This window comes from Paracoccus benzoatiresistens (assembly GCF_026913015.1).
GTDB classification, from domain to species: Bacteria; Pseudomonadota; Alphaproteobacteria; order Rhodobacterales; family Rhodobacteraceae; genus Paracoccus; species Paracoccus benzoatiresistens.
This window is the reverse complement of record NZ_JAPTYD010000028.1, coordinates 1-44,305: the sequence shown is the minus strand read 5'-3', so window position 1 is coordinate 44,305 and position 44,305 is coordinate 1. Positions and strand designations below refer to the sequence as shown.

Annotated in this window: 51 protein-coding genes and 3 pseudogenes; 26 read left to right on the top strand and 28 right to left on the bottom strand. The window is 61.1% G+C overall.

Going from position 1 to position 44,305, the window contains the following annotated elements; all coding sequences use genetic code 11:
• On the bottom strand, nucleotides 1–962 hold a 962-nt coding region (locus OU682_RS15980), incomplete at its 3' end, for an IS256 family transposase (RefSeq protein WP_268943176.1).
• 100 nt (nucleotides 963–1,062) lie between these two features.
• Here OU682_RS15980 and OU682_RS15975 point away from each other — a divergent pair.
• The 4 genes and pseudogenes from OU682_RS15975 to OU682_RS15960 all read left to right on the top strand — a co-directional run.
• A pseudogene (locus OU682_RS15975) lies at nucleotides 1,063–1,203 on the top strand (IS256 family transposase); the annotation flags it as partial.
• Nucleotides 1,160–1,618, top strand: a complete 459-nt coding sequence (locus tag OU682_RS15970; RefSeq protein ID WP_268943175.1) for an IS5 family transposase — start codon at nucleotides 1,160–1,162, stop codon at nucleotides 1,616–1,618. The pseudogene OU682_RS15975 and the gene OU682_RS15970, both read left to right, overlap by 44 nt.
• A 1,092-nt stretch (nucleotides 1,619–2,710) precedes the next feature.
• Nucleotides 2,711–3,376 (top strand): AAA family ATPase, encoded by a 666-nt coding sequence (locus OU682_RS15965; RefSeq protein ID WP_268943174.1) that lies wholly within the window; start codon nucleotides 2,711–2,713, stop codon nucleotides 3,374–3,376.
• Complete coding sequence (locus tag OU682_RS15960) at nucleotides 3,373–3,714, top strand: hypothetical protein (protein WP_268943173.1); 342 nt, start codon at nucleotides 3,373–3,375, stop codon at nucleotides 3,712–3,714. Before OU682_RS15965 ends, OU682_RS15960 begins: the two co-directional genes overlap by 4 nt.
• A gap of 277 nt (nucleotides 3,715–3,991) precedes the next feature.
• Here the strand turns inward: OU682_RS15960 and OU682_RS15955 are convergent, their stop codons facing one another.
• From OU682_RS15955 to OU682_RS15945, 3 genes are all read right to left on the bottom strand, one after another.
• Nucleotides 3,992–6,037 (bottom strand): type IV secretory system conjugative DNA transfer family protein, encoded by a 2,046-nt coding sequence (locus tag OU682_RS15955; RefSeq protein WP_268943172.1) that lies wholly within the window; start codon nucleotides 6,035–6,037, stop codon nucleotides 3,992–3,994.
• A complete protein-coding gene (locus OU682_RS15950) occupies nucleotides 6,015–8,000 on the bottom strand; it encodes a relaxase/mobilization nuclease domain-containing protein (RefSeq protein ID WP_371832262.1) in 1,986 nt (661 codons plus the stop codon). Before OU682_RS15950 ends, OU682_RS15955 begins: the two co-directional genes overlap by 23 nt.
• Nucleotides 8,001–8,127: 127 nt before the next feature.
• Nucleotides 8,128–8,670, bottom strand: coding sequence for a helix-turn-helix domain-containing protein (locus OU682_RS15945; RefSeq protein WP_268943170.1), 543 nt, complete (start codon nucleotides 8,668–8,670; stop codon nucleotides 8,128–8,130).
• Nucleotides 8,671–9,361: 691 nt separating this feature from the next.
• Between OU682_RS15945 and OU682_RS15940 the strand changes: the two genes are divergently transcribed.
• From OU682_RS15940 to OU682_RS15930, 3 genes are read left to right on the top strand one after another with little or no spacing between them, the layout of a single operon-like run.
• Nucleotides 9,362–10,129: a ParA family protein gene (locus tag OU682_RS15940; RefSeq protein ID WP_268943169.1), complete on the top strand. Its 768-nt coding sequence runs from the start codon at nucleotides 9,362–9,364 to the stop codon at nucleotides 10,127–10,129.
• Nucleotides 10,119–10,820 (top strand): hypothetical protein, encoded by a 702-nt coding sequence (locus OU682_RS15935; RefSeq protein WP_268943168.1) that lies wholly within the window; start codon nucleotides 10,119–10,121, stop codon nucleotides 10,818–10,820. Before OU682_RS15940 ends, OU682_RS15935 begins: the two co-directional genes overlap by 11 nt.
• Nucleotides 10,817–11,224 carry a hypothetical protein gene (locus OU682_RS15930; RefSeq protein ID WP_268943167.1) on the top strand — a complete coding sequence of 136 codons (408 nt, stop codon included), beginning with the start codon at nucleotides 10,817–10,819 and terminating at the stop codon, nucleotides 11,222–11,224. Before OU682_RS15935 ends, OU682_RS15930 begins: the two co-directional genes overlap by 4 nt.
• A 339-nt stretch (nucleotides 11,225–11,563) precedes the next feature.
• Here OU682_RS15930 and OU682_RS15925 read toward each other — a convergent pair whose 3' ends face one another.
• On the bottom strand, nucleotides 11,564–12,001 hold the full coding sequence (locus OU682_RS15925) for a hypothetical protein (RefSeq protein ID WP_268943166.1): 438 nt from the start codon (nucleotides 11,999–12,001) through the stop codon (nucleotides 11,564–11,566).
• Between the two features lie 5 nt (nucleotides 12,002–12,006).
• A complete protein-coding gene (locus OU682_RS15920; RefSeq protein ID WP_268943165.1) occupies nucleotides 12,007–12,651 on the bottom strand; it encodes a hypothetical protein in 645 nt (214 codons plus the stop codon).
• 564 nt (nucleotides 12,652–13,215) lie between these two features.
• On the opposite strand from OU682_RS15920, the gene OU682_RS15915 reads away from it, so the two are divergent.
• Nucleotides 13,216–13,884 (top strand): TetR-like C-terminal domain-containing protein, encoded by a 669-nt coding sequence (locus OU682_RS15915; RefSeq protein WP_268943164.1) that lies wholly within the window; start codon nucleotides 13,216–13,218, stop codon nucleotides 13,882–13,884.
• A gap of 55 nt (nucleotides 13,885–13,939) precedes the next feature.
• On the opposite strand, the gene OU682_RS15910 is transcribed toward OU682_RS15915, so the two are convergent.
• Nucleotides 13,940–14,224: a hypothetical protein gene (locus OU682_RS15910; RefSeq protein WP_268943163.1), complete on the bottom strand. Its 285-nt coding sequence runs from the start codon at nucleotides 14,222–14,224 to the stop codon at nucleotides 13,940–13,942.
• Nucleotides 14,225–14,245: 21 nt separating this feature from the next.
• Between OU682_RS15910 and OU682_RS15905 the strand changes: the two genes are divergently transcribed.
• Complete coding sequence (locus OU682_RS15905; RefSeq protein WP_268943162.1) at nucleotides 14,246–14,419, top strand: hypothetical protein; 174 nt, start codon at nucleotides 14,246–14,248, stop codon at nucleotides 14,417–14,419.
• A 4-nt stretch (nucleotides 14,420–14,423) separates the two neighbouring features.
• Here OU682_RS15905 and OU682_RS15900 read toward each other — a convergent pair whose 3' ends face one another.
• From OU682_RS15900 to OU682_RS15890, 3 genes are read right to left on the bottom strand one after another with little or no spacing between them, the layout of a single operon-like run.
• Nucleotides 14,424–14,681 carry a DUF982 domain-containing protein gene (locus tag OU682_RS15900; protein WP_268943161.1) on the bottom strand — a complete coding sequence of 86 codons (258 nt, stop codon included), beginning with the start codon at nucleotides 14,679–14,681 and terminating at the stop codon, nucleotides 14,424–14,426.
• 4 nt (nucleotides 14,682–14,685) lie between these two features.
• Nucleotides 14,686–15,021, bottom strand: coding sequence for a DUF3606 domain-containing protein (locus OU682_RS15895; RefSeq protein ID WP_268943160.1), 336 nt, complete (start codon nucleotides 15,019–15,021; stop codon nucleotides 14,686–14,688).
• Complete coding sequence (locus OU682_RS15890) at nucleotides 15,011–15,382, bottom strand: hypothetical protein (RefSeq protein ID WP_268943158.1); 372 nt, start codon at nucleotides 15,380–15,382, stop codon at nucleotides 15,011–15,013. The genes OU682_RS15895 and OU682_RS15890 overlap by 11 nt, the downstream gene beginning before the upstream one ends.
• A gap of 85 nt (nucleotides 15,383–15,467) precedes the next feature.
• Between OU682_RS15890 and OU682_RS15885 the strand changes: the two genes are divergently transcribed.
• Nucleotides 15,468–15,695 carry a type II toxin-antitoxin system VapB family antitoxin gene (locus OU682_RS15885; protein WP_268943157.1) on the top strand — a complete coding sequence of 76 codons (228 nt, stop codon included), beginning with the start codon at nucleotides 15,468–15,470 and terminating at the stop codon, nucleotides 15,693–15,695.
• A 61-nt stretch (nucleotides 15,696–15,756) separates the two neighbouring features.
• Nucleotides 15,757–16,023: a hypothetical protein gene (locus OU682_RS15880; protein ID WP_268943155.1), complete on the top strand. Its 267-nt coding sequence runs from the start codon at nucleotides 15,757–15,759 to the stop codon at nucleotides 16,021–16,023.
• A gap of 354 nt (nucleotides 16,024–16,377) precedes the next feature.
• Here OU682_RS15880 and OU682_RS15875 read toward each other — a convergent pair whose 3' ends face one another.
• The 7 genes from OU682_RS15875 to OU682_RS15845 all read right to left on the bottom strand — a co-directional run bounded on the left by OU682_RS15875 (nucleotide 16,378) and on the right by OU682_RS15845 (nucleotide 23,333).
• Nucleotides 16,378–16,545, bottom strand: a complete 168-nt coding sequence (locus OU682_RS15875) for a hypothetical protein (protein ID WP_268943153.1) — start codon at nucleotides 16,543–16,545, stop codon at nucleotides 16,378–16,380.
• On the bottom strand, nucleotides 16,542–16,721 hold the full coding sequence (locus OU682_RS15870) for a hypothetical protein (protein WP_268943152.1): 180 nt from the start codon (nucleotides 16,719–16,721) through the stop codon (nucleotides 16,542–16,544). The genes OU682_RS15875 and OU682_RS15870 overlap by 4 nt, the downstream gene beginning before the upstream one ends.
• Nucleotides 16,718–16,972, bottom strand: coding sequence for a zincin-like metallopeptidase domain-containing protein (locus OU682_RS15865; protein ID WP_268943151.1), 255 nt, complete (start codon nucleotides 16,970–16,972; stop codon nucleotides 16,718–16,720). Before OU682_RS15865 ends, OU682_RS15870 begins: the two co-directional genes overlap by 4 nt.
• Nucleotides 16,973–17,155: 183 nt before the next feature.
• Complete coding sequence (locus OU682_RS15860) at nucleotides 17,156–19,318, bottom strand: integrase (protein ID WP_268943150.1); 2,163 nt, start codon at nucleotides 19,316–19,318, stop codon at nucleotides 17,156–17,158.
• A complete protein-coding gene (locus OU682_RS15855) occupies nucleotides 19,315–21,102 on the bottom strand; it encodes a hypothetical protein (protein ID WP_268943149.1) in 1,788 nt (595 codons plus the stop codon). The genes OU682_RS15860 and OU682_RS15855 overlap by 4 nt, the downstream gene beginning before the upstream one ends.
• Entirely contained in the window at nucleotides 21,099–22,448 is a 1,350-nt protein-coding gene (locus OU682_RS15850; RefSeq protein WP_268943148.1) for a tyrosine-type recombinase/integrase, read from the bottom strand. Before OU682_RS15850 ends, OU682_RS15855 begins: the two co-directional genes overlap by 4 nt.
• Nucleotides 22,449–22,604: 156 nt before the next feature.
• Nucleotides 22,605–23,333 carry an ArdC family protein gene (locus OU682_RS15845; protein ID WP_268943147.1) on the bottom strand — a complete coding sequence of 243 codons (729 nt, stop codon included), beginning with the start codon at nucleotides 23,331–23,333 and terminating at the stop codon, nucleotides 22,605–22,607.
• Nucleotides 23,334–23,444: 111 nt separating this feature from the next.
• On the opposite strand from OU682_RS15845, the gene OU682_RS15840 reads away from it, so the two are divergent.
• The 4 genes from OU682_RS15840 to OU682_RS15825 all read left to right on the top strand — a co-directional run bounded on the left by OU682_RS15840 (nucleotide 23,445) and on the right by OU682_RS15825 (nucleotide 25,217).
• The gene (locus tag OU682_RS15840; RefSeq protein WP_268943146.1) at nucleotides 23,445–23,585 is read left to right on the top strand and encodes a hypothetical protein; all 141 of its coding nucleotides are present in this window, start codon (nucleotides 23,445–23,447) and stop codon (nucleotides 23,583–23,585) included.
• 318 nt (nucleotides 23,586–23,903) lie between these two features.
• Nucleotides 23,904–24,161, top strand: coding sequence for a hypothetical protein (locus OU682_RS15835; protein ID WP_268943145.1), 258 nt, complete (start codon nucleotides 23,904–23,906; stop codon nucleotides 24,159–24,161).
• Nucleotides 24,162–24,537: 376 nt separating this feature from the next.
• Nucleotides 24,538–24,792: a type II toxin-antitoxin system VapB family antitoxin gene (locus OU682_RS15830; protein WP_268943144.1), complete on the top strand. Its 255-nt coding sequence runs from the start codon at nucleotides 24,538–24,540 to the stop codon at nucleotides 24,790–24,792.
• Nucleotides 24,792–25,217: a type II toxin-antitoxin system VapC family toxin gene (locus tag OU682_RS15825; RefSeq protein ID WP_268943143.1), complete on the top strand. Its 426-nt coding sequence runs from the start codon at nucleotides 24,792–24,794 to the stop codon at nucleotides 25,215–25,217. The genes OU682_RS15830 and OU682_RS15825 overlap by 1 nt, the downstream gene beginning before the upstream one ends.
• A 169-nt stretch (nucleotides 25,218–25,386) precedes the next feature.
• On the opposite strand, the gene OU682_RS15820 is transcribed toward OU682_RS15825, so the two are convergent.
• The 3 genes from OU682_RS15820 to OU682_RS15810 all read right to left on the bottom strand — a co-directional run bounded on the left by OU682_RS15820 (nucleotide 25,387) and on the right by OU682_RS15810 (nucleotide 28,305).
• Entirely contained in the window at nucleotides 25,387–25,593 is a 207-nt protein-coding gene (locus tag OU682_RS15820) for a hypothetical protein (protein ID WP_268943142.1), read from the bottom strand.
• A gap of 76 nt (nucleotides 25,594–25,669) precedes the next feature.
• Nucleotides 25,670–27,544 (bottom strand): ParB/RepB/Spo0J family partition protein, encoded by a 1,875-nt coding sequence (locus OU682_RS15815; protein WP_268943141.1) that lies wholly within the window; start codon nucleotides 27,542–27,544, stop codon nucleotides 25,670–25,672.
• A 266-nt stretch (nucleotides 27,545–27,810) separates the two neighbouring features.
• Nucleotides 27,811–28,305 carry a DUF3768 domain-containing protein gene (locus OU682_RS15810; RefSeq protein WP_268943140.1) on the bottom strand — a complete coding sequence of 165 codons (495 nt, stop codon included), beginning with the start codon at nucleotides 28,303–28,305 and terminating at the stop codon, nucleotides 27,811–27,813.
• Between the two features lie 546 nt (nucleotides 28,306–28,851).
• Here OU682_RS15810 and OU682_RS15805 point away from each other — a divergent pair.
• Nucleotides 28,852–29,733, top strand: coding sequence for an SDR family oxidoreductase (locus OU682_RS15805; RefSeq protein WP_268943139.1), 882 nt, complete (start codon nucleotides 28,852–28,854; stop codon nucleotides 29,731–29,733).
• A 466-nt stretch (nucleotides 29,734–30,199) separates the two neighbouring features.
• Here OU682_RS15805 and OU682_RS15800 read toward each other — a convergent pair.
• A pseudogene (locus OU682_RS15800) lies at nucleotides 30,200–31,102 on the bottom strand (LysR family transcriptional regulator).
• A gap of 99 nt (nucleotides 31,103–31,201) precedes the next feature.
• Here OU682_RS15800 and OU682_RS15795 point away from each other — a divergent pair.
• Together OU682_RS15795 and OU682_RS15790 are read left to right on the top strand one after the other, a co-directional pair.
• Nucleotides 31,202–31,522 (top strand): nuclear transport factor 2 family protein, encoded by a 321-nt coding sequence (locus tag OU682_RS15795; RefSeq protein ID WP_268943138.1) that lies wholly within the window; start codon nucleotides 31,202–31,204, stop codon nucleotides 31,520–31,522.
• Nucleotides 31,522–32,301: an SDR family oxidoreductase gene (locus OU682_RS15790; RefSeq protein WP_268943137.1), complete on the top strand. Its 780-nt coding sequence runs from the start codon at nucleotides 31,522–31,524 to the stop codon at nucleotides 32,299–32,301. Before OU682_RS15795 ends, OU682_RS15790 begins: the two co-directional genes overlap by 1 nt.
• 415 nt (nucleotides 32,302–32,716) lie before the next feature.
• On the opposite strand, the gene OU682_RS15785 is transcribed toward OU682_RS15790, so the two are convergent.
• A complete protein-coding gene (locus tag OU682_RS15785; protein ID WP_268943136.1) occupies nucleotides 32,717–33,766 on the bottom strand; it encodes an IS110 family RNA-guided transposase in 1,050 nt (349 codons plus the stop codon).
• A gap of 389 nt (nucleotides 33,767–34,155) precedes the next feature.
• On the opposite strand from OU682_RS15785, the gene OU682_RS15780 reads away from it, so the two are divergent.
• Nucleotides 34,156–34,590, top strand: a complete 435-nt coding sequence (locus tag OU682_RS15780) for a BLUF domain-containing protein (RefSeq protein ID WP_268943135.1) — start codon at nucleotides 34,156–34,158, stop codon at nucleotides 34,588–34,590.
• A gap of 462 nt (nucleotides 34,591–35,052) precedes the next feature.
• Here the strand turns inward: OU682_RS15780 and OU682_RS15775 are convergent, their stop codons facing one another.
• Together OU682_RS15775 and OU682_RS15770 are read right to left on the bottom strand one after the other, a co-directional pair.
• Nucleotides 35,053–36,345, bottom strand: a complete 1,293-nt coding sequence (locus OU682_RS15775) for a Y-family DNA polymerase (protein WP_268943134.1) — start codon at nucleotides 36,343–36,345, stop codon at nucleotides 35,053–35,055.
• A 4-nt stretch (nucleotides 36,346–36,349) separates the two neighbouring features.
• Complete coding sequence (locus OU682_RS15770) at nucleotides 36,350–36,757, bottom strand: LexA family protein (protein WP_268943133.1); 408 nt, start codon at nucleotides 36,755–36,757, stop codon at nucleotides 36,350–36,352.
• A gap of 408 nt (nucleotides 36,758–37,165) precedes the next feature.
• On the opposite strand from OU682_RS15770, the gene OU682_RS15765 reads away from it, so the two are divergent.
• From OU682_RS15765 to OU682_RS15755, 3 genes are all read left to right on the top strand, one after another.
• On the top strand, nucleotides 37,166–37,327 hold the full coding sequence (locus tag OU682_RS15765; protein ID WP_268943132.1) for a hypothetical protein: 162 nt from the start codon (nucleotides 37,166–37,168) through the stop codon (nucleotides 37,325–37,327).
• 136 nt (nucleotides 37,328–37,463) lie between these two features.
• Entirely contained in the window at nucleotides 37,464–37,727 is a 264-nt protein-coding gene (locus OU682_RS15760) for a hypothetical protein (protein ID WP_268943131.1), read from the top strand.
• 174 nt (nucleotides 37,728–37,901) lie between these two features.
• Nucleotides 37,902–38,441 carry a DUF4167 domain-containing protein gene (locus OU682_RS15755; protein WP_268943130.1) on the top strand — a complete coding sequence of 180 codons (540 nt, stop codon included), beginning with the start codon at nucleotides 37,902–37,904 and terminating at the stop codon, nucleotides 38,439–38,441.
• Between the two features lie 74 nt (nucleotides 38,442–38,515).
• On the opposite strand, the gene OU682_RS15750 is transcribed toward OU682_RS15755, so the two are convergent.
• The 3 genes from OU682_RS15750 to OU682_RS24270 form a co-directional block, all read right to left on the bottom strand.
• Nucleotides 38,516–39,187 carry a sugar transferase gene (locus OU682_RS15750; RefSeq protein WP_268943129.1) on the bottom strand — a complete coding sequence of 224 codons (672 nt, stop codon included), beginning with the start codon at nucleotides 39,185–39,187 and terminating at the stop codon, nucleotides 38,516–38,518.
• Between the two features lie 486 nt (nucleotides 39,188–39,673).
• Nucleotides 39,674–40,066: a type II toxin-antitoxin system VapC family toxin gene (locus OU682_RS15745; protein ID WP_268943128.1), complete on the bottom strand. Its 393-nt coding sequence runs from the start codon at nucleotides 40,064–40,066 to the stop codon at nucleotides 39,674–39,676.
• Nucleotides 40,066–40,311 carry a type II toxin-antitoxin system Phd/YefM family antitoxin gene (locus tag OU682_RS24270; protein WP_371832261.1) on the bottom strand — a complete coding sequence of 82 codons (246 nt, stop codon included), beginning with the start codon at nucleotides 40,309–40,311 and terminating at the stop codon, nucleotides 40,066–40,068. The genes OU682_RS15745 and OU682_RS24270 overlap by 1 nt, the downstream gene beginning before the upstream one ends.
• 435 nt (nucleotides 40,312–40,746) lie before the next feature.
• Between OU682_RS24270 and OU682_RS15740 the strand changes: the two genes are divergently transcribed.
• Together OU682_RS15740 and OU682_RS15735 are read left to right on the top strand one after the other, a co-directional pair.
• Nucleotides 40,747–42,021, top strand: a complete 1,275-nt coding sequence (locus tag OU682_RS15740; protein WP_268943127.1) for an NACHT domain-containing protein — start codon at nucleotides 40,747–40,749, stop codon at nucleotides 42,019–42,021.
• A gap of 88 nt (nucleotides 42,022–42,109) precedes the next feature.
• Nucleotides 42,110–42,331, top strand: a complete 222-nt coding sequence (locus OU682_RS15735) for a hypothetical protein (RefSeq protein ID WP_268943126.1) — start codon at nucleotides 42,110–42,112, stop codon at nucleotides 42,329–42,331.
• A gap of 20 nt (nucleotides 42,332–42,351) precedes the next feature.
• Here OU682_RS15735 and OU682_RS15730 read toward each other — a convergent pair.
• Nucleotides 42,352–42,594 (bottom strand): annotated as a pseudogene (locus OU682_RS15730) (IS256 family transposase); the annotation flags it as partial.
• 18 nt (nucleotides 42,595–42,612) lie between these two features.
• On the opposite strand from OU682_RS15730, the gene OU682_RS15725 reads away from it, so the two are divergent.
• Together OU682_RS15725 and OU682_RS15720 are read left to right on the top strand one after the other, a co-directional pair.
• Nucleotides 42,613–43,266, top strand: coding sequence for a hypothetical protein (locus OU682_RS15725; RefSeq protein WP_268943125.1), 654 nt, complete (start codon nucleotides 42,613–42,615; stop codon nucleotides 43,264–43,266).
• A 210-nt stretch (nucleotides 43,267–43,476) separates the two neighbouring features.
• Nucleotides 43,477–44,169, top strand: a complete 693-nt coding sequence (locus OU682_RS15720; RefSeq protein ID WP_268943124.1) for a hypothetical protein — start codon at nucleotides 43,477–43,479, stop codon at nucleotides 44,167–44,169.
• Nucleotides 44,170–44,305: the final 136 nt, after the last annotated feature.

Sequence of the window (44,305 nt, the reverse complement as noted above, 5' to 3'; positions counted from 1 at the left end):
AGGCTATCGGCCACGGCCCGGCACTTCAGCTTCCATTTGCGGAGGAAAGCCTTGCGACGCTTCTCGATCTCGGCGGCAGTGTCGGCATAGATCATGTCGCGGTAATCTTCGGTCAGCTCGTCATGCAGGCGCTTGGGGGCATGGCCGAGCAGATTGCGGTGCTTGTGAACCGTGCAGCGCTGGATGGGCAGCTCCTCGCCCCAGAGCGCCACAAGCGCAGCCTCAAGGCCAGGGGCACCATCAACGATCACGAACTCCGGGCGCCTTAGGCCTCGCGCGTCCAGATCGGCGAGGAAGCTGCCCCAGGCAGCCGTGCTTTCGCCGCCCATGTTCCTGATCGAGACCAGCACCTTTTGTCCATCGCGCCGCACGCCAATCGCGGCCAGCACCGAGATGTTGGTGGCCTTGCGGTCCAGCCGGGTCTTGATGACGGTGCCATCGAGAATGAGCCGCACGATCTCTTCGTCGGCCAGATCGCGGGCAGACCATGCGTCCCAGTCGACCTTCACCTTGCGCCAGGCGCGGCTGACCACATCCTTGCTCACGGCGCCTTCAAACAGCCCAAAGAGCGCCCGCTTGACACGCCGGGTATTGGTGCCGGCCAGATAGACTGCTGCGATCAGGGCCTCGGCCTTCTTTGTCAGCCGCCTGTAGCGGGGCAGTGCCTTCGAGCGCCATTCGGTGATCTTGCCGGCTTCGTTCTCGATCCGGGCACGAGGAACCCGCACTGTCTCGGTGCCGAATGTGCCGGTCAGCTGCCGATCGCGATGCCCGTGGCGGTAGCCCTTGGCCCGCTCATTGCCGCGGCCGTAACGAAGCCGACCCAGAAAGTCGGCCAGTTCCTCTTCGAACATGGCCTCAATGGTGGCACGGACATTCGCCCGCAGGCGATCCTCGATCGGATCATACGCCCCTGCGTCGGGCAGTAGCGAAAAGGATGAGCTGTCGGTATTCTGCTTCATGGCGTGATCTCCCTGGCGGTTGCCGCCGCCGGTTGGGTGGGTGTCAGTTCACCCGGAGATTACGCCACCGTCCAATTTCCACCACTTCCAAGACACGACCATGGTCTTCACCCTGGTCCGGGCCGCATCGAAGAAGTGGCGTAAGCTTAACGGCACAAACCAGTTGCCACGCGTCATCGAAGGCGTCAGATTCACCGATGGCATCGTCGCTGACGAGGCCAGCCAAAGCCGCGCCGCCTGATCAAGCCGCGTCACCCAAATTCAGCCATAGCTCAAGTCCATGCACTGGCCGATGCGTCACGGGCCGACCGGTCGCCTTTGCCGTGACACCCGGAAACATCCCGGACATTGATATGGCTGTTCCGCTTCTGGAGGGACTTTCCCGTCCCAAAAGACTGATTGCCGACAAGGCCTATGATGCCATGAGCCTGCGTCGCTGGCTCAAGCGCCGGCGCATCAAGGCGGTGATCCCCTCCCTGGCCACGCGCACCTTTCCCTTTCCGCTCGATCGGAAAGCATACAAGCGGCGCAACGTCGTTGAGCGGATGTGGGGAAGGCTCAAGAACTGGCGCCGTATCGCCACCCGATACGACCGCCTGGCCCGTAACTACCTGGCCAGTCTGGCGCTGGTCTCTATTGTGATTGCTTGGGCCTGAATGAGTTCTCTACCTACTTGCGGTTTTTCTCGCCGTCGGCCCCCTAGCCCGCGATGGAACAGGATCGCGTTCAGTTCATGATTGCCAATGACAGTGACGGTACCAGCATTGATCAGGCAGCACCTCGGTCAGGACCGTGCGGTCGCAAGTCCCCTGCCCTCCTTCGATGAAGCCGCTAACGAAAGCCAGCGCGCCGTCTGTCGCCGCGAGGTGGCCTCCAGCCGTTGCATGTTGATATGGATTTCGGGAATGACCGTGATCATGCACTGGTCATTAAAAGCCGTATTACTGGTCCCAGTAATCCTCTGCGGCGGCATTGCCGGGCTCTCGCGCCGCTGCAAGGTCACGTGCAATGCAGTCGATCATGTGGGAATATTTAATGTCGCTGCGCCACCCGTGGATCAGCATCTCGACCGTTTGAAGCAGTCGTTAGAGGTTGCCTGCCACCGCGCCTGTGCTGTCGCTATTGTCCCTATCGGTCACGGCGATCTGCACTCGTGCTCGACGCCACGGCCCACCCGCACGCGGAGCCCGCGACCGCCGGGGCCTTCTCGGCGATTCAGCATCGGCGAAGGCGGTCTATGGTCTAGGGTCGGCCGTCTGGGTGCTCGGACATTGCCGCCTTCAGCGCTTCTAAGATCTGGCGGAACAGGTCGACCGATCTGACCGCGCTACAGTGTGGCACCCAAGAACACTTCGAAAGAGATCCAGGCGAACTCGACCGCCGCTTGCTGCTCCAGAAGATGACCATTAGTTACGGGCACCGCGTGAAATCAGTTCCGAGCAGCGCTCTACTATATACTTTGGTATAGAACTAAATGGTTTTGCGCTGAACAACATCATGGCCGCTTGCCTGTTCCCTCCCGATGATGGCAGCCTCCGTCCTGCCTCACCGTCCTGGAGTAGGGCAAAAGCACTATGTAATCGAAGGTCAAGAATAGATCAGCAGCCAAGTTCCAAGCGGTTCCATGCTATATAGTTGGAGACCATATGATATGGTTTAGTACTACTAGGGACCGAACTACCTCCTTTCCTAGCGTACCACGCGGCGCTACATTGAACTCAACTATAATGCAGAGCAGGAACACATAGATGCCAGTCATATCATTCGCTACACCGAAAGGTGGAGCTGGTAAGACCACGTCTGCCATTGTCTTAGCAACAACGCTTGCACAACGCGTCAGCGTCGAACTCATTGATGCCGACCCGGCTGCACGAACAATCGCGTGGGCAAAGCGTGGGTCTGTGCCCGAGAAACTTACGGTTACCCAGTCTGCTGGGGAAAAAGCTATCCAAGATGAGATAGAAACTGCAACTAGACGGGCAGCCTTCGTGATCATCGACTTAGAAGGGTTGGCATCGAGGCTGAACGCCTTTGCCATGGGCGAGAGCGACCTAGTGATTGTTCCTCTTGGAGACGAACAGCAAGATGCAGATGCTGCGGTCGAGGCGTTGAAGCAAATCCGTCAGGAAGCTCGCTTTGCCAGACGCGAAATTCCTTCGGCACTGCTCTTTGCTCGCACGAAAGCCGCCGTGAAGGCGCGGAATGCCAAGGAGATCAACGCAGAGATGCGAGGAGCTGTCGCAGCCTTTAAAACTGAGTTGAACGACAGAACTGCGTTCTCGTCGCTCCACAGTTACGGGGGCTCTCTCTATGATCTTGATCGCTCTGCAGTTGGGGGCGTTGAGAAAGCTATAGACAACGCGGAGGCGTTTGCAGCCGAAGTCGTATCCAAACTGCGGGGAGATCAGCAATGAGCAGGAAGATTGCAGGCCTGGATGCCCTTGACGATTTCGAACCAGTCCAGAAGGTGCAGGGCAGGGTGGTCGAACGTGCGGTGGCACCGGATGATCGCTGGCCTAGCCGAGAACCTCGACCTGAAAACACCCGCGAAGCCGAAGGCGCGCTGTCGATTAAAGGTCCCGCTCGTATCATTGATCGCTTTAAGCAAAAGACTAACAACGGCCGTGACATCAAATACTATCAGATGCTTGAAGCTATGATGAACTTCTGCGAGCGCCACGGCTTTAACGCTCGTGTTGAGATGATGACAGACGCGGAGCGAGAGGAACTACGTAGAAGTCTTACGCGCTAATCCATACTATATACTTCGCAACCATATAGAATAGCATGCAGCCGGCCTGAGTGCCGGCTCTTGCTTTTCTATGTTCTCCCGCGGCCTTTCCTCATTGAAATTTCCTCGCCAAACTGTCCAAGAAAATTTCAGTCGCCCATCCTCTTGATCATAACGATAACTGCTGAAAGTCTTCCGCGTGCTGCATGATTGTCAGGACGTTGTGCAGCATTACTCGCCCTGACAATCTAGTTCCGGCTTTCTAGACGAACCCTGACAGGATCACCTAATCGTCCATTTAACCTGCCTCCAAGGCACAACCGTCATCATCGGGTGAAATCCCCTGCACCTTTTCCGTTGCCTCGACCATCACCCTGACGGCGGTGTCGTTCGTAGAGATTGCCAAGCCTGATCCCAGAATAGGAGTGAGGTCTCGCCTCCGCCTCAGAACAACTGGTTCCGCGTTGTCGGCCTTTGATGCTGCGTTCGGATCAACGGACTTTGCTAGCGCCTGAGTATCAAACGACTTTTTACCAACTTGGTCCAGGACGACACGGGGTAGGGCGGCCTTCACCCGGCTCCGCTTCGTGGCAACGGCTTCCACCTTCTCGGCCAGTGCCGTGATCTTGCTGCTGGCAAGGATCAGCTCGCCGCGCATCGCGCGCAGTTCCTTGTCCTTGGGATCAGGCCCGGGCAGGGGGCCCTTCTGTGCCTTGAAGATCGGCTTCAGCATCCTGTCGTCGAAATACTTGATCCGCCATGCCTTGATGGGATGCTGCCCGTTGGCCAGGATGATCATCTCATCCTCCTTCAGCCGCCCGGCCTCGTCTTCGGTCAGCAGGTCACGCTCTTCGTTCCGCTCCGAGACATTGATCCCGTTAAAGGGTCCCTTTCCGACGGTCCTGGACTTGGAGGTGACCCGGACGGTGGTCTTGCCAACCGCCGCAGAAAGCTCCGACTTGGTGCGCTGCTCGGAGGGAGCGAGGTAGATCTTGACGCCTGCGCCCCCTTGCAGCGAAAGCCGGGTGTCTTCGCCATAGATCTTGTCGAGGGCAGGGATGGTCTGGGTCACGACAGCCAGGTGGCCGCCATAGGCCCGCAGCGTCTTGATGCTGTCTGTCACGCTCGGCATGCGGCCAAGCATGTCAAACTCGTCCAGCATGATCATCACACGCCATGGCTCGTCCTCGCCAGGGAGATGGTCGTGCAGGCTCGACAGCAGGTCCGAGAAAAACAGCCGGACGAGGGGCGCGATCGCCCGGATCTTGTCGTGCGGCGGTGCCACGAAATAGGCGGACTGCGGGAAGCGGCGAAAATCTCGGAAGGAGAAGTCGCTGGTTTCCGTGGCGCGGTCGATGGCGGGGTTTGACCAGAGCGACAGGCCCGAGGTCATCAGGAGCGACAGATAGGAGGTCAGGGTCCGGTCATTGGTCGAGGCCAGACGCTCGAAGAGAAGACGGACCGCCGGACTTTTCACAGCATCAGCGTACGTCATGTACTGCTTCTGCTTGTCGCCGCCGGCCGAAGCCAGCCGATAAATCTCGCCCAGGGTCGGGGTGCCGCGTTCGATTGCATAGATGCCGCAGGCCACGAACAGATCAATGCCGCCGTCCAGCAGCCCCTTGGCACCATCATCCTCGGTTTGCAGGAACAGCTCGGCCAGCATCCGGATTTCCATCTGGCGCTGATCAGGGTTCGGCAGCGCATTGATCCGGTCGAGGGGATTGTAGCGGTGGCCGGGATTGTCCCAATCGAGCGGCGCGAACCGCCAGATCTTGTCGCCCATGGATTGACGATGACGGCTGGTCAGCTCGAAGTTCTCACCCTTCACATCGAGAACAACAGCGCTACCCTGAAACAAGAGCAGGTTGGGGATAACGAAGCTGATCCCTTTCCCGGCGCCTGTCGGTGCGACAAGCAGGCAATGGGGAAAGGCTGCCGAGCAAAGAAACCGCCCTCGGCCCTTTGGTGATCCCGTCTTGCCCACCACAAAGCCGCGCCCAGGTTTCTCAAGAAAGCCGTTCTTCTTCAGCTCACGCCGGCTTTGCCAATGTGCCTTGCCAAAGGTCGTCAGCTTCTCGGTCAAGATATTGGCCGCCAGCACAAGCGACAGAACGACAAAGCTGCCCCAGATCACATTCAGGATCTGAAACGCCCTTTGATCAGTGGACCGAAGAGATGGGTACTCCCGCACGATTGCCAGCCAGTCGAGATACTGGCCGTTGTAGCCGCGCCAGAACGACAGAAAGCCGGTTCCGACGATATAAGCAAAGCCGGTGCCCAGAACGGCAAAGAGCAAGGCTCCACCCAGGATGTGCAGCTTATTCATGGCCGCCTCCCTCATGGCCACGTTCCTGGCGTTGCCGTTCGCGTTCCTGGCTCAACTGTTCGCTGACCCGTTCAAGTCCCTGCCGGGCTGCCGGGTCATGAGAGACGCGCAGGTAATCCCGGGCCATGGTCAACTGATCGTCACGATCCCCAATACCGCGCAGGACGTCCGCGTCTCCGCTCTTCAGCCGCTCCAACTCGTCACCGGAAAGCGTCCGCTCGATGGCCTCGCGCAACCGCCGCTCATCCTCGGCTCCGACCGGGCGCGCATACCTGGCGAGCTCAGCGTCGTCCGCTGCTGTGCCATCCCGCGACCCAATCGAGGTCGTTGGCGCATGATCGAGCGCATCCGCGTCGCGCGACCGCTCCATCTGGTCAGCCGTATCGAGGGTATTTCGGAAGCGGTAAGCCTCAGCGCTCCTGTCCGCCGCTTCCCGCAAGGTGCCGTAGGAGACCCTGTCATCATAGGTATAGGTCGACCCGCCACCTCGGGTGGCAGTCTCAACGCCGGGATAGAACCGGCCTTCATCCTCGATCACGACCGGCCGGGTTTCCTCGATCCCGTCCCGTGAGGACCATTCGCCTTGCGCGTAGATCCTGACCTCGATGTCCTCAGCGTCAGCCTCCTCGCGCGTCAGCTCACGCGTCCCATCCGGACCCTGGTCCTGCGCCGCAGCCCGTTCACCGTGCTGGCTGGCTACCCGCTGGTGAATGGCATCGTCCACACCATAGGCGTCTGCCACGCGATCATAGGCGGCATCCACCACGGCGATGGCCTGCTGCAACTGCGCCCCGTCTCGCAGATCAAGCCCGCGCAGATCGGCCACGCTTTGCAGATCCTGCTGCACCCACCGGGTCTCCAGGGCCGCGGAGTTGGCGCCCACGCGCATCCGCGCCTCAACCTCGACCGGATCGATCCCGGTTCCGTCCAGGGCGGTTGTCAGCTTGTCTCGACCTTCCAAGGCAAAGCGGGTGTTCACCATCGCAAGGTTCTGGGCCGAATAGATGCCCTGCTCACTGGCGGTCTCGCGCAGATCGCGCGACCGGGTGCCCAGGGGCTGCAGATGCTCCACCGATGTCAGTGCCTCGGCCAGCTTGCGCTCCATGGCCGGACGCTGGTTCGGGGCTGCATCGGCAATGCGCTGCTCAGTGCCATCGACGGCCTTCCTGAGGTTGGCTGCGGCTGTGTCAAAATCCTCGACCAAGGACATGTAAGGTTCTCCTTTGGCTACAATGGCGCCACCCCCGGCCAGGACCGAGGAGGCCTTCTCAAATGCGGTTGCCAGATCCTGCAGGTTCTGTTGCGAGGCAAAGCTCGCCAGCTCGCGATAGCGCAGGGACCAGTCGCGAACTTCCTGCGTGGCGCGGCTCAAATCCTCACCAATGCGCGGCTTTCCTTCAGGAGCCTCAAAAGCTCTGCCTGTTTGAGCCGCCCTTTCCTGAGCCCGCCGCCAGTCGCCATCGGTGGGCGGATAATGGAGATGTCCCCGCTGCAAACGAGAGGTGGCCTCAAGACGAATGCCATAGCGATCGGCATGATCGACCATGGCCTCCTTGAAGGCCTCATAGCTGTAATCCGTGCCCCGCCGCAGGATGAAATACTCCCCATCCTCGCCGCGCCGGTTGACGATGATATGGGCATGGGGGTTCTTGTTCGGACTGTCGGTGTGAACCGCAATCATGTAGTCGAACCGACCACCGAGCTTTTCCCGGCAGATTTCGCCTGCAATCAGGCTGACATGGTTCGGCTTTGTCCCGCGCGGAAAGGACATCAGCAAATGGCTGGTCCGGGCCGCATTCATCTGTCCTTTCCAATGATCAGACCACCGCGACACGGCAGCCTCGATCTGCTCCGGGCTCAATGTCTTTGCACCATCAAGCAATCCCCGGGAGTCGTGGATATCCACGCTCTTGCTGAAGAGGTAAGTGAACTGGGCGGAAAGCTGACCGGGTGACGAACATCCGCCGGTGCGGATCATCTTGAAGACGGTAGGGGAGGCGCCTTGAGCCGCACGCGCCATATGCCGGGCATGTCCGATATTCCGGCCCCGGCCGACCTTGCCCCAATCTTCTTCAAACAACTTGCCGGTAACAGCGGTGACGGCATTAACCCGGCTCATCGCCAGCCTCCGTCATTCCGGAAACAAACCGGCGAATGGTCTTTGAGGCTCTTTTCCCTTCAATCTCCCGAATTGCTATCGACACGCCGTCGAGATGCTCCAGAAGATCGGACAGGAGCTGCTGTTGCGGCCTGGACAACTTCAGCTGCTGGCCGCGCCGGACCTCGTAGTTCTTGGTGGCAACCAGCTGGTTCACGTTCCGTCCGATGGCCGCCAACTCGCCGGCAACATTACGCAACGCGTCGGCGAGGTCGGGATCGGGCTCCAGAAAGCCGGCGGGTACGCGACACACGCGGCGCAGGGCATCGGCTCTGCTGGAAAGACCAAGCCGTCCCGTGAGGGCGTCAAAGGCCGCAAGGCTGTTGCGATCGACGGTGAAGGACACAGGCGCGGTGCCGGTATCCACCACAGCCTCCTGCTCGTGAAAGGCGCGCAGGGCCCGGTAGATCGTCGGTCGCGTGACACCATGGGCCTTGGCCAGCACCGTCACAGGCACGCCCGAGCGAACCGAGGCGGCGATCTTTTTCACGTCAGAGGGGCTGAGCTTGAGGCTTCGTCCGGTCATGATCAAAATGTAAAAAATTAGATTTGTATTTCTTGCCAATCTACAACCTAGCGTTGAGCAAGACTGAGGGAATGTCAATGACGTCAGACTGGGTCGACGCTAGGTTTCCGTTTCAGGCCCGAGTTGGGCCGTGCGCGACTGTCCGAACCTGCTTCCACAGAACATCGGAGCGGCCGAGCGGAAACCGCGAGACATCTCCGACGGCGCAGGAGGGGGCAGAAGTGTCAGGATCTTCCCGCCGCCTCAAGGAGAGGGGTGGCTATTCATCCAGCGGAAATCGATCTCCCGCGTACCAGAAAAGCAACTTACCCGATCATAACGCTCAAACATGACGATGGGACCTGACGAAACACCATGACGCATGATCATGACGGACAGTCATGACGCTGTAGCATGACGCAAAAGCATGACGCAAAAGCATGACGTAATCACATGACATCATGACATGACGTTACTAGATGACGTAATATAATGACGCGAAATCATCACGTAAGGGCATGACGCTGTTCTATGACGTTAGTTTATGACGTAAGTTCATGACGCTTGGCCATGACAGTATGGGCACATTGGAGAACAGTCATTTCATCAACCAGCGATTTTGATTGAGACGGCTTTAGGGAAACCTTGGCCAAGAATTGAGAACGGAGAAAACCACATGGCAATTGTGCTTGGGATCATGAGCAGCAAGGGCGGGGCCGGAAAGTCGACCATCACGAAGCTTATTTCATCTGCCTTTGCCTTTACCGGAAACACGTGCCTCATCATCGACCTCGACCCTAACAAGGACATCGTCAATTGGTGGTCAACAGCGACGCAAACAGGCTATGTCGATGACAAGATCATCGTCAGGCCGGCGACCAATGGCGACGATCTGTTCGACCTAGTTGGCCGGTATGAAAGTGACGTCAAGTTCATCCTGATCGACACCAAGGGTGAAGCCAGTTCCTGGGCCGTCGATCTCGCAAGTGTGTCAGACGTCCTGGTTGTCCCTTGCATGAATGCCAAGGGTGACCGTGAACGCACCCAGGAAACGATAGATTGGTATGAGGATCTGAAATCTCGGGCCGAGAACGGGGAAAGGATCCCGCCCCTCCATGTCGTGTTGTCCAGGGTAAAACCCAATCTGCTGAGCCATGTCCGCGGCACGCCAAAGCCAAAGGACCTGGCCGCCCGCGAGTTCGAGCGGCACTACGAGATCATCGACCAGTTCAATCCCCTAGTGACGATGGTGCCCGAAAAGTCCCAGTACCGGGAAATGGACGAGTTAGGACCGTTGGGCGCCATTCTCAAACGATACCGCGAAAGCGATGACAACAACGAGAAGCTCAAGGCCTACCACTTCGAGGTTGCGTTGGCCCACGCCATAACCCTCGTGAACAACATCTTCGACAACAGAAAGATGGAGGCGTCCGATGCCGCGTGATCGGATCCGGACCACCCGCGAGGATGCCACCGGCTTCGAGGACGGGGTGAAGGGCCGTCGAAAGGAGCCGATCCTCAAGCCGCTCGATCAGAGTGCCCTGGCCACTTTCGCGAAGCGCAAGCGCGTGGCCGAGGCTGCTCAAGAGCCACCAGTCGCGCCAACGGACCAGTCACAACCCCCGGGTGATCATGCGGGCAATGACGCTGACGGGGAGGCCAGGGGTGCACAAGGTTCAGGTGTGCCGCCTGGTGCTGATGAAGCAGGCTCGCGGCCGGAACCAAAGGATGGAGCGCTCGCCAGCGGCCTCTCCGATTTGGTGGTGCCGCCGCGCACCAGGTCTGCCGACACGCTACAACTCACCCTTCGTTTGCGCGTCCTGAACCGGCATGTTCCAGCAATGAACGCCCTGGCTGAAAAAGGCATCAAGCCGGACAAGGTATTGCGCAAGGCTTACCGCCGCCTCGGTACGATACGGTTTGAACCTCGTTATGTCCCACGCGTGGAAGAGCCGAGCGGTCCTGTCGGCTGGAACCATCGTCTTACCGTTGCCGTGAAAAAAGAGACTCTTCAGGCCATCGAGGCCCAGGTTCGCGATGGGGCAAGCGCACCGCGGTCTCACCTGCTGCTCGGCCAGATCGAGCGGACCTGGTTTGCCAGCCTGGAAGACACAATGAAGGAACTGTCAGAATGAAGCGTTTCGCACTTGTCGCCATCCTGGGTCTGCTTGCGTCTCCTGCTTTGGCTTGGGACGAAGAAACCGATTTCCGAGGTCTGCATATCTACACCGCCTCCGGTGACGGGATCTCTGCCACCGCGGTGTGTGATCCCGATGGCGCCTTCATTCCTCCGACGAACCACCTGAGCATCACGCTCGACGGCGATCCGCTGGATGGGGAATACCTGATCAGGTCTTCGACAGAGACGCATCAGGGCAAGATGATCTCCGGTTCCGCCGTCAGTCGCGATGGCCAAGACTGGACGGGCCTTATCAGCGTTCTGCGCAGCGGGTCGCAGATCGAGCTGACGGCCAACGGCAAGACCTTCCGGTTGGACACGGGTTCCCCGTTCCCGGTCGACTGTGATGCCGACGCCTAAAACGATCATTGGGCGCGCAAGCAACTCCGCCTTTCGAAGTTCATGCTTCTCGGGTGGTTTTGAGCCGGAATTATCCTTCTGAGGCAAATCATTCGCCCCGGGCTTGCAGCCCACGAACGGAACACGCCCTCCACAGCCCGGATGGATCTGGGAGAAAGCTGTCGTCAATTCCGGCAAGGACATAGAGAGCTGATAAGACCAGCAAGTCGCGGTGGCGCAACCGTCACCTTGACCGGCCAAGGGCAGTTTCTGCATCGCCACACAAAAGATCGCATCGCCCGGCTTCCCGCGCGGCACGGTGAGGCCAAGCCTCAGGCCTACGATCCTACCGAAGACTTGTCAGCGCAGCTGACGCGGTTCGCTGATCTCGTCCGCGTCTTGGGTCGCTTCATGCACTTCTTCGCGAATGATCTTGCTGGTGATGTCGTTGAGGTGGGTCGTCAGGGCGCGGCTGAGCTCTTCGAACTCCGGCCAGAGCGTCACGTTGACGAAACTGGCCGGGGCACGAACCATAACGGTCTGGCGGTGCATGCGCGCATAGCGAAATGGCTTGAGGCCGTAGCGCCGGCACAGGGCGATAAAGAGCTGACGTGACCAGGGGTCGGGGATCGAGAACTTGAACTCCTCGGCCTGCTCCTTTCGGCTGGCCGTCTCGAACCGCCGTCGAATGCGCTCTGCTGCAGCGCCTGCCGCTGATTTTTCCCCGGCCGTTGCAGCGCCCGCATAAAGCGCTTCGATCTTGCGCAGCTTCTCGCGAAGACGTTCCTCGGAGGACATGGCGCTCAGTGGATCGTCGGTCTGGCGGTGGGAGTGCCCTCGAGCATCTGGCGCCGAGCCCGGGTGCAGGACAGCACAACCGCGTTGATCTCGGTCTCCATGATCCGGCTCAGCTCGCGCACATGCTTGAAGGTGGTTTCCAGCTTGGTGCGGTCATCGGCCTGGGGATCACGCGCCACAAGGTCACAGATGCCCGCCATCATAGCCCGCAACTGGCCCAGGTGACCCACTGCCTCATGCGCTCGCTCGGGCAGATCGATGGCATCCTCACCGTGAAAGAGCCCTTCGACAAAGCCGTCGAGTTCCTCGCGGCGAACGCGGGCATATCGGCCAAGGTTTGCAGCCGTGGCGGCCATTGACATGCGGGTCAGCCGAAACGGCTGGCTGCGCTTCTGGTGCTGGGTCAGCTCGTTCCACAAACCCTGCACGAGGACCTCCAGGAGGTTGTTGAGCTCATCCATGCTGTCGACGACGGGAAGTTCGCCGCCCCACAGACCCTTGATGACCTGCAAGGGCGATACCGACATCTCAGGGGTGGCGATGTTGCCGAGAAAGCGGGTGCGCACTTCGTGAAACGGCACCGGGCAGGCGTGCTTCACAAGCAAGGCCTTTGCAGCTTTCTCCACGGGAACCTTGGCGGTCTTCTTCATGGCCATTCCGAATACAGACAACACAGGGGCGACCGCCTCGCGGCGGTCGGGTGAGGATCAGTGGTCTTGGAACTGCCACGGCTGCAAGGTTCAAATCAAGCGCCATCCTCAGGAGCACCCTTGTCAGGATCAACAATGACAGGACCGACATCGATCTTTACTGTCTTGCGTTGCTTTGCTATGCCAGCACGTCTCCTCAGCTAACGGCGTCATCGCCTCCTTGTTTCCGCAAAGGCGGAACTCGCGCGAACAGCGCAGGCCAGGGAGCATGGGACCGGTTGACACTACAGCCCGCCCGGTCGTCCGCAGGCCCTGGCTCGGGACGAGACAGGCGGCGCGGGACAAAGCGCAATAGAGGGGCAGGGTCCAGGCTCGGGGCGAAGGCCGGCGCCTGCCGGCCGTAGCCTGAAACGCGGTCCCGGCACAGCCGAGATGCGGCACGGAGCGAGGATTTTGCCACACTTAATCCAAAGTTCTGGAGCAACCTTTCATTTCCTTTCGCTTTTCCCGGCAATGCCTTATGCGAAACTAAGAAACCTCGCCCGCAATCACCCGTTGAATCTTATGAGTGTCACCCTTCAGCCCGGCCAACATCTGCTCTCAGCCGCCATCACCACAGCCAGCCGCATCGCAGCCGAGACGGGCGAGCTGCCGCGTTTGAAAGTCGTGGCCAAGGCGCTCGGCGTGGAGAAGGAGGCGCTGAAGGCGGTCATTTTCGACAGGGATCATTTGCTTGCGGTCATGGCCGACGTGGCTTTGCAACGTCTGCTGCACACGATCACCCGGGAAATTGCCGCCTGCTCGTCCCCGGTCGAGCAGTTGGAGGCGATTGCTGTCGCCTATGTCGATTGGGCGCGGCTCTATCCCCAGGAGTTCCGGCTTGTCGGGGAAATGCCTGCCACCGTGTTCGAGGCCCATCCGCGTCTTCTGCAATATGAGCAGTCGATCCATGATCTTGTTCTAAAGATGCTGCAGCGTGCCCAGGAGGAAGGCTATCTGGATCCCGATGAAGACCTGATCATGCTGCGAGCGATCAGCCATACCTATCTTTATGGCGTCATCACCAAGATGATGCTTGGCGATCTGGCCCGCTGGACGCCTGGTTCGAATGATCATGAGGCCGCGCGGACTGCGGTGCGCGTGTTCAATAGAAAACTGTTCAAGCCCGTACCCTCGTCCTCTGATGCCAGAGCGGCAAGGGCAGGGTCACGTCCACACCTTAGACCTGTATGACCGCAGTTCGCTGATCCGGGGTATAGCCCAGTCCTCACGGAGCAGGGCTACTGTCCTACTGCTGACTGCATTCCGCATCATACTCTGCGAGCATCCTGTCCAAGCCCAGCATGTCGCACAGAAACCTGACCGCTTCAGGGTCATTGTCTTCTGCCTGATGGGCGACGGCATAGAAATTGTCTGCCAGGGATTTGAGGATGCGCGCCCGTTCGGGTGTAATACTGAGTTCGGTCGATGCGTGCTCGATGTCGGCCGCAGCGTCGCGTGCAGCCAGTACAATTGCCGAGGCGATCATTGCCAGATTGTCCGTCATTGCCTGCTCGTGTTGGATGAGGTTCATGGTGCCCGACCTGGTACCGGAATGGAATGGACCAAGGCCGATGACGTGATCCGCAAGGTGTTTAGGTCCCTACGCCAGGCCGAGACATTGGGAGTCAAGAACGATCGGGACGGCATTCTCTTCGAACTGCGTTTTGCGCTTCGCATGTGCAATGCGCCATCGGCCGGTGAACTGGTTCCTGCGCTGGAAAAGTGACCGCCTAGTGATCCCGGACAAACACCCCGGATGAAGTCATAGCCCGGATGAAATCGGCCCTGACCTGTTCAGGCGATGCCTTACCTTCAGCAAAGGCGATGCAGGACTTTGCGGCCCGCAGATAGTCAGTATCGAAGAAATCACAGTACTCCATGAGGGCCTTGCCCATGCTGGTGAGATCGTTGACGATGCGAAAGCGGCTGTTCGTCTCCTGGTAGGCCACTGGCCGGATCCGCCGCGGCCCGTCTGCGCCGTCTGCCATGACCTCAATCCTCGGACAGCTTGCGCTCGACCTTGGCGCGACTGTAGCCTTCGGATTTTACGGCGTTGCGCACCTCCTCCTTGGACAGGTCCATCTTCTTGGCCTCGTAGCGGACTTCGTGATCCTGTTTGCCGGCGACCAAAAGTCGATCCTGGGCACGGCCCCGGCTTGTCTGTTCCTTACTCATCGTTTCCTCTACCACCACAAAGGATGAACGCAATGTGGCATGCCTTGTTTCCAGCCGAGCCTGGCGCAGCGTCTCGACCAGCCTTCGAGCCAGTTCCTTGAGGCGCGGCGGCAGGTCGGGTCGCCTCGTCGGCGGGTGTGGCTTATCGCTCATGGTTGTAGCAACCAGCCTTTACCGCGCAGGTTCCTGTTCTTCTTGCGAAATAGATGAAAATATCAGGCTCTTCGGCGCAGGATGACCAGATAGAGGAACATGCCCTGGCAAAGAGGTCGAACACACGCTGCGCATAGACCAGGATGGTGTGCAGGCCCGAGCTGATGCCAAGCACGGCATCCAGCATGGCGCCGTGATGATACAGCGTCAGGCCAAAGGCGAAGTTGACCAGCAGCAGCGTCATAGCCGCAGCCTTCAACCCGCCCAACGTGGCGGCGGGCGTGCCGTGCGCATAGCGTAGGGCATCAACCGGCTGAAGCAGCAGGAAGCGAATGCGTCCGGTAAAGGTCTCGGGTGGCATGGCTTCACCGTGCATCGACTTGCCGGACCAATATGCGTGTGTATAGCCTGGGCGGCAAATACTGCGCATACAAGGCGGAACGCACATGGGCGAACTCTCGGCCCACGATGATAGCCTGAACGATCTGGCGGAAGCGCTGGCAGAGATAATGGGCGTCACCAAAACGGAAGCCGTGCGCCAGGCCATCCAGAACGAGATCGAGCGCCAGCGGTCCGCGCCGACCATCGATGGTCAGATTGCCGCCTTGCAGGAGAAGGTGAAGGATTACGGCTTCAAGTCCACGCGGATTGTTCCCCCGAAGGGCAAACGCTGATGTTCATCGACAACTCTGCCTTCCTTCCCATTCTTGGCAACAGTTCTGACGGGCCTTGCTGGTGGAAAAGATCAAGGGCAGCCGGAGGCCCTGCAAGACCTCGGTCAGCGTGCGCCGCAATGTGGTCATGGCCCCGGCCGAAAACCCTGCGGACACGCGCGGCCTAACAGCCGAGGACGTGGAACTGGCGACCGCGAACTCCGACAGTCTGCTGCAGGTTCTCAAGGTCGATGAACCGGCCATCGGTCGGATCACGCAAGAGAACTGGACGGCATGGCGGGGAATGACGGCCCCATCATGCTGGCGCGGCAGCCTTAAGGTTCGGTAGCTCCGCACCATCTTTGACTCTGGCTGGCCGAAGTATGGGCTGCGACCACCCAGAAGATATGAGCTGACCCGACAGCAAGCAGACCGTTCGTTACCCGACCAAAGCTCACGGAACATTCTTCGCAACTCTGAGTTGAACTACACTCCCTCCTATTGGATCCGAGCCCCGCCCTTTTTTGGGCGGGGCTCTTGCCATCCTGCATCGGGCGACGGCGCAGCCGTCTCCACCTCGCCGCGTTCGCGGCTCCCCCGCGGTAGCGCAGGGCTAGGTGGCGCGGGGCCGGCTCGGCGGTCTCGCCCCACCTGGTCAACCTGATCGGCAGGAAAGGGCCCCCGCAGGTGCGAGGGCCGGGTGTCAGATTGCGCCGATAAACCGCTCTCCGCGTCTCGGGTCCATTTTGTAGATCAGAACCTCAATGCCGAGGCGGGCGGCGCGGCGTCGGCTGCGTCGTTCCGCCTTGGCCAGGGTGGCGCAGATGATGGGCAGGTCGTCGGGATCGTCGCGGAGCTCGTAGGTGGTCATAGCGCGATCCCCGGCTTGAGGTTTCCGGCGGCATCCAGCCAGCCACGCGCGGCCGCGCAGTCCATGCAGATGCAGGTGCCAGATCCCGCGACCACCACCGGCGCGAGATAAACCCAAGGGTTGAGCCTGCCGCATGTGCGGCAGGACAACTCCGGCAGGAGGTGGGCCCTGCTCACGCGGCGGCCTTTTCTTTACCTTCGGCGAACTGGCCTTTCATCATCCATTCGGCGGCCTTCTGCGCCTCGCTCGCGGCCTTGAAGATGAGACGTTTGTCGTCCTTCAGGGCGCGCAACCAGCTTTGGATGTAAGCGCCGGACTGTCCGAAATCGGGGGTCCAGCCAAGGTGGGCGCAAACCATGCAGTTGCCGATCTCGGCAATATATCCTGACAGTCCAGAGGAAAATGTCGGCTGTAAGGTAAAAGCCATCGGTTCCTTAAGCACTGCCAAGACCCCATGGCTCCCTCGAGGCTGAAGTCGGCGGCAAGACCGACGGGAGGAGTCCGCTCAAGCGGCGGCCGCCCCTTGGGGGTGAAATGATACGGAGCAGCTTGGCGAAACGTGGCTTGCGGCGCGCCAACCTGCGCAGGATCCGCCCACAGCCGGGGCGGTCTACGGCGCAGGAGGATCGATCCCGGCAATCACTGCGGTTAGGCGATCGAGCTCACGTTGGAGCGCATGGCGCTGGAGATCGGAGATGCGCCGTTCGCGTAAATGCGTCTTGGCATCAGCGGCCGCACGCTCCCACGCAGGCCTGTGGCGGGCAGTGATGCAGGCATTGGGACAACGGGTCGGCTCGCACAGAGTGGTGAGCGGTTGCGCGGGATTGGCGGTCGTCACACGCTTGAGGCAAAGCGCGGTCGCGGGATCGAAGAAACAATCTGCGAGTGGGCCGACATGGAAGGTGCGCGCAACGCTGGCGAGCATGACGCGCAGGCGGGCCCGATCGGCGACCATCGCGGGCAAAGGCCCAAGCTGAACAGCGGCATCGTCGAGCATCCGTGCGATGCGCGGCCCCGCCGGGCCGCCAAGCGATGCGCCGCCCTGCCGCCGGTCGAAATAGTCCAGCAAGTCGTCACTCTGCCCAAGTCGCCGCTGCGCCTCGACCTCGGCGCGAAAGCCCGATGCACTGGTTCCGGCATAGCCCTCAAACGCGGCCACCGAGGCATGCTTGTACTGGATCATGCCGGCAATGGTGCCGAACGGACGGTTGGCGATGTGCCATGCAATCGTGCGGCGGAACTGCCGCGTCGTGATGCGCCACGGCTTGCCATCGGGACCGGGAGGGATGACCGGCGCATCGGGGCTGCCGAAGGTGGCGTTGAGGTGGTCGCGGAAGGCGTTGAGCTGGCGGACCACCTCACTGGAAAGATGCGTTTTGGTGAGGGCGCCAGGGCGTAGCACGGGCCAGAGCGTATCGCTACCGGTTGTGCGTGCCGGTCTTTCTGACAGGCGTTCGAGCACCGCGACCGCATAAGCGACTGGCTCGACCGTCACCCAGCTTGCTGCCTCGCCCATAGCGGACCGGCGCTTGTAGATAGTCGATCGAATACGATGCCGCTCAATCAGGCCATCCTCGCTGCGCGTGATCGAGAGGCAGCCGCGCCGCATTGCTTGCACCTCGCAATCCCGCATGCCGGTCAGATAGGCGCACACTATATAGGCGGCGGCTTGAAGCATCCGCTCCTCGTACGCGAGTGTCTTCGCGTCGAAGCGTGTGCGCCATGGCCGACCGCTATCGGGATTGATCGAGATCGGCGTGTCCATTCCGCCCGCTTCGACGCCCAATTCGGCTGCGGCTGCTTCGATCAGTTCGGACGCGCCGCTGGTCAACATGAGATGCGCGCGCGGTTCCGCCTGCGCGTCAATCCCGGCATGAAGATGCAGAAGGTGGGCGTTGATCGGTGGGGTCACGATGCCGGTATTGGGATCGACGCGCACCTTGCCATTATGAGCGGTGCCCCAGATCGGCACGCCACGCCCCTCACGACGCCGGCGATCGAAAAAAGCCTTGAGGCGGGTGCAGCGCCGCTGACGGCGATCAGTATCCGAGAAGCCGGAGTCGGCGGCGACAAGGCAATCACGGCGTGCTTCGAGCCGTTCGAGCTCGCGGCGAGCCCCCAGAATATCGCTGGCGAAGATGGTGACGTATCGCAATGACCAGGCGAGCAGTGCGGCAATGACATCCTCCGGAAACCGCGGGGTCCGGTTCTCCACGATATACCGATAGCCAGCGACGCGGGCGGGCGCCTGTCCAGCCCAGGGTTCGAATACAAGGCCACCACCAGGGAAATGGTCACGATAGTGATAGAGATCAGAGACCACTTCGAGGAGGTGGCCGACGATGACGGGTCGCCGGGTCGGATCGGCACGGAGATGCCGGGCATAAGCATCGGCCAACACCTGATCGATGCTGCCAAGGTCGAGTCGTCCGAGCGCCAGGCGCGCAAAGGCAAAGAACCGGCGTGCGTGGTTGAATGCCTGACGGATGCTCGCAGGCGCCAGCTTCTGGCGGTAGCCGGGAAGATCGACGTTGAGCCGGGCATAAAGATAGGCGCGCATCGCCACCTGCACATCGGCATGTTCAAGCACGTCGAAATGCACGGTGACGTGGCAACGCCGGGCGTTCTCGCGAAATACGGCGGGACCAAGATCCCAGATCGGGTCGCCAACGCGCGACAACTGTTCGCGGGCATAGCCTGCCTTCAGCGCCGCAGTCGCCAACACGGGGCGCTCGTCGAATGCCGTTACCTGAGCCTGGGCAAGGGTAATCATGCATATGCCTCCGGCGGCAGATAAAGCCGTTCGCTTTCCATCTGCCGGCGCGCATCAGCGATAACGGCATCGGAGAACGCCGGCAGGATCTGGGCGGTGATGCGAGCGTGAACGCGGCCAAATTTGGCCGCCCAGTCGTTCGCTGGCAGGCTCCGTCGCTGCGCTTCGGTAAACGTGAGGAAGGCGAGGATTGCAGGGAGCTTGCGCGCGGTAATGACTGCATTGGGGCAATCGAGACAGCCCCAGAAGGGCTGCGCGCAGGGCGAGCCGGCCTTGGCGAAGGGACTGCTATGGAAACCCGCGCAGGCGGCGAGCCAGACATCTTGTTTGCCGTCGAGCAACGGACCCACCGTCTCTGGCGGCATCACCGGCGTCCCCTGTTCGGGTGCTTCGCGCAGGGCCTGCTCGACCGCAGGCGGGAGCACGGTTGGCATTGAGGCCGCGACCGCGTCGCGAAAAGCATCAGCGATGGCTGCCTCGTGCAAGGGCCGGAGCGATGGCAGATCGGCATAGTGGCGGGCCGCGACCTCGTGGGTGTGACCAACCGCGAAACGCACCATGTGCCCGTTGGTCTTGATGTACCATAGCGCCTTGTGGGTCTTGCGGAGCCGGGAAAGCAGCAGATGCAACGCCTTGCCGTCGTCATCGACAATGCCGTGACGGCGAGCCCAGGCAGAAAGTTGATACGTGAAGTCGGCGACGCCGGCGCGAAGGCCACCATTGTTGTGGTAGGCCCAGAGACAATTGCCGGGTAGATGCTGGCGGGCGGCGGCGGTGATGTCGATCAGGCGACGGATCAGCCCACCAGGCGTGCCACTTCCACCATCGCGAACCCGCATGCTCTTGTGCTCGGTGCCGCGGGCGCGGCGCTTCAGGTAACGCAGCTCCACCGTGCCGACATGGGTGCTGGTGAGACAGTCCATGGCCAGCGTCTTCAGGCACTCGGGCTCGAGTCCAGTCTCAAGCGTGAGCAGTACAAGCAGTGCCGGCAGGTCGTGCGCGAGCATGTGATACTGGCCATGAAGGTCGCTGATGAGCGTCGCGGTTGGCAGTTTGCGCCGCATGCGCATCAAATAGAGCCTCTGCAGCTCGGGCTGATCTGCGACGATAAAGCCCTGTTGCGCGATGATTGCTTCGACAGCGGCACGAGCGGCGGTGATGGCCGGATCCCCTTTGTCGGTCCGATCGTCAGCGGCGATACGGCGGAACATCGCCTCGACATCGGCTCGCGCCGCGTCGCGCAACGCCCGCGCGACGAAGGGGCTATAAGCATCGCGCGGGGTCGAGCGGCCCGCCGGTGTGGCCAGCGTGTAGCGCAGCCGCTCGTGCAAGTCAGGCGCGATCCGATCCGGCCGGTCTTCCTCGATCGTGCGCAATGTATTGACGATTTTGCCAAGCGTTATGTGCCGGTGGATCGAGCCCATCCCGCGCCGCTCGAGCGCGGATGCAAAACCATCGACATGGACCGCGCGCAGGTCGCTGACGCCGGCTACCATCGGAGCGTCATTGCCAAGCCAGGCGAAGAAATGACGATAGACTTGGACATACTGCCTGATGACGCTGGCCGCACCGATCGATCCGCCAAGTGCCGACATCCGACGCAGTGCACCGGCGAAGGCAATGGCGAGCGGGCGAGGATCGAACCCCGTCATATCGACCAGGACCGTCCCGCCATGCCGCGCCTCAATGGTGAACTTGAGGCCATGCACCGGATCGGGCTGCGGTCGCTCCGGGGTGATCGGCGCAAAGGCGACAGGCCGGCCCTTGCGGGGACGCTTGCTCATGTGCCCTGCGGCCCCGGCAGCAGCGCCAGCAGCTCCTCGACCGCTGCGTCCACCGTATCGGCGCGGGTCGCGATATGGTCGAGGTAAATATAGGTGGTGGTGAGGCTCGCATGGCCGAGAAGCCGTTGCACCTGTTGCAGCGGGTCGCCCAGGATCAGCCGGTAGCTCTCCACCGGACCCGCCGGAGATGCAGCTTCGCGCAGCCGCTGCTGGATCAGCAAGGCGAGCATATGGACTGCAAAGGTGTGGCGAAGCTGGTGCGGGCTGATCGACAGAGAGAAGCCGTTCTCCGCACACCGGCTGCAGGCCCGAGTGAAGATCACCTCCCACGAGTTGGGACGGACCGGCTGCCCGACTTCGGTCAGCCAAAGCGCCGCCGGTTCGCGCGGCGTTCCATCCTCGTCGCACACGATCAGGCGGCATCGTTCCTCCGGGGTGCAGACCTCGCGCATGCGGTTGAGACCTGCGCAGGTAACAAGGATCGGTTGTTCGAGCTTGGCCGCGCCGCCGCGCGTTGCGAACTTGACCACACCCGCAGCGCGCTCGACAGCGACATAGGCAGCGATCTGGCGAAGCAGGCGGCGTGGGACCAGAACACTGCGTCCTCGGTCGCCCTTGGTGAGCGGCGGTGGGAGAGGCAGCCAAAGCTGTTGGGCCTGGTCGCCGTCACGGTCGATCGCCGCGAGTTCGGCAGCCAGCAGGCCTGACGCCTCTTCGAGGCGCAGGCCGGTGGTGACGAGAAGGTCGGCGAACAGCGCGTTGCGCAGCCCGTTCCGATCGCGAGCGCCGGGGCGCTCCATGCCCTCAGATGTGAGGCTGCGCAGACCGACCTCGCGGAAAAGGTGGTAGTCGTCCATTGTGACGAACCGCACATCCGATCGCTTGGCAACACGTTCATAAGCGTCGTTGCGCGCTACGATCATGCCTCGGCGACCACCCTGTGCCGGACGCCACACGGCGCCCCGGCTGAACGGCGCATCGGCCATCAACCCTTGGTGCTCGCCCCAGCGGTAGAGGCGATCAAGACTGGCGACAGCCCGGTTCCAGCTTGCTGCCGTGATCCGGTGATCAGCTTGGTCTCTGCGGCGCTCACGGTGATAAGCCACCACATCGTTCCGGGTCGCACCCCACACAGTCTTGCCGCAGGCATCGAGAAAGCGAAGCCAGACCGCGACATCATAGGCGTAGGCGCGAAGCGAGTGCCGCGAGCGGACACCTGACAGCGGCAGGTCGAGAAAGAAGCGATCCAGCTCGGGATCATAAAGCGCGTCACCGCGCAGGATCAGCGGTACATGCGCATCAAGACCCTTGGCCTCACGATGCTCGCAGACAGTAATGATCGACATCAGCGCGAAGCCCTCCCCCGACTCCCCACCCGAACGCAGACCTCACACCCGATACGCTCTATGGCCCGGCAGTGATCAGGCCGGCCTCCGCCAGCTCTTAGGTCAGCGCTACGGCCGGCCTGATCACTGTCTACCACGGGCGTTCATCGCCCGATCCTACTGCAAAGCGGCGAGTGGCGCACACTGTCCAGATAAGGCAATGAGTTCCTCAAAGGCATAGGCCTTTCGGTCGTTGAAGCGCGAAAATCGGTCAAGGCGGCTCTTGTGACCACTGGCATGGACGGCCTCATGGGCAAGGGTGCCGTAAAATCCGGCTGCATCGTAAAAGGTGCTGATCGGCGGCATGTGGATGAAGTCGGCCGCCGGGTCATAGTAGGCGCGCGGGTCGTCGCTGGTGCGGATCTCGACACCGATCCCGGCAAAGAATGCGTCAAGGGCAGGGTCGGCTTCCGTGCCAAGGTTGCAGGCGGGGTCAGCGGGCGTGCCGTAGTACTCAGCGGGCAAGCCGTCAATCTGCTCGGCGTTAAACACGCGATAGGCTTTCAGGTAGGGCAGGCGGCGTTCCTCGCCCGTCTCCGCGTCCTCGCGCTCAAAGGTCCCGTATTTGACAACGGTGGACGATTTCTCGCCCTTGCGGACCTGTCCGCCTGCCTCCTGCGCCTGCTTGTAGGTAAACCAACGGGCGGCGTGGTAGCCTTTCGCGTCGGCGGCAAGCCACAACATCAGCACGTTGATGCCAGAATAGGCTTCGCCGTTGCTCCGCAGCGGGAAGGGGGCGCCGCCCTTCTCGCCCGTCCATGGCTTGCGCCATGCCGGGGTGCCCGCTTTGAGGCTGGCAATGATGCTGTCGGTGACGTGGGCGTAGAGATCGAACTTGTCAGCCATCTGTGGCCTCCTTCCAGTGAAGGCGTCGGGGCTCCCTTGTCCCCTTCCGCCGATGGGCTGCGCCTCGGCCGATCTGGTCTGACCGAATACGCATGTATTCGGCGGAACAGAGTGGGAGAGGGCGAAGCCCCGACCACGGGCCTGGGCGGGCTTGTCATGGATCGCAGGCAGGGGGTGGAGCGGCCCGGAGCCGCAGGCGAGGACACGGCCCCTGCCGGAGACGCCGCGGGCACCGCGGCGCTTGTCCTTTGACAAGGCCGCTCAGGTCTGTTGGGCGGAACTCGCAAAGGAAAGGATCGTCAGCGCAGGGGTGAGCGCGGCCCGCAGGCCGCGTTGATCCCCTGGGCTGGCCATGGTGTCTGGCGCGATCCCGGCGAGGAGCCGGGATCTCAAAGCCTCCTCAGGTGAGACGCTATCCCGCGTGCCGCCTCTTCGAGCGGCGGGCCTTGCACGGTAGCGAACGGCGCGCGCGCCATCACGAGACGCGAAGGAACGTGAGCCGCGACCCTTTGCGCTGTGCTGTCCCTGCGATCAATGCTTAAGTCACCACGTGGCATGGGGAGCACCTTCGTGACGCACAAACTGCCTGACGAAACGACAACCGAAACAAAGATCAGAAAGAGGATTTCCCACACCTGCGATGAGCTTGGTCTCACGGCGACGGCGGCCAACGACATGGCAGACCGGGCCATCATCAACCTGCGCAGCGCCAGACGGCCCGTCCCGGGAGCGCCTGCCACTCAAGAGCAGATCACAGTTGTTGACCAACCGTCGCACAAGCCGCGCGAAACGGATGAAGACCTGATCACCAAGCTTCTAATGCTGTAGCAAGACAGCTGCCCGAAGGAGAGCCCATAAGGGAACGGGACGCCTCAGCCAACCGCCACCTCTTCCTTTATTGTTATCCCCAGAACGATCCACGAAAATTGTGGATAACTGCGTCAGCGGTCCCGCCCGAAGGGATGAGATCGGCAGGGCAGGGCGACCAGGACCGGTGTGCGAGGGGCTGGCTCGGACGAGACAGGCATCCGCGCACCGCAGCCAGGCGCATCGTCCTGACGAGCTCGGGTGGAGGCCGGCTCGCCGGCCGGAACCGGGGACGCGGCCCGAAGGGAGACGCCCATGGCAGAGCAAAAGTATATCCCGATCGTTGTTGTTGTTATATCCTTAGAAGGATATACTCAGCCGTCAATGAGGATATACCATGCCACTCTACATCAAGGACCCTGCAGTCGATACGCTTGTTGAGCAGTATCTCGCAGCGACCGGCCTGACGAACAAAACCGAGGCTGTTCGCCGGGCCTTGTCCGATCAGTTGAAGGCTCTCGCCGATAAGGAAACGCTGGCGGAGCGGGTCGCACGGATCCAGCGCCGCGCGGCGGAGGCCGGGTTTGTGTCGCCTTACAGCGACATGGCGGCGGACAAGGCGTTCATGGATGAGCAGTGGGGCGAGGACTGATGTTTCTCGACGCCAGCGTTGTTGCCGCCGTTCTCTTGCAGGAGGAAGACGGTCCTGCGTTCCTGGCAGCAATGGAGGCCGCTCGGGGCACGCTGCGCTATTCGCCCGTGGTTCGCCTGGAGGCGGTTCTTGCGCTCGTGCGCAAGCGGGTGGAGCGGCGCGGCAAAGGCCCGGCGACAGCCGAGGACTTTGCCGCCGCCACAGCGTTTGTCGATGAGCTGCTGCAGGCGCTTGAAGCCGAGGACATGCCCATCACGGCCAGCATGGGCGACGAGGCGATCCGTGCCCTCTCGGCCTATGGCAAGATGGTTGGCCACCCGGCGCAACTCAACATGGGCGATGCGCTGTCCTATGCCTGCGCGAAAGCCTGCCATGGACCCTTGCTCTACAAAGGCAATGATTTCTCCCAGATTGATCTGGCATAAAGCGGCGAATGGCTTGGCCACGCAGCGGCGGCGCGGCGCGGCCTGAGCGCCGCCCCTGTCCTGGCGCCGGCCTGCCGGTGACAGGGCAGGGGAAATTAGCCAGCCAAGGCAAAAAAGCCCCGCGCAGAGCGGGGCCAAGTGAACCTTCGTCGCTGAAGAAATGAGAATGTCAGTCGGGCTGGCGCCAGGTCAGCAGCCAGGATGGGCCAAAGGTGTTGCGGAACTGGCGAAGCTCCGGCCCTTCGTCGCCCGTCGAGGATAGCCATTCGGCCAGAAGGCGGCTTTTCCAGCGCCTGCCATGCTGGTCGCGATAGGCCCGCAAGGCGTCGATCTGTTCAGGCGCAGGGCCTTGCTCATCTATAGGTTGTTGTGGCATGTGCCTGCTTCCCCTGTTTTTTTAGCGTAATCCGGGGGCGGGGTCTTGGTCGTCTGCGCCCCCGGCTTTTTTCAGATCAGAAGCAACCCGGCACCCAAGCGTCGATCCGGGCCTTTGCTTCCGCTGTGATACGCCATGCCCTCTGATACTCGGCATCGCTGAACAGCCGTTCCATGCAGCGGGCCTTTTCCGCTTTCTTCTGCGCCTTGTGGGCCTTGAAGCCGTTGCCCTCGGGATCGCAGCCGGTCAGGTCCAGATGCAGGCTGTCCAGAAAATCGGCGCTGACGCGGTTGAAAAAGTTCTCGGCGGTCGGTGTCCAGACCTTGCGGATGCTTGCCCCGCTGTCGGCCTCGATCAGTGCGAAGAAATCGGCATTGCCTGCACCATAGGGCAGGGTCCGCGCCATGCCTTCCACCAGTGCGGCATTGCGGGCCTTCTTGCCTGCCGCCGTGAAGTCGCGGAAGGCTTGGGCCAGATCCTCGATGCGCAACTCCGGGCGGCTCCATGCCTCATGTCCTGCCGGGGGATGGGCCAGCCGGTCGGACCAGTCCAGCCCGTCCGTCTTGCTCGGGCAACTGTTGGGGCGTCCCGGCGACAGGTCAAAGACGGTGGTGCTGACGCCCGAGGCCAGCGACAAGCCGAAGGCCAGCAGGTCGAACACCATCTCCGGCTTGTCCAACAGCGCGGTCTGGATCGCGGCCAAGCGGATGGCCTTCATGTCCTCGACCAGTGCGCCGGAATAGGGCGACTTTGGCGCGGGCGCGGCATCGCTGCCGGTCGCACCGGCGGCATGGCCGGTCAGAACCTCGGCCTCGATGGCCTCGGCCCGGTCCTCGGTCCGCACCCACGGGCCGCTCATTTGCAGGGTCCCGCTGTGGCCGACATAGACATAGTAGCCCGCCACGGCGCGTTGCGCGTCGGTGAAGTCGCCCTTGATGATCGCGTTCAACGCGTCAAGCTCGGCCTGCCCGGCCTCGTCCAGTGCATTGGCGTTCGCCAGTTCGGCCAGTTCGTCATACCGCTCGGCCTGTTCCTCCGTAAGAACCCCCTCGACCGGATAAAGGCGGGCCAGCTTCCCGGTGACGGCATAGGACACATACTCATCGGCCTCGACCTCGATCCACTTCCAGCCTGCTGTCGCCAGCGTCTCGGCCTCAGCGTTCAGCCGCTCGGTAAAGAGGTGCTGCAACAGCTCGGCATCATGCAGCGTAACGGTGTCGCTGAAGAGGTCGCGGGTCAGCCTGCCGCCTGCGGCCTCGTAAGCGTCCAGTCCGACAAAGCGCGCGCGGCGGTCAGTGGCGCTGACCGCTTCAGGCTGCAAGGCCTGCTTGATGCGGTGCTCGGAGACGTCGCGGCCTTTCACCTCGGCCAGGATGGTCAGGGTCAGCGCCTCGTCCTGCGACACGGTGAAGGCTTTCGCCATGCCAAGGCTGATCTCGCTCCCTTTCAGCGCATCCAGAACCGGGCCGGGCAGCGCCGCCAAGGCAAGGCGGCGGTAAACATGGGCCTCGGTCTTGCCGAAGCTGCGGGCGATGGCGGATACGTCTGCGCCCGCCTCCTTCATCCGGCCATAAGCACGGATTTCTTCGACGGGCGCCAAGTCCTGGCGCGCCGCGTTTTCGGCACTGGCCCATGCGCGGGCAGTGGCCTCGTCAGGCGCAATGCGAACCGGAATGGAGGCCAGTTCCGGGTGCCGCTCAGACACGGTAGCATCGCGCTCGACGGCGCGGGCGATGGCGCGCAGCCTGCGGCCTCCGGCGACAATGCCCACGCGGCCCTCGGCATCAAGGAGGCCCGAGAGGTTCTGAATAAGACCGATCATGGCAAGGCTGTCGGCCAGCAGGTCGATGCCTTCGGGGTCGACGTCCTGACGCGGGTTCAGGTCGGACACATAGAGGTGGGCCAAGGGAAAATACTGGATGGAGGCCGGGGCGATCGTTTCGCGTTTCATGGGAATGGTCCTTTAGCGACAGATGATTTCTTGTTATGGATGCCCTGCCCTCATGGCCGTGGGGGCAGGGCGGGCTTTTTCAAAGTGCGCCGTGCTGGATCAGGAAGCGGCGGCCGATACCGAAGCTGTCGCCCTTCCTGACAAGCGCCCACGCTTCTGCGAGGCGGCGCTGCAAGGTTTCTCTGCTCATGGTTTCACCCCCTTTCATGCTGACTGTGCGGGACGGTTCGGCCTGCTGACGGAGCCACAGCAGGCCGATTGCGGGGTCAGTGTTCGGACGGCAGGTAAAGCGTCAGAACACGTCGCGTCTGCTCGGGGTCGGACGGGGTTTCCGCGCCGAAGTGATAGGCGGTGTCGTAAAGGTCGATCTTCCAGAAGATCGCCACGCCATACGCCTCGACGCGGCCAAAGGAATGATCCTCGGAAGGGTCGTTGTCCTCGGTCCAGTCCGTGAAGGTGATCACCGCGTTCATCAGCGCGGCTTGGGTCCGCTCCGGAATGGCGCGAAAGCCCGGCGTGGCGACAGTGCGGCCTTTCAGATGCTGGCCGCGCCAAAGGGCCGCGAAGCCCAGGGCGCGACGGAAGGCATCGTTCTGTTCCGCGATCAGCAGCCGCAGCATGTGGACGCGGGCTTGCTCGTCGGGGTTGCAAATGGGGCAGAGGCCGGGGCCTGCATCCTCGGACTCGTAGTGATCGCGGCAGGACGCGCAGCGAAAAACGCTGGCGGTCGTGTCTGCCGGGGCGGCATTGAGATGTGCCATGTGTGGCTCTCCTTTAGCGACGGGGCGGCCGGGTCTTCTGCCCGTTCCGCCGATGGGCGAGCCTTCCTGATCTGCTATCTCGAAAGGCCCATGCCTTTCGGAAAGCAGAGCGGGGAGGGCGCAGCCCTGCCCGTGGCCCCGGCCGAGACTGTCACGGGGTCGGGAAGGCGGGGTGGTGCGGCCCGCAGCCCGGAACGGGCGAGGACACGGCCTGCCTGGATGACGACGCCCACAGGGCGGCGCTTGCCCCTTGACCGGCTCGGGCGGGGATGCGTGGCGGACAGGAAAACAAAAAGGCTGCGGACGGGGGTGAGCGGGCGAAAGCCCGTCGATCCCCCGGAACGGCAAAAGGATCATCTTGGCCCGCGCCGCGCGCGGGCCTCTCCGGTATCTTTTTAAGGTCGAACTTCCCCAGCCGGCGCTTGAGCCGGGTTCATTCTATTGACGCGAAGAGCCCAGACCTGACATTCGCTTTGGGCGGAGTTCCACGCTATCCTTGACGGTGGCGTGCGTCGCCCATAGGCTTCCGATATCCGAGCGGAGTGAATGACATGGACAAGCGGCACCGGTAATCGGCCGACGGACTGTTCGGAGCAGCTGCGCGGCGCGGCAATGTTCCAGCTTCACTCTTTCTCAAGGATATTCATGCCCAGACTTTCTGGAAAGACCGCGCTGGTAACCGGTGCGGCAAGCGGTATCGGCGCAGCCATTGCCAAGGCCTTCGCTGACGAAGCGGCCCAAGTAATCGTCACCGACATTGACGTTGAGGGCGGGCAGGCAGTGGCCGACGACATAAGCGGAACCTTTGTGCGGCTGGACGTGGCGAATGAGGCCGACTGGACCGCGGTCGGTGAACGGTTTCCCGCCCTGGATGTGTTGGTGAACAATGCGGGGATCACGGGCTTCGAAGGCGTTCCGGCCGCCCATGATCCGGAGCATGCGCAGCTTGCCGACTGGCGGGCCGTGCATGCGGTAAATCTGGATGGCACCTTTCTCGGTTGCCGGTATGCCATCCGGGCCATGCGCGCCAAAGGATCAGGTTCCATCATCAACATATCGTCCCGGTCGGGGCTGGTCGGCATTCCGATGGCGGCGGCCTATGCCTCGTCCAAGGCGGCTGTCCGCAACCATACCAAGACCGTGGCGCTCTATTGCGCCGGGCAAGGCCTTAACATCCGTTGCAACTCCATCCACCCCGCCGCGGTGATGACGCCGATGTGGGAACCGATGTTGGGCGACGGGCCGGATCGCGGTGCGCGGGAAGCCGCGATGGTGGCGGACACGCCGATGCGCAGGTTCGGAAGAGCGGAAGAAGTGGCAGCCTTGGCCGTTCTTCTCGCCTCCGACGAAGCGGCATATATGACGGGGGCGGAACTGACGATCGACGGGGGAACCCTCGCAGGTTCAGCGGCAACGCCCGGAAACTGAAGGGGTTGGGCGGCTGTATTCCGGCCGTCCCGCTCCAACGATACAGAATGGCAGCTTTGTCCCGCAGAGCGGTCACGCAACCGCCCGCCCCGTTGACCACAGGCCCTTGCTCGATCCCTGTGGTCTCGCGCGGGCCTGCTTCGGCCTCCCCCTGTCCCTCCCAAGGTCGGGCCAGTACGAGGCTGGACAACCGGGCTCCCCCGCAAGCGATCGTTCCTTGACAACGGTTCGACCTGTCAACCTAAAACGCTAGCGAGTTGCGCTACGATCAGCCATGAAGAGGCGACCGCTTTGCGGACCTAGCTGCCGTTCGATGCAGGTGTATTGCCTTGGGCATATTCCAAATGCTGCGGCCGGGGTGGGCGGTAAAACGGACCGACGATGGTGCGGCATGGTGCGCGCGGAAGCGGTCGTTCAAACTTGGCCGCATTGACGCCTTCAGAACTTCCAGACAGCCACCAGAGGATTACCTGGTGCGGAACCGTGCGGCCACGTCCTGCACCATGGCCAGGAACGCCGCGAAGCCCGCAGACGGATTGCGCCGTCCTGGATAATACAGGCTGAAACCGGGGCGTGGCGGGGTCCAGTCCTCCAGCAGGCGGATCAGCCGACCGGCAGAAATATCCTCGGCCACATCCTGCTCTATGAAGAAGCCGATGCCAGCGCCATCCAGCACGGCCGCGCGGGCAATCGCAGCCTCGTCCAGCGTCAGGCGGCCCTTGGCATCGACGTGCACCACCTCGCCGCCTTTCTCGAACTGCCAGCGGAACAGCGCGCCATTCGGCAAGCGTACGCGGATACAGTCCGGCAAAGACAGGTCAGCGGGGGTCAAGGGTGTCGGGTGGGTCGCTAACCAAGCAGGGCAGGCGACGACGGCATATCGCTGCGGCTTGCCCAAAGGAAGCGCGATCATGTCTCGGGGCACCAGATCGGCGGGACGCAGGCCCATATCAAAGCCCTCGGCCACAATATCGACCAGCCGCCCTTCGGTCACCAGGTCGACCTGCATCTCGGGATAGCGGCGCAGGAACGCCAGTACCAGGGGCGTGATCTCCCGGCCGCCCTGAACCGAGGCATTGATGCGGAGCAGGCCCGAAGGGGTGAGGCGCTGTGACCGGGCCATGTCCATCGCGGCGCGGATCTCGGCCAGGGCCGGAGCGATGCGTTAGACGAACTCCTGTCCGGCAACACTGAGCGACACGCTGCGGGTGGTCCGGTTGAACAATCGCACGCCAAGGCTGGATTCAAGCCGCCCGATAGTATGCGACAACGCTGTGGTGGACATGCCGAGGTCTATCGCCGCCGCCCGGAACGATCCGCGACGGGCAATGGCCAGCACCGCCTCCATGCTTTTCATCCCCCCATCCATGATTGTCCCGATCCTGTCACCAACAGATGCCGATTAATCCCGATTATCCTGTAGGCGGTCGAGCCTTATCTTTCTGTCAGCAGAAGAAGGAACAATCACATGCCCCTCCCTGACCCAATCCAAACCTACTTCGCGGCTCAGCCTCCACAGGATGGAGACGCTTTCGCTACGGCTTTCGCGCCAGATGCCATCGTGCATGACGAGGGTCATATTCATTGTGGCCGCGAGGAGATCCGCACGTGGTGGCAAGCCTCGAAGGAAAAATATCACCACCGCGCCGAGCCGCTGGAGGCCACCGAAGCTGCAGGCAGGACCGTGGTTCGTGCGCGGGTCAGCGGCAATTTTCCTGGTAGCCCAGCCGTCCTGAGTTTCACCTTCGGGTTGGCAGGCGATCGCATCGCTGAACTGGAGATCAGCTGATGACCGGCTTCCTGACCCTGGCGGGCAAGCGCGCCCTGATCACCGGCGGGACGCAGGGCGCAGGCGCGGCCACGGTGGCGCTGTTCCGCGAGCTCGGGGCAGATGTCCTGACCACTGCCCGCACCCGGCCCGAAAATCTTCCAGGCGAGATGTTCGTGGCCGCCGACCTCATCACGCTTCACGGTAGCGACACTGTTGCTGACGCCGTGCGAAGCCGGATGGGGGGCGTGGATATCATCGTCCACATGCTGGGCGGCTCCTCGGGCCCCGGGGGTGGATTTGCAGCATTGGGCGAGGCCGAATGGCAAGCCGAACTGAGCCTCAACCTGCTGCCTGCCGTGCGCCTGGACCGCGCGTTGGTGCCGGCAATGATCATGCAGGGCGCGGGCGTGGTGATCCATGTGACCTCGATCCAGCGCTTGCTGCCGCTGCCTGAGGCGACAACCGGCTATGCCGCAGCCAAGGCCGCCCTGTCGGTCTACAGCAAGAGCCTGTCGAAGGAGATCTCGCCCAAGGGCGTGCGGGTGGTGCGCGTGGCCCCGGGTTGGATCGAAACCGATGCCTCGGTCCGCCTCGCTGAACGGCTGGCACAAGAGGCCGGCACCGATCTCGATGGCGGCAAGCGGATGATCATGGACGCCCTTGGCGGCATCCCCATCGGCCGGCCCTCGCAACCGGCCGAGATCGCCAACCTGATCGCTTTCCTTGCATCGGATCGCGCGGCGACCATCACCGGCACGGAGTATGTGATCGACGGAGGTACTGTGCCAACCGCATGATCTGGATGACCAGCAGGCGAGGCTGGGAGTGCTGCGGCAGCAACGAACGGCCGCTTCGATGAGGCGAAATTGCGATGCAGTGGCGTTCTGATCAGCAGCTAAGGCCGCAATGCCTTGCTGCACCTGCATTCGCTGCAAGGCGACCAAATGTCGGTGGAGGGCTCAAACTCATCAAGACGGACATGCGCCATTAGACCACGCACGAATTGCGTAGGCTTGCATCGCACTCATCTCCACCGGGCATATGGTTCCTTACGAGGTCGGCAATTGCCGCCGCAGAATGGGCTTCGGTAGGGGACCGCCTCATTGTCACTCCGCGTGATCTGGTCGCAACGATCGCTACGAGGTCGGCCTCCCAACGTCCCGGCAGGGACTATCCGCCGAAGCGGATCCTGGTTAGCTGGAAGGGATCAAGTCATGCAGCCTTTCCCTTCTGGCTGTATTCAAACTCGGTACCGTTGATCCAGATAGCGTGCATGATGATCGCAAGCTTTCTTGCGACAGCCACCGCTGCACGCTTGAAGCCGCTGCGCTTGTAGACGCGGAGACCCCACGCCTTCAAAGCGGACCAACTGGCGGTCTTGGTCAGGACAACAGTTGCGGCCTGATAAAGGTATGATCGCATCATCTTGTCAGGGGCATGGCCGATCCCGGCAGACCAGCTGGCCTCTCCAGATTGCCGCACCCGCGGCGCAAGCCCAAGATAGGGCCCAAGCTTGTTTGATGAGGAAAACCTCGCCGGATCATCGACGACCGTCATGAATGCCAGTGCCACGAGATAGCCGATGCCAGGCACGGTCATGATACGTCGGGCATCCGGATCACGTTCTGCGATGTTCTTGAGTTCGTCTTCATACACGGCAATCTGCCGGGTCAGCGCTTCATGCACAGCCAAGAGAGGAGCAAGGAGGGGTCCAAATTGTGGGTTATCTTGGATGATCTTCTGAACCATTGCAGGAAACCTGCGGGTTGCCGTGCTACCAGCAAACAAGCCGAAGGACTTTACAACACCTCGCATCTGATTGAGCACGTCTTTGCGCGACACACGGAGCTGATATCGGGCGGTCAGAAGTGACCGAACATACTGAGTCTGTGGGCTGCGAACATTCGCCTCCTTGAACCAGCCAATCCGCATCAGCTCCGCCAGCCCCTGCGCGTCGTTCTTGTCTGTCTTGTTCTTCCGCATGGACAGGGCACGGTTCGCATGACGCGCATCTATGCAAATCACAGGCAGCCCGCGCCCACGTAGTGCGCGCCAGAGCCAGGGCGTCGTCGCACCCGTTTCCATACCAATGCGTTCACAGTTCGGAGCTTTACTCTGGATGATATTAGCAAGTGCATCCGGATCCGAGGGGACAGCACCTTGGTACAGGCGCGTTCCGTCCTGATCGAGGACGCAGATATGCGTCTCTGCCAGCGAGATATCGAGGCCAACATAGGTTGTGATAGGCGTCTTGTGATCCATTCCACCCTCCATTGCGACAGGTCCACATGCGCCAACCTATGAAGGCTGGGCGATGAACCATTGTCACCCCATGTCACCCGAAAGAGCCGAGACGGGATCCGTGAGGCCCAACTATTGCGCCCCCGTGCAGGCTGGCTCGGGACGATACAGGTTGCGCGGGAGGAGGCGCAATGGAGGGGCAGGGGTCCAGCCTCGGGGCGAAGGCCGGCGCCTGCCGGCCGCAGCCTGGAGCGCGATCCCAGCCATGCCGGGATGCGGCAAGATCCTGCTGAGCCAGCGGGAGGCATGAAGCCCAGATGGATGCCCCAACGTTTTTGTACTGACCAATTGTGTTGGGACGATGTGATGGTCAAAAGCTCCCAGTCTGACCAGAAGGAAACAAAGACCGCATGCAACTTACTCGGCTCGTCTATGCCTCACACCATGGTGGCACTTCCGAAGACGCCCTCCGCGACATCTTCGACAGGTCATGCAAGAACAATGCGAACGACGGCATTACCGGCCTGCTCATCGCTGGCGATGAAGACTTCCTGCAGCTCCTTGAAGGAGGCAGGACCGTGGTTGCGGAGTGCATGATGCGGATCATGAAGGATGATCGGCATCAAAGGATCTGCATCCTGCTCGCTGGCGAAACCGAAGATCGACTGTTCTCCCAATGGAGCATGCGCTGCTTGAAGGCGGCAGAGATCCCGCAGGAGATCCAGGATCGCTATTGGGTGAACGGCATGTTCGACCCTGTGCAACTTCCTCAAGCCGAGCTTGAAGGGCTGTGCCTCGCGCTGTCAGAGGACAATAGCGACAAGACCCTCGAAATGAGGGGGTAGCCCAGAGTAGCCTGCGTTTTCAGAAGAAGAGCCATGAATATCTTGAGCACCACCTTGGCCGTTCTGAGTTTGCTCGGACCCAACCTCGTGCAAGCGGAATCGCCTCTCGCCAACGCCACGGAAACAGTGGCCGAACTGCGAGACCTTTACGATGAGGCCAATGACAAGTGCCGCGTGCCGGGAAGTCAGGAAGTCAGGAAGTCAGGAAGTCAGGAAGTCAGGAAGTCAGGAAGTCAGGAAGTCAGGAAGCAAAAACGGTCGTGGCCTGCTTGTCACGCGCCATTTACGGACAGGCGCTGAACGAGAAAGGCTGGTGCTGGGGCAGGGACGATCAACCCAATGCCGAGATGCAGTGGCATGAATGCACGCCTACCTCGCTAAGATATACGCCGCTGGTTATGCCCGGCCTCTGAGCCGCGCGGCATCAAAGGTCATGTCGAGGCCATCCTCTCAACTTTGTGGCTAGACTCGTAGGATCGGCAGTTCGCTGATCCTGGTGGTGTAGCGGGGCGAGCGGTGATCGGCGCGCAGGCGCCAGTCACCGGCGAAGCCCTCGCGCGCCAGCACCATCGTCCTTTTGCCGAAGCGGTCGTTGATCGCATCAAGCGCATCCGTCAGGCGCGCATCGCGCGGCCGATCAGGCTGGAACAGCATGGCCGGCCGGTCGGCCTCGGGCAGCAGATCATCGAGGATGACGCCCGCCTTGGTATAGCCGCAGCCATTGCCGGACGGATCGCCGCGCCAGCCCCGGCGCGCCGCCGAGACGGCGGCATCCACCAGGTCGAAGGTGTGGTTGGACATGGGCCGCAGCCGCACGCTGCGCGAGACGGAATGCTGCGGGCGGTCGGGCTTGTGCGGGTTGGTGTAGAAAAACACGGTCAGCGTTCCGGCGACAAGGCCGTGCTGGCGCAGCTTCTCGGCCGCGCGGGTCGCATGGGCGGTGACCGCCTGCACCAGCACATCGAAGGTCGTCATGGGTGTGCCCGAGGATCGGGTCACGGCCATGCCTTTCCTTTGCGGCGGCACGTCCTCGAAGTCGATGCAGGCAATGCCGCGCAGCTCCGCCACCAGCCGTTCGAGAACAACCGTGCCAATCTTGCGGGACAGCGCCATGGGCAGGTCGCGCAGCGCGGCCGCGGTGCTGACGCCCTGGGCGATCAGCTTGGCCTCGGTTGCCGGGCCGACGCCCCAGATTTCACCGATGGGGATGCGGTTCATCACATAGTCCCGCACCTGGGGGTTCATCAGATTGCAGATGCCCCCGAAGATCGGGTTCTTCTTGGCCGCATAGTTCGCCAGCTTGGCGAGGGTCTTTGTGGGCGCGATGCCAACACAGGTCGGGATGCCCACTTGCGTGCGGACCGCCTGGCGCATCCGGACCGCGTGCGCCTCCATCCGCTCGCCAAAGCCGGCCAGGTCAACGAACGTCTCGTCGATCGAGTACACGTCGAGGCGTGGCGAGTAGCCGTACAGGACTTGCGTCACGCGCGCAGAGAGATCCCCGTAGAGTGTATAGTTGGACGATAGGGCCTTCACGGCATGCCGCTCCATGAAGTCGCGCATTTTGAAGGCGGGCGCCCCCATCTTGATCCCAAGCGCCTTCGCCTCGTCGGAACGGGCCACAGCGCAACCATCGTTGTTCGAGAGGACGATGACAGGAACGCCGTGCAGGGACGTGTCAAAAAGCCGTTCGCAGGACACATAGAAGTTGTTGCAGTCGATCAGAGCTATCGGCTTGTCGGATGCCTCAAGCATGTCCCTATTCGACGGGCAGGCGGCGCACCACGCCCGCCACCACGCCCCATATCTCGGTCGTCTCGGTCACGGGAATGCTCTGGTATCCATCGCTGCGGGCGCGTGGGTCCAGGAACCATTGGCCCTCCCGCTTGGAGAGCTTCTTCACGGTGATTTGCCCATCGACTACAGCCAGGACAATGCGGCCGCTGCGTCGTCGCCCGGCGCGGTCGACCGCGATCAGATCCCCGTGCAGGATGCCCTCTGCTTCCAGGCTATCACCCGAGACACGCCACCAGAAGGTCGCATGTTCATGGCGAATGACCCATTTGAACGGATCAACCGTGTCCTCAAGATCATCAGCCGCAGGCGAGGGAAAACCGGCTGGCACCTGGATGGCGGCCAGCGGCATATCGCGGTCGATCAGCGTCACGCTGAGAGGATGAAGATCAAGTGGCATGGTCATAGAACAATACAAGAACATTGGCCATAGTTCCGATATGCCCCTGATCGTCAAGAACTATGGGTTACGACAGGGCAAAAAGGTGGGGATAGGCTGCTGATCCGGCACAGGGTAGCCCGCATCTTGCATGGTCTTGGCTGGATCTTCCGGTCGGGCGCTAAAGCACTTGGAAACATGAAAGCAACACAGGTGCCGCCCGGCTGATAACCTTCCTTTGTCTGAACGTGACGCACACGGCAACTTGTCCGTTTGGGCAACAGCTCGAAACTTATTTTTCCCTAAGTGAATGGAACTATTGCGGTCTGAAACGCTCTTTCAATAAATGCGTCCGCAGAACAAGAAAATGTCGGGCGGAATACAACGGAAGGATGTGCGCTGATGGGCATTATTGATCCAGACATCATCGCGTTCCTGCAGAACTACAGGCAGGCGCAACAAGGCGGCGAGTGCAACGTTCCGCGATCTTTGGGATCAGTTCTCGTGGACTCGCTTCGCCGGTCCATGATGACTGTTCCGGCCTTTGAGCCGGTTGCAGCATAATCGGCACGCATCCGGCAGTCTCACGGCAGGGGCTTGTCGGCCCCATTCTGAATGACGGTGCGGAAGTAACGGATGGACATGGTTTCGCGCCTCAACCGCATCACTGATCTGGCGGACCGTCGAATGGATGGAACGTATGAGAGATAAACTGGACCCTGCCGATCCCGCTCTGCAGGGCTATGAAACCTCCGTCCGGGGCCAAACTGAAACTCAGCTTCACCTGTGGGTCAGCGCCTGCCTTGAGGATAGCGTGCAGGAGCTGGACAGGATGATCGTGACCGCCCCGTCAGACCTGCGGATGGCCTACCCGTGCTATGACTCGATGGCCGATGAAATTGAGATTACAGTCCAACGCATCTGGTGGGACATTGCGATTAGGCGGATGCGGGCAGGCCACTGATTTCGCATCAGGCATACCGCTTCGACTCTTCGCTTCGGTCACTGTCCACAGAACTGGTGGGAGCTACCCTGGAAAAAGCTGCCGTGCATCGAGGCCTTCTTGCTGATAAGCTAGGTTCAGCCTATCTCGCACGATGCAGCGCGCTGCATTCCCGCTGCCTTATCAAACTGGCTCATGAAACCGCATTACAATCGACGGAGTGGCAAACCGCGTTCGCCGCAGCAACAGCGGGGTCCCGGCGATCGTGTCTTTGAGAGCACGAGCGCGAAGGGCAAGCTCCGGGGAACCGCTCAACAGCTCGTCGAGCGCTATCTTCAGTTCGCGGAAGAGGCACGGCTTGCGAATGATCGTGTGGCCTCAGAGGCCTTTCTGCAATCGGCCGAACATTATGTTCGCGTGAGCAATCCTGTCCGTCATGTGGAGGACCATTCCTTACGGGGCAGGTCTTTCAGGAAAGCGTCGATTATCCAAGAAGCGCAGTCGTCCAGCGATGAGACGCAAAGAAATGAACCCGTGGACGCGATGGGCACAGGGCAAGCTGCCAGCCCCGAGTTGATCCGACTGGACGAGGCACGCGAGTCCGTCGCAGCCGAGAAACAAACGCAGACTGAAGCCGCTGAGAAACGCGCAGCGGCGGCGGCTGATCTCGAACGGATTGCTGGACAGCACGGCTATACTTTGGAGCAACTTGGCTTGGTGCTTCGGCCAGCCTGACGGGAGACCCCGCCAGGGCGGGCTAGCGTCTTGTGGAAATCTATGCCTGTGTTTCAGGCCTTCATGGCAGGGGGCTACAGGCCAGTCGCCCGCGCTACAACGCCAACGGTGCGCCAGATAATCAAGGCATCCGTGCGCAAGCTAATCGATCGATCGTAATCATCGTCGTACATGGCCCGAGAGGCGAATGTAGACTGGTTGCGTTCCGATACCTGCCAAAGGCCAGTAAGGCCCGGTCGCAGTCCATAGTAGCTGGACCCTGGATACAGGGCCTGCTGTTCAGGAAGCATCGGACGGGGACCGACCAGGCTCATGTGCCCGATCAGGACGTTCCACAGCTGGGGAAGCTCATCCAGCGAGCTCTTGCGCAGGAGACGACCAAACTGCGTGACGCGGGGATCGTGGCGCAGCTTCTGAGTTTGGTCCCACTCAGCACGCGCCTCGGGATTGGTGTCCAGATGGCCCTGCAGCCTTTTGTCGGCATCGACCACCATGCTGCGCAGCTTCCACATCCGGTAGCGGTTCCCCCCACGGCCAACCCGGTCCTGCGCGTAAAACGGATTGCCGCCATCGACGAGAACGACCAGGGCCAGCACCAGCACAAGCGGCAAGACCACCGGCAGAGCCATCAGCACCAGAAGGATATCAAACGAACGCTTGAAAGAGCTGCGATATAGCCCGTGATACGGCACAAGGGCGGAGACATGGGCCGGGCTATCGGCCAACAGCCGTTGCTGAAAAAACATGACAAATCACTCTTTACGAACCAAGGCTTTGACATCGTGAAGTGAACCGCGGTTACCTTCCGAAGTCAGACTGACTTCAGCGCGCGCACAACCCTCGACGTCAGGAAAGTCGAGGCGCGGGCGATGCGATCCCGTTGACCCTCGCCTGGCGCTCCAGACGCCCCAAAAGCTCACGGTACTCTGCGTTATGAGAGTAAGCGCTGATTGCCGACATGATGACCTTCCAGTCATCGACGGACACGGCGGGACGGAACGCGAAGGTGGTTTCAGAGCCAAACATGGAAATACCTAAAACTGTAGCGAACATCCTCTCTATAACCAGAGGTTGTCTATTGGCCAATTTACCTTTTTGTATAGGCTAATGGGCTTTCGGGTGGCGGGTAGGCTCCAGGGACCCCAAGCCATTGTTCCATAATAGGAATTACCGATGGAATTTGCCGAGAAAGGCGGCCAAGCGATGGGTCAGCACTTTCTTCTGGCATTACACTAGCTGACGATCTGAACTGCTTCCGCTTTGGCTGCAGCCAGCAGGGCCGCGTCCAGGCTCGCCAATGTGGCGCCGTGTCGTAATGCCAGTTCCAGATAGAGAGCATCGTAGACGGTCAGCCGGTGCCTTCGCGCCAGATCCAGGACCACGGCATTGGCAGGATTGGTGTCCAGCACGATCCCCAACCCGTCAACGGCATCCGCGATCTGCTCGGCCGAGCCTGCCGGAAGACGGCCACGGCGCTCGTTGACGACCAGGATGTTCCGCAGCTCTGCCCAGAGCAGCCATGGGGCAAGGATGTCATCGTGCCTGGAAGCCAAGTCCTGCAAGTCGATCCCCTGCTCATCGGGCATGATCCACCCAACAAGCGCAGACGCATCCAGAACCAGCATCAGCGCCGTCCCTCATCCCGCGCGGAAAGGATGTCTCCGGTTGACAGAGACACACCCTGTTGTGCCAACCGGGTCCGTAGTCCCGAAAGGCGCCGCAAGGCTTCCGCCCGGCCAGGACCGGCGACCGGCACCAGTCTGGCCACAGGTATCCCACGGCGCGTGATCGTCACGCTTTCCCCCTGCTCCGCTGCCAGCAGCAGCTCGGACAGATGCGTCTTTGCTTCGAAAGCTCCAACCTCGCGCATAGCATTTGCTCCGATCAACCAGTTACAGACTAGTTGAAATCTCACCAAGAATCAATGTTGTCTTAGCATCTGTGAAACGACCGTTTGCTGGACATTCAGCCGAAATGGCATGAATGGCTGGGGCACCGCCAGTGGGTCGGTGATAGTCAGCATAGGGCGGAAAGCGGCCTGAGGGCTCTGCAGCATGGCGGTTGCAGCATCACGCGAAAGCAGTCGGTCGTCCGACTCCAGCTAATCGCACCGTCGAACGCCGCATGGGGCGGAAAGCGGGCGAACGCACGAGGGGTAACAGCAGACTTTCGTAGCAGAGGGTGCTAGTCCAGCTTTCGACGCAACTCGTCAGGTTGCATCTTCGTCAGAGGCCAGATTTGTTAGAAAGATCAAGCACTGCAGCCGTTTCACATTCCACGTAAGCTCTTGTTAGGTGAAATGCAGGTGCCGGAAGCGGACCTCCTTTCAGGACCTGGCGTTGCAATCGTTCTAGCAGAACCGGGGGCGGGAAAATCCGCTTTGCTGGCAAGTCTTGCAGCACGCTTTGGCACCACCCCGGTCAAGGCCAGCATCTTCGAAAGAACGCGCGCGCCGTGCATTGTCGTCGACGCATTCGACGAGATTGCTCGCATTGATCCGGCAGGCCTTCATCGCACGATGAAAGAACTGCGTCACACGGGAGCGGATCGCACGATCCTGTCGAGCCGATCCGGGGAGTGGAGCGACGCGGAAACTCGCCTGCTGCATGACCTTATGGGTATCGAGCCCATCCTCGCTAGGTTGATCCCATTCGATCAGGATGAGCAGGCTCTGCTTTTTCTACACCGACATCCAGACGCCAGCTTCGGGGACTTCCTTTCCGATGCCGCCCGTCACGATCTAACTCATCTCCTTGGTAATCCAGAGTTCCTGAACCTGTTCGCGGATGCGTTCGTGCAGGCCGGAGGCCGATTCACCGAGCGGCATGAGATTTTCAGCGACGCAGTTCGCTATCTGGCTCGCGAAACCAATAGGTCGGTTACCACACGCGATGCGCCGACAACTGAGCAACGCATAGCCTGGGCGGACGAGGTCTTCGCTCGTCTTCTCTTGTCAGGTTCTGATGGCGTTGCAATGGCCGATGTCGCCGAAGGCCCGACCTTCCCCCGTCTAGCGGACCTTGGCCTGCCCGACCAACGACTTCCCTCGATCCTCGATACCCGCCTCTTTCGTCCGGCCGCCGGCGCCGACCGACATGAACCTGTCCATCGCATCGTTGCGGAGCATTGTGCAGCCCGTGCGCTTGTCCAACGGATTGACGATCCTGCAAACACTTTCACCGTAAAACAGTGTCTGAGCATCGTAGCACCGAACGGAGCTACCCGCGACGATCTTCGTGGCCTGCTGGGCTGGATGGCTGCATTAGGAAGCCAAAATGTCCAGGATGCAGCAATCGACGTTGACCCGTATGCCGTCCTCTCAAACGGGGATCCATCGCGTCTCTCGATTAGGTCCAGACATCGGCTTTTGGAAGCGCTGACCAAACTAGAGGCCGATGATCCCTTCTTCCGCCGCGTAGATCGCTGGCGAAGCTTTAGCGCCACGGCGTTCTTTTCTCCCGACATTGTTGATGCAATCCGCACGGTCATCGTTCGTGAAACCGGAGGTGATCTGCGCGCATTGCTGCTCGAGCTTTTTATCGAGCTCCCCTGCGGTCACCCCGCTTCGTCCAGAACTTGAAGCCATCGTCTTGGACGACACTGCCACACCACAGTGTCGGCAAGCGGCTCTCGATTGCCTCGTAAGGGAAGCGAACGACCTAACGCCTATGGTCGATCCACTGATCGCGTCTGGTACGAACGAGTCGCTACATCTGGCGGCAAAAATCGCCAGTCATTGTGGTATGAACCGTTTCCCGCGCCCGAAGTGGGTCGAGTTCCTGTGGGCTTGCGCCCGCCTCTACCCCACCAATCCAAGAGAACGCGAGCGCGTCATCGGATCTCGTTATTTCATCCGCGTTCTGGTGCGCGATTTTGAGAGCTATGGCTGAATTTGGGTGACGCGGCTTGATCAGGCGGCGCGGCTTTGGCTGGCCTCGTCAGCGACGATGCCATCGGTGAATCTGACGCCTTCGATGACGCGTGGCAACTGGTTTGTGCCGTTAAGCTTACGCCACTTCTTCGATGCGGCCCGGACCAGGGTGAAGACCATCAGCTTCGCGGTCTTCTGCGACAGTGCGCCCTTGGTGCGGACGGTTCGGTGTCGGACGGTGGCGAAGACACTCTCGATCGGGTTTGAGGTGTGCAGGGACTTACGCACGGGCTGATCGATGTGGACGCGGCGCTGCGGAACTATCTCCGCGCTGTCGGCGATGACATCCCCACTTTGGAGCATTGTGCGTTGGGCACGGCCCGCGCAAGCGTTCTCAGGCTCCATGCCGCCTGTGTCGCCGAGTTCAGAGCCACCGGCGACCTGTCGCATATCGACCGGCGCATCCTCGCTGCTGTTCGCACAGATATCGGCGGATATAATGGGGTCAGTGAGGATGAACGCGAAAAATTCGAGGAAGCGCTCGACGCATCGCTCTTTCAAAACCAGGCGGACACAGACGCATTCATAATAGGGTATGTTGAAGCCCAGCTCGCCTCAGGCAGCGAAACCGCAGACGTAAGCTGGCTAGAACGCAAGGCAGCATTTTGTTTTCTGCTGCCAACGCGTCCTTTGGAATGGTTGCGCAAGTTTCCAGTCAATGCGCAGCATCCCTTGAACCAGCTCTTCGACATGGCTGTTCGCCATGGCGATCGTGCAGACCTGCTCGCATTAATCCGGGACCGCTGTTCGGACCTGGATTCCGGCATGCTGCCCCACAGGCTCGAGGCGCAACGGCGCTTCTGGTTCCTGCGCCATTTCTGGTTCTTGGATGACGATCAAAGCGCGGTCTGGTCGGTTCTGGATCGTGATCCGGATTTTATCTTCGAACTCTAACACGTTAGGAATGAGCAAAGAGGCGATCATGCGACGTGGCCCGACCTAAGTGCAGCGAAGATCGCGCGCATTCTTGATACGTTCATCGACCGCTGGCCTCCTGTCCTACTTCCGTCAAGTTGGGGAACTGGTAGCCCGAAGCCCGAAACCGCTTATCGCTATCTGACCGATATCGTCTACATGATTGGTAGGGATACGACGGATGCTGTTTTGCCGGTTCTGGATGGCCTCATAGCCGATGCTCGCATGGCTCCCTTCCACAAGAATCTGCGGAGCATCCGGGCGGCAAGCAAGCGCGCTACTTCCCTACGTGACTTCACACCACCTAGTGCTGCCGCCGTCAGAGCAGCGCTTGATCAGGGGCGTCCCGCCAGTGTCGAGCACATGCGCCGTATCGTTGTCGAGTTTCTTGGACGCTTACAAGAAGATGTCTTCGGCGGCGATCTTGGAGTGATTGACCAGTTTTATGAGAAGGAACAGAGGATTGGCGAGAATGCTGCGACGAGGCGCATCGTAAACTGGCTGAGACCTCGCCTTGAGCCTCTGGGGTTCGTGGACGTGATTGAACATCAGCTTGCGGGTGGCAATCGATGTGACATTACACCCTCTATCCAGACGCCCGCGGGGCGCAGGATGTTGGTTGTGGAAGTCAAAGGCCAGTGGAATGTTGAGCTTTTTACGGCGGTCCCAATGCAGCTTGCCGATCGCTACGCGGTGCATCCGACAGCAGCAGAACAGGGAATATATTTGGTCCTCTGGATTGGTGCGGATGAAAAGATCGCTGGTCTGAAGAACCACGGAAACTTAAAGATTGTTGATTTAAATGAAAAACTCCAAGAAGAGCTGCCTGCCGAGCTCGTGGGTAAAATTGATGTAGTGGTTCTTGACCTCGCTAGGCGTTGAGCTCCAAGTGAATTGTAACTGTGATTGAGCGGCGGCTTTGGGGGTGCGTATTCCACGGCATCCGACCGCTTATTCCAGCAACATCCGACCAGCTGTTCCACGATCATCCGACCGGTCGGCGGTAGCGGTCTGAGGC

Coding starts and splice junctions, on each gene's coding strand:
- OU682_RS15970 (WP_268943175.1), top strand. CDS start 1,160: ATGGCATCGTCGCTGACGAGGCCAGCCAAAGCCGCGCCGCCTGATCAA.
- OU682_RS15965 (WP_268943174.1), top strand. CDS start 2,711: ATGCCAGTCATATCATTCGCTACACCGAAAGGTGGAGCTGGTAAGACC.
- OU682_RS15960 (WP_268943173.1), top strand. CDS start 3,373: ATGAGCAGGAAGATTGCAGGCCTGGATGCCCTTGACGATTTCGAACCA.
- OU682_RS15955 (WP_268943172.1), bottom strand. CDS start 6,037: ATGAGGGAGGCGGCCATGAATAAGCTGCACATCCTGGGTGGAGCCTTG.
- OU682_RS15950 (WP_371832262.1), bottom strand. CDS start 8,000: ATGATCCGCACCGGCGGATGTTCGTCACCCGGTCAGCTTTCCGCCCAG.
- OU682_RS15940 (WP_268943169.1), top strand. CDS start 9,362: ATGGCAATTGTGCTTGGGATCATGAGCAGCAAGGGCGGGGCCGGAAAG.
- OU682_RS15935 (WP_268943168.1), top strand. CDS start 10,119: ATGCCGCGTGATCGGATCCGGACCACCCGCGAGGATGCCACCGGCTTC.
- OU682_RS15930 (WP_268943167.1), top strand. CDS start 10,817: ATGAAGCGTTTCGCACTTGTCGCCATCCTGGGTCTGCTTGCGTCTCCT.
- OU682_RS15925 (WP_268943166.1), bottom strand. CDS start 12,001: ATGTCCTCCGAGGAACGTCTTCGCGAGAAGCTGCGCAAGATCGAAGCG.
- OU682_RS15920 (WP_268943165.1), bottom strand. CDS start 12,651: ATGAAGAAGACCGCCAAGGTTCCCGTGGAGAAAGCTGCAAAGGCCTTG.
- OU682_RS15915 (WP_268943164.1), top strand. CDS start 13,216: ATGAGTGTCACCCTTCAGCCCGGCCAACATCTGCTCTCAGCCGCCATC.
- OU682_RS15910 (WP_268943163.1), bottom strand. CDS start 14,224: ATGAACCTCATCCAACACGAGCAGGCAATGACGGACAATCTGGCAATG.
- OU682_RS15905 (WP_268943162.1), top strand. CDS start 14,246: ATGGAATGGACCAAGGCCGATGACGTGATCCGCAAGGTGTTTAGGTCC.
- OU682_RS15900 (WP_268943161.1), bottom strand. CDS start 14,681: ATGGCAGACGGCGCAGACGGGCCGCGGCGGATCCGGCCAGTGGCCTAC.
- OU682_RS15895 (WP_268943160.1), bottom strand. CDS start 15,021: ATGAGCGATAAGCCACACCCGCCGACGAGGCGACCCGACCTGCCGCCG.
- OU682_RS15890 (WP_268943158.1), bottom strand. CDS start 15,382: ATGCCACCCGAGACCTTTACCGGACGCATTCGCTTCCTGCTGCTTCAG.
- OU682_RS15885 (WP_268943157.1), top strand. CDS start 15,468: ATGGGCGAACTCTCGGCCCACGATGATAGCCTGAACGATCTGGCGGAA.
- OU682_RS15875 (WP_268943153.1), bottom strand. CDS start 16,545: ATGACCACCTACGAGCTCCGCGACGATCCCGACGACCTGCCCATCATC.
- OU682_RS15865 (WP_268943151.1), bottom strand. CDS start 16,972: ATGGCTTTTACCTTACAGCCGACATTTTCCTCTGGACTGTCAGGATAT.
- OU682_RS15860 (WP_268943150.1), bottom strand. CDS start 19,318: ATGATTACCCTTGCCCAGGCTCAGGTAACGGCATTCGACGAGCGCCCC.
- OU682_RS15855 (WP_268943149.1), bottom strand. CDS start 21,102: ATGAGCAAGCGTCCCCGCAAGGGCCGGCCTGTCGCCTTTGCGCCGATC.
- OU682_RS15850 (WP_268943148.1), bottom strand. CDS start 22,448: ATGTCGATCATTACTGTCTGCGAGCATCGTGAGGCCAAGGGTCTTGAT.
- OU682_RS15845 (WP_268943147.1), bottom strand. CDS start 23,333: ATGGCTGACAAGTTCGATCTCTACGCCCACGTCACCGACAGCATCATT.
- OU682_RS15830 (WP_268943144.1), top strand. CDS start 24,538: ATGCCACTCTACATCAAGGACCCTGCAGTCGATACGCTTGTTGAGCAG.
- OU682_RS15825 (WP_268943143.1), top strand. CDS start 24,792: ATGTTTCTCGACGCCAGCGTTGTTGCCGCCGTTCTCTTGCAGGAGGAA.
- OU682_RS15820 (WP_268943142.1), bottom strand. CDS start 25,593: ATGCCACAACAACCTATAGATGAGCAAGGCCCTGCGCCTGAACAGATC.
- OU682_RS15815 (WP_268943141.1), bottom strand. CDS start 27,544: ATGAAACGCGAAACGATCGCCCCGGCCTCCATCCAGTATTTTCCCTTG.
- OU682_RS15810 (WP_268943140.1), bottom strand. CDS start 28,305: ATGGCACATCTCAATGCCGCCCCGGCAGACACGACCGCCAGCGTTTTT.
- OU682_RS15805 (WP_268943139.1), top strand. CDS start 28,852: ATGACATGGACAAGCGGCACCGGTAATCGGCCGACGGACTGTTCGGAG.
- OU682_RS15795 (WP_268943138.1), top strand. CDS start 31,202: ATGCCCCTCCCTGACCCAATCCAAACCTACTTCGCGGCTCAGCCTCCA.
- OU682_RS15790 (WP_268943137.1), top strand. CDS start 31,522: ATGACCGGCTTCCTGACCCTGGCGGGCAAGCGCGCCCTGATCACCGGC.
- OU682_RS15785 (WP_268943136.1), bottom strand. CDS start 33,766: ATGGATCACAAGACGCCTATCACAACCTATGTTGGCCTCGATATCTCG.
- OU682_RS15780 (WP_268943135.1), top strand. CDS start 34,156: ATGCAACTTACTCGGCTCGTCTATGCCTCACACCATGGTGGCACTTCC.
- OU682_RS15775 (WP_268943134.1), bottom strand. CDS start 36,345: ATGCTTGAGGCATCCGACAAGCCGATAGCTCTGATCGACTGCAACAAC.
- OU682_RS15765 (WP_268943132.1), top strand. CDS start 37,166: ATGGGCATTATTGATCCAGACATCATCGCGTTCCTGCAGAACTACAGG.
- OU682_RS15760 (WP_268943131.1), top strand. CDS start 37,464: ATGAGAGATAAACTGGACCCTGCCGATCCCGCTCTGCAGGGCTATGAA.
- OU682_RS15755 (WP_268943130.1), top strand. CDS start 37,902: ATGAAACCGCATTACAATCGACGGAGTGGCAAACCGCGTTCGCCGCAG.
- OU682_RS15750 (WP_268943129.1), bottom strand. CDS start 39,187: ATGTTTTTTCAGCAACGGCTGTTGGCCGATAGCCCGGCCCATGTCTCC.
- OU682_RS15745 (WP_268943128.1), bottom strand. CDS start 40,066: ATGCTGGTTCTGGATGCGTCTGCGCTTGTTGGGTGGATCATGCCCGAT.
- OU682_RS24270 (WP_371832261.1), bottom strand. CDS start 40,311: ATGCGCGAGGTTGGAGCTTTCGAAGCAAAGACGCATCTGTCCGAGCTG.
- OU682_RS15735 (WP_268943126.1), top strand. CDS start 42,110: ATGGTCGATCCACTGATCGCGTCTGGTACGAACGAGTCGCTACATCTG.